Origin of the sequence: Oribacterium sp. oral taxon 078 str. F0263 (assembly GCF_000469565.1) — a bacterium.
GTDB lineage: Bacteria > Bacillota > Clostridia > Lachnospirales > Lachnospiraceae > Oribacterium.
Map to the genome: position 1 here is coordinate 281668 of NZ_KI273122.1, position 56802 is coordinate 338469.

Consider the following 56802-nt stretch of genomic DNA (forward strand, 5'->3'; position numbering starts at 1 on the left):
CGCAGGCGCCCCAGTATCCGCAGGATCCCCCGGGGACTTCCCTTCCGCGGCGGTAAATTTGCAGGAGGGAATGCTCCAGATCTATCTTTTTCCCGGCATTTCTGCATGCGCTGAGAAGGGCTGCTCCGACCATCACATGGTGCTCAGGTCCGTGCATATGGCAAAAAGGAAGAGACATCATCCCCTCCAGGATTTCTACGGGATCCCTGCTCTGACTCTTCATGCAAAAGGAAAAGATGCTGTCCATTCCTTTCATATGACATTCATCACAGACATAGTGCCCATGGACGCATCTTGTCTTGCTGTGCTCTGTCTTATGGCAGATGGAGCATTTCATCGGGATCTCATCGCTGAGATATTCCAAAGCCGCTCCGCAGATCAGGCAGCCGTCTTTCATTCGTTCTCCGCGAGGCTCCATTTTCCTCAATGAGTTTTCCATCTCCTCCTCTTTCTCTTTACTAATGCGATTGACCGCAGGATCAGAGCTCCTTCGGATCCACGATCTTCCTTCCGTCTGACCAGATCCTCTCAAGATCATAGAAGAATCTCTGCTCCTTATCGAAGACATGGATGATGATATCATTATAATCCAGGAGGATCCATCCGGAGTCCGGCTTTCCCTCTGCCCTCCGAATCCCGTAGCCCCTCTTCGCCATGCCATCCTGCAGGGAATCGGAGAGCGCCTCCACCTGTCGGCTGTTGTCCGCCGTCACGATCACAAAATAATCTGCGATCACGGAGATCTCCGAGATATCAATGATTGAGATCTCCTGTCCCTTTTTTTCTTCGCAGATTTCCACTGCCGTTTTCGCCATCGCCCTTGAAGTTTCCGCTACCATCTTCCTCCTCTCCCCTCTTTTCGAGGGAGACGCCCTCCCTGTCTCACAGGACAGAGCAGGTTCTTCCTTAAAGCTATCGAAGTAAAGCGGCGGGATCCGCATTCCGCCCTTTTTCCTCATGGACTTTTCGGTAATACTCGTAGCTCTCGAGGGAGGCCCGGCAGATCTCCCCCCCGCGCTCTCTCAGATATTCTATCGTGGATTTTAAGATCAGATACACCGCCTCATCCAGATCGAGAAAGGCCATCCTTCGGATCTCAGAAAGCCCTGCCGCCTTATAACGCCGGAGCTCTATAAAGTCCGCCGTAAAGATGATCTTCTCCAGGAGGCTCATGCCGGGGCGGCCCAGCGTATGGAAGCGGATCGCGGACAGAATCTCCGGATCCCGGATCCCAAAGAGCTTCTCCGCATAGATCTCCCCATAAAAGGAATGGATTACCTGCGGGAAGCGAAGGAGCTCCGGGGAGAGAACAAGACCGTCTCTCTCGCAGGCCCGAAGAAGCTCCTGCTTTCCAAAATGCTTTGCGCAGTCGTGGCAAAGCCCTGCGATCTCCGCCTTCTGAAGATCCGCCCCATAGCGCATAGCGAGGGCCGCCGCCGAGAAGCTGACGCTCAGGGAATGCTCGTAGCGCTCCGGCTTCAAGAGCTCGGAGAGCTTCTCCCGCATTGCCATGATTTTCGAAAGATCCGTTTTCTCCGTCGGTGTTTTTTTACAAAAGCGCTCTGACGCCATTCTGTCTCCCCCTAATGCTTCTTTGAGGAGAGAAGACCCTCCTTCTTCCCTTCGGGTGCGCTGTCTTTTATGATTCTCGGCTCCGGATTTCCGATCTGACTTAAGCTCGCCCTCCCCTTCATCTGCATCCTCCGGACGTGATTTTGCATCATCTTTACCAGCTTTTTGGCCCCCTCCGACATGGAGAACTCCGTACTGGTCAGGAGATAAATCTTCCGGAAGCAGCCGTTTTCAGAGAGGCGGAAGGGGAGCACCGCGCCGTTTCGAATCTCCATCTTTGCGGCGAGCTTGGATACGATGGCGACCCCGACCTGCTCTCTGACGGAGAGAAGGATGGCTCCGGTACTGGCGAAGCTCGCTTTAATGTGGACATCCTCCGGCATGAAGCCGAGACGCGCGAGGATCTTCATCGCCTCCTTCCTCGTCCCGGAGCCGCTCTCCCGCATGATGAAGTCCTCCTCGCTCAGCCAGTCCATCTGAAAGCCGAGCTCCCTCCTCTTCCGATATTTCGGGGTGTTCGGCGTGACCAGTATGAGCTCATCATCGTAGAAGGGAAGATAATTGCATCCGTTCCTCTGGATCATGGTGCCGCAGAAGCCGAGCTCCGCCCTGTGGCTCACGATATCGTCCACCACTCCCCTGCTGTCGGTCTCATTGGTCCGGAATTCCACATTGGGATAGGACTTGCTGTAGGAAGCCAGGATACTCGGAAGCAGATACTGTCCGGGGATGGAGGAGGTGGAGATCACGATCTCCTTCTCCATCGCTCCTTCCTGCCTTCCGCTCGTCACCTCCCGGATCTGATTGGAGAGCTGAATGATCTCCTTCGCATAGAGATAGATCTTCTCCCCGGCCTCCGTAATATTTACCTCCTTCGTAGTTCGGAGGAAAAGGCGCACTCCGAGCTCCTCCTCAAGGTTACTGATATAGGCGCTCACCGTAGGCTGAGTGAGAAAAAGCTCTTTTGCGGTCTGCGAAAAGCTTTTATTTTTTACGATCCGAACAAAGGCTTCTAGTTGTTTGATATTCATGCTGTCCCTTCCTTTTTCAACGGATGCGCGATCATCCCCGTGGAAACGCCGGAGAAAACGGATGAACTCCGCTCCCCTCAATATGCGACTCTCTCTGTCTCCGCGCCGAGCTTCTTTGTGATCTTCTGGCTGTCCATATATAAAATGATGGGCTTTGCGCACTTTCGGCTCGTCGCAAACATATCCCGGATCTCCGAGATGGTCAGAAGCTCATTGGTCTCAAAATGCTTTTTTACCGCCTCCTTTGCGCTGTCCATGAAGTGCTTCATGGTATACATCTCAAGCTCTTCCCCTCCGATCCGGACCAGCTTTCCCTCATCCATGAGCACGTGAATGACATCCAGCATAAGCTCGTCAGAGTAATTCTTCCGTGAGAGCTCTGTAAAGCGGAGGAACTCGTAGCCCGCCTTCTCAAGCTGCTCCGTAATGAGCGACTCTATATCCCGATATCTCTCATCCTTCGGGATCTCCCTCCCCGGGAGGCAGAGATACTCCTCCCGAAGCTGCAGGGAACCGTCCGCACAGAGCTTTTCCATGCAGGCGTCAAAGACATTCAGCTTGACCGACTTCATATAGACGCTCTGGATCTCGGCCTTTCGGATGCCGTAGCGGTAGGGATGCTTCTCGTAGAAGCTCCGGAGCGCCCTCTGTATCTCCTGCTCTATGATGAAGGCGTTGTCTCTGTGCCAGTAATAGCAGTCCTTCCGAAGCACAAATTCATAGATCAGTCCCCTGTCTCTGAGCTCCGAAAGGCAGGGCTTCAGCTCCTCCTCGGAGTGGGACATGTTCTTCGCAAGCTCCCTCAGATTGATAAGGGTATCGTTCTCCGCCCGGATATTCAGCTCGCACACATCGGCGAGGCTTCCGCTCTCCTTCCGGGAGAGCTCCGCGATCGCCTCCTCGCTGAAGCGCTTCTTCTTCCTGGGATTCGGCTCCAGCACGATCCCTCCCCCGATCGTCTCAAGTGGGCTGTAGAAGCGGACGACAAAGCGATCCCCCCTCTTTACGACGAGCTCCTCCTCCAAGAGAAGCTGAGCGGGTCCGGTCTCCCCCGGCGGGATCTCGTCCCGATCGAGGAGGACGGCCCGGCACAAAAGCTCACTGGTCCCGGTGAAAAGGTGAAGGCGCTCTCTGTTCCGGATGCTCCTCCCGGAGTCCCTCAGCACGCTGAGCTTCACATCGATGAGGGTCGTATTCTCCATGCTGCCGGAGGGAGCGATGACGGAGCCTCTCTTGAGATCCGACTTTTTCACATTGGACAGATTCAGGGCCACCCTCTGCCCAGCCTCGCAGAGATCGGTATCTCGGTCATGGACCTGAATGTTTCTGACCTTGCAGGAAAGCCCCTCCGGGTAGATCGAGAGACTGTCCCCTCTGCTGATCCTTCCGGAGAGCAGAGTCCCCGTGATGATGGTGCCAAAGCCCGGCAGGCTGAAGACCCGATCGATGGGAAGGCGGGGGATGCCGTTTACATCCTTTTCCGGCACATCCTCTGTCACCATTTGGAGGATGAGCTCCTTCAGAGCGTCGATCCCCTCTCCCGTCGCGGCGGAGACTCTGGCGAGGGGCGCATGATCCAGGATGGTGCCCTTCAGCTCCTCTCGGATCTCCTCCTCCATCATGCTGATCCACTCCTCCTCCACGAGATCGCATTTATTCAGGACGAGGATGCATTTTTTTATGCCAAGAAGCTCCAGAATATCGAGATGTTCCCTTGTCTGCGGCATGATCCCCTCATCCGCGGCGACCACCATCAGAACAAGATCCATGCCCACGACGCCGGCCACCATATTATTGATGAATTTCTCATGCCCCGGGACATCGATGACGCCGCATCTCGTGCCGTCCTTCATGTCAAACCAGGTGAAGCCGAGTTCGATCGTGATGCCCCTGCTCTGCTCCTCCTTCAGCCGATCCGTATTCCTCCCCGTGAGGGCGCGGATCAGTGTGGTCTTCCCGTGATCGATATGTCCCGCCGTCCCTATGATGATATGCTTCATCCGATCACCTCTTTCAGCTCTTCGGCAAGCTCCGGAAGCTCTGCGTCCGAAATCGTGCGAAGATCCAAAAGGAGCCTCTCCTCCGCGACACGTCCTATAATGGGGAGCGGAAGGCCCCTGAGCCGCTCCTCGAGCGCCGTTATGCTCATCGAAAGAGGACGGATACAAAGAGCCCGGCTCTTAAGCTCCTCCAGAGGCAGGGAGCCCCCTCCCACCTGGGATTCGCAGGGGAGGGTCGAGAGCTCCGCTCCCCGGCAGCTTCCAAGGAGCATAGAGAGGAGCCGCTCCGCCCTCTCCGAAACCTTCTCCTCCGTCTCCGCGATCATGCGGAGTGTCGGAATCCGCTCCTCGATCCCCTCCTCCTTGAGATATTCCAGGAGGGTGAGCTCCAGAGCGGCGACTGTGAATTTATCGATCCGGACCGCTCTTGTGAGGGGATGCTTCTTCATCCTGTCGATGAAGCACTTCTTCCCGACGATGATCCCGGCCTGCGGACCGCCGAGAAGCTTATCCCCGCTGAAGGAGACGACATCGACGCCGTTTCGGACCGCCTCCTGCACGGTCGGTTCGTGCATCCTCCCATATCTTCCAAGGTCCAGGAGCACTCCGCTTCCGAGATCCTCGATGAGCGGAAGCCCGTGCCTTTCCGCGAGAGGCTTTAAGCTCGCGGCACTCACGGATTCCGTAAAGCCGACGAGCGCGTAATTACTGGAGTGCACCTTGAGGATTGCCTTTGTGTTCTCATTCAGGGCCTCCTCATAGTCGGAGAGATGGGTCTTGTTCGTACATCCGATCTCCACAAGTCTTGCCCCGCTCTGCGCGCAGACATCCGGGATCCGGAATTTTCCGCCGATCTCCACGAGCTCGCCCCGGGAGGTGATGACCTCCCCACCCGAAGCGAGGGTGGAGAGGATCAGGAGCACGGCTGCGGCATTGTTGTTTACGGCCATCGCGGCCTCTGCCCCGCTCAGGCGGCAGAGGAGCTTCTCGAAGTGAGAGTAGCGCTCCCCCCTTCTCCCCTCGGACAGGCGGTATTCCAGATTCGAGTAGGAGGAGACGAGATCTGCGAGTCTCTCCGCGATCCTCCGCTCGATGGGGGCCCTCCCGAGGTTCGTGTGGAGGATGGTTCCCGATCCGTTGATGACCCGCCTAAGCCCCGGGCGAAAGAGCTCCTCCAGGAAAATGCGGATCCTCTCAGGAAGCTTCTCAATTCGCTCGGAAAGGCTTCGCTCCAGCGCTGCCTCCGCCTCCTTTTCGGCTTCCGAAGGCTCTGCTCTCCCGCTCTCCCCCTTCCGAAGACTCTCTCTCTTCTCCGCCTTCTCGATTTCGGCTCGGAGCTCCTCCCTAAGCTTATCCGTCTCCTCCTGCACCGCCTCTGTGACGCGGCATCTCCCGTAGAGTGGGATCAGACTCTGGATCTCCTCTCTTCCCAGGAGGAGATCCACCTTCGGGATCCTGCGAAACAACAGATTTTGATTCATCCTTCTCTCCGCCTTCCTTATGGCTTCACTGTTATGAATTTCTCTTCGAGCATCTCCACGCTCCCGATGACCTCTGCCTTCGTATCAAGTCCGGTCGCAAGAAGAGCGTCCATCGCGCTGTCCTTCTCCTCCGCGGGAATCGCATAGAGGAGACCGCCGGAGGACTGCGGATCAAAGAGAAGATCCGCATCCGTATCGGAGAGCCCGAGGATCGAGAGCTTATTCTCCGTATACTTCCGGTTTCGATAAGCGCCTGCGGGGACAAGCCCGAGCTCCGCATATTCCTTCGCAGCCTCTATCAGCGGAATCTTTCGGAAATGAAGCTCAAAGCTCACCCTGCTGGCCTCCGCCATCTCCATCGCATGCCCCAGGAGCCCGAAGCCCGTGATATCCGTACAGGCATGGACATGGAAGGGATCCATGGCCTCCTTTGCCTTTTTGTTCAGGGACGCCATGACTCTCACGGCCTCCTCCATGGCCTTCTCCGAGGCGAGCTCGGCCTTTACGGCAGTATTTATGATGCCGGATCCGATTTGCTTTGTGAGGATCAGGACATCGCCCGGCTTTGCCCCGTAGTTCTTCTGAATCCGCTCGGGATGGACGAAGCCGGAGACACAGAGCCCGTAGAGGGGATCATCATTTTGGATGGAATGCCCGCCGATCAAAAGCGCGCCCGCCTCCTTTACCTTTTCCGCACCGCCCGCCATGATATCCCCGAGGATTTCGGGATTAAGGCAGTTCGGGAAACCGACGATATTCAGTGCGACCTTTGGGATGCCGCCCATGGCATAGACATCGGAGAGCGCATTGCACGCAGCGATCATGCCAAAGGTATAGGGGTCATCTACGACCGGGGTGAAAAAATCCACAGTCTGTATCATGGCGACTTCTTCCGACACCTTGTAGACCGCGGCATCGTCCGAGGTGGAAAGCCCCACGAGAAGTCTGTCATCCTTTTCAAATTTCGGCAGCTTGCCCAGAACCTGGGCAAGGGTCTCAGGACCTATCTTAGCCGCTCAGCCGGATTGCTTCGTCATCCGTGTGAGCTTTATCTCTTCCTTCTTCTGCATATTTTTTCCTTCTGTATCTTTTTTCCTTCTGCATTTCCTTTTCCGCAGATCGCCGCGTAGAATTCTGCCGAGCCGACAAACGCCGGACGGACTGTCCTTTCCTGTTCTTTATGAGAAAATTCTCTCTCGGATCCGCCTGAAAAGTAATAAAAATCTCCTCTTTGCTGCTATTTCTATTCTACTTGACTTATCAGGAAAGTCAATAAGTCAGCCCCAGAAACTCTTATCCGCTCCCGCTGCAGCTTGGCTCACTGGCACACAGAATAAGAGCGCCGGGAATGCCGGCGCTCTCTTTCTTCAGGGACATGCCATGATAAAAATTTATTATACAGCACTCTCCCCTTTCTGCGGGCTTCTCCCTTCTCCTAAGACCCGGAGAAGGAAAAAGCGGAATCCGAGAAGGATTTGATCCGAATTTTATCCGATATAGCCGAGCTTTTTGAGCTCTGCCTTCGCCTTCTCCTCATTTGCCTCGGAGATCCGGATGATCGGTCCGGTACAGCCCATCCCGCTCTCCGCATAGATCTCGAGCTTCCAGAGGGCGTGGACGGCATCGTCCAGGTCCATGACCTCAATGCCGGGGATGATCGCCGTGACGATCTCCTTCGGCGGCTCCTTCACATTCTCCTCCGCCGCTGCGGGCTTAGCGGAAGCGCGGAGCTCCTGAAGGATATTCTCAAGGCCCGCCTTCTTTGCCTTCGCAAATTCTTCCTTTGCAAGATCGAAGACCCTGCCGCGGACCAGCTGTCCCGCGAAACGGATCGCATTCGCGATGACAGGAGCGCCCGAGGCTCTCGAGACGATCATGACGAGCTTCTCATAGTTCTCTCCGATACCGGGGCCGTAGCCGTAGCCGGCGGCCTCAAAGGAACCGCCCGTCGTATAGGAGGAGAGGAGCTTGCTGAGCACATTTCCCGTCAGAGAATCCATGACCAGGATATCGGAGGAGGCGCGGAGGACATCATTTCCCCGCATGACACAGCCGCCGTCCGCCCTGCTGGAATCTGCGAAGCGGATCGGATAGCCCTGCTCCGAGAGCTTCTTTAAGGCCTTCTCCGTCTGCCTCGCACCATCCACATTGAGGATGCCGACACTGGGATCCGAAAGGCCGCAGGCCTTGGCCGTGATGATGCCATAGAGTGCATTTCTGATCATGCCCTCGATCCGGTCTGTGCTGGAGGTCCCTGTGGTATTTGCGAGGAAGAGCTCCCGCCCGAGCGCCGGTGTGATGGAGCGGCCCACGGTGGACACGCCGATGGGGAAGGGATAGTGCATCGTGACCGCGCCGTCGATCTCCCCCTGATCGAGAAGCTCATCCATCTTTGCATGGCCCTCTTCATCATCCTTTACCAGGATGGTGCTGACGCCGTCTCTTTGGAGGGAGCCGAGGTAGACGACATCGATGCCGTCCTTCGCCGCTGCCGCGGCGGCCTCCATGGCGTTCTCTTCTCCGTGCTCACTGCCCATGCCGGTGAGCGCGATCCGGGGCTTTTTGCCGAAGCTCCCGGTCTCAAGACCGTTCGCCATATCCAGAAAGGTGTCGGCGATCAGTCGATCCAAATTTTTAGCCATATCTCCGCCTTTCCTTATGCCTCCGCCTCTTTGCTGAGGATGGAAGCCGCAAAATCCTTCATGGCCTTTGCGATGAGTTTCCTGACCTCATCCTCCGAGACCGCACCCTGCTCGTTCTCCGCCGTATTCTTCTGGATGATGAAGGAGACACCGTCGAAGAGGTTTGTCATCCTTCCGAGGAAGAGGGAGCCCTTTCCGATGATCATGACGCGGTTCATCTTACCGGCCTCGATATTCTCCTTGGCAAAGCCCACATAGGGCACGCCGGAGGGGATGTGACCCTGGGTCGGCGCATAGCCGACAAGACCGTGCTCCTCGGAGAAGCTCGCGAGCTCGGACTTCTGGAGCCAGCCCTTCTTCACGGCAAGTGCCGCGATCATCTTGTAGTTTGCCATCGGGACATCCCCGGCTCCCGCCGGCTTTGTGATATCCGCGTTCTGCATCTCGGGGGAGAACTTATCCACATCATTGACGGTGAGTCCGGCCCTCTCCAGAGGGTCCGCGACGAGGGAGCCGATGACATTCTGCGGAGCGGCTCCGGTTCCCACGGTGTGGCGGCCGAGAATGTCGAGATTGATCTCCGCGCTCTTCCCGTCGTTCTCGGAGACGATGACAGCGAAGGCTCCGAGGCAGTCCTCCAGCATCGGAAGGCCCTTCTTCACATGATCCTTTCCGTTCATGCCGAGCTTCGGAACGCAGCCTCCTCCGATTACGACGACCGTGCGGAAGGCACCGGCCTTTACCAGGGCTGCCGCCTCAATCATCGCATGGCTCGGTCCCGCGCAGAAGCCTCTCGAATCGGATCCGGTCGCATTGTTCAGACCCGCGATCTCCGCCGCCGCCTTTGCGAAGTTTCCGCCGCCTCTTTGGTTCACATCTCCGCAGGCCTCCTCGGAGCAGTCGATCACATAGTCGACATCGTCGGGGGAGATTCCGGCATTCTTCAGAGAATGAAGGATTGCAAGGACACTGCTGGCCTTGTTCATGAGGTTCTCGAGCATGACCTCCGCGGAGAGGTTCACATCGATATCATGCGCTCTCTTGACGCAGCCGACAAGCTTATCCTCGTAGTAAAGTCCCTCTGCCTCGCCGTTCGAGACCAGGGCCTCGATCTCGGAGAGCTCGGAACCCGCGGTCACTCTGTTAAGGATCGCCTCCGTGATCACAGGATCTGCCGCGAGCTCCTTCTTATGGGCCTCGACGAAGCCCTTCTCCAGATAGAAGACCTCGAAGCAGTCACAGCTTTGCGCGAGGAGCAGGAACTCCGCCTCCGGCATGATCTCTCCGAATTTTCCATAGCGGCTCGCATTCTCGAATTTCTTATCATAATAAGGAAACTCCACCTTCCGAAGCTCTTCGGGGTCTGCGTTTCCGATATAGACCTGATTCGGCCAATACGCCACGCAGTCCTCGTAGGAGCGGACATGTTTCCCCATCTCCTTCAGGAACTCTCCGTCCGGATTCACGACTCTTTCTGTGGTGATGGTCGATCCGTTGTGGAGCATCAGTCCCGGCGTATAGCTGAGACAGTAACCGCTTCCCTTGATTACACTGTTCATGTACATACCTCGTTTGAATGATAGTGAATTGGTGGAATATATATAATGCCTCCCGCACCAAAAGGAGCGTGTCATAAGATCCCGTCTCCGGGCCTTGACAGCAGAAGCACAAAATTACAATATTGGAAGAATGGAAGAAAGAAAAAGAGGAAGCATTGAGGTAATCCACCTCTCCGCCCCCTCAAAGACTGTCTGCTTTATGGATGGTGGGGATTCGTCCTGGGACGAACCCTATCCGTTATGCACTCAGATACTTGCAATATTCTTTCCGGATTTCATTCATCTCGTTTACGATATCATCGACATCCAGCACCATTTCCATCATGCTGACCTGATCCTCGTAAACCGCCGGGTCGAACTCTTCCTTGAGTTCCGGCTCGCAAACATGGTATACCGTGAGTCCAAGCTGGACCCCTGTCAACGGACCTGCGAAAGTCGGGTCGCCCGCTGTGACGGTCTCAGCTGCAAGTCCTGCAGCCTCGCCCTCCGCCGCTCCAAGAACCACTACGAGATTCTCGGGGCCGTACTTCTCAGCGAAGTCTTTTACCCTCTTCTGATTTTCGAGATCCATCGCGCCTGCGCTCGTTCACACGAAGCACTCGGTGGATGCGAAAACAACCTCACCGCCGGCACTCTCGACACACGCCTGGATGGCGGGTCCCGGAATACCGTCACGGTCACCGATGATGACTACTTTCTTGCCCTTTAAAATAGACATCTTCTTTCTCCTTTCCTCAAATGATCGGACGCGGAGAGCCCGAAGAAGGACCCTCTCTGTCCATATATCGTAAAGGCTTTCGCCCTTTACGCTGAATTGGATTACATCGCCGCGTACTTTTCCACCATAGCCTTGATGTTTTCCTCGGTCGCGTCGTCCTTCACAAGCTCCTCGACCTTCACTCCGTCCTTGTAGATCGCCATGACCGGCAGTCCGAGAACCTTCTGTCCGATGGCGAGTCTCCTCGCGCGGGTCGTATTCAGGGAGCAGAACTTAAGCTTTCCCTCATACTGATCGGCGAGACTGTGGACGAAGGGCATGAGCGCCGCACAGGGCACACAGCCGTCTCCGAAGAAATCCACAAACACATAGCCCTCAGCCTTCAGAACCTCCGGCTCGAAGCTGTTCTTATCTACCTCTAACATAAGTCCCTCCTCTAATCTGCCTGCAAATCCATCTTAACAGCTTTTCGCGAAATCCGCAATCCGGAAAGCCTCGTTCGACTACGGATTTTCGTTGATATACTTCTCGGCCTGCGTGGCGGCGATCGCGCCGTCCGCGGCAGCCGTCACGACCTGGCGGAGGCTCTTGACACGGACATCACCCGCGGCGAAAACACCGGGGATATTGGTCTTCATATCATCATCGGTCGGGATATAACCTCTGTCATCCATCGTAAGACCGCAGTCCTTCAGAAGGTCGGTATTCGGAATCCTTCCGATGAAGCCGAAGAGCCCGAACATCCCATCCTCCTCCGAGGCGCGAATCTCCGTGATCTCTCCCGTCTTCACATTTTTGACCTTCATCTCCTGGAGGATATCATCCCCTCCGAGCTCCTCCACCACGGAATCCCACATAAAATGAAGCTTCTCGTTCTTGAAGGCTCTCTCCTGGATGGACTTTGCCGCGCGGAGCTCGTTTCTCCTGTGGATGAGCGTGACGGAGCTCGCAAACTTCGTCAGATACATCGCCTCCTCGACAGCGGCATCTCCCCCTCCTACCACATAGACGGGAAGCTCCTCAAAGAAGTTCGCGTCGCAGGTTGCGCAGTAGGAAACTCCCTTTCCAAGGAACTCCTGCTCTCCCTTGCAGCCGATGGGGCGGGGATAGGCGCCGGTGACGAGGATCACAGTCTTCCCCTCATAGCTTCCGTTTGTTCCGACAAGCTTCTTGATCTTGCCTCCGAGCTCCACGGACTTGATAGTATCCCTGACTCTCTCGCAGCCGAACTTCTCCGCCTGCTCCGTCATCCTCTTAATGAGAGAGGGTCCGGACTCTCCCTCCACGATCTGTCCGGGATAGTTCTCGATCGAATCGGTGATGGCAATCTGCCCTCCGTCCTGCCCCTTCTCGATGATGCAGGTCGAGAGCCGTGCCCTGCCGGAATACAGTCCGGCAGCCAGTCCCCCGGGACCGGCACCGAGAATAATGACATCATAAATCTTGCTCATTTTCCCGTTTCTCCTTTTTGTGCCTGAAATCCTCATGACCATCCGGGAGGAGAAGGATGTCCCTCTCGCCCCCGGATCATCAAAACGTCCTATATCGGGAACTTTCTACATATAGAGTATCTTCCGTTCCCCTGACGCGGATATTTTATCACATATGCTGTAATCTTCAAAGCTTTTCGCCTATTTATAGGATTTCACTATAGGCTTATTCAGCCCTTCCCCAATTTCCTGGTATTGACCACGACGGATCCCAGCTTCAAAAGTGCGAGGACGTTCGGAATTACCATAAGTCCATTGAAGAAATCCGCCATATCCCAGACAAGATCCACCTTCATCGTCGAGCCGAGGATGATGCACAAAACGACGATCAGAGAATAGACCTTCACTGCGGAATCCGATCCGAAGAGATACTTCGCATTGACCGCGCCGAAGAAGTGCCAGCCGAGCACGGTGGAGAAGGCGAAGAAGAAGAGGCAGAATGCGACAAAGATCGTGCCGAAGCTTCCAAAGCCCGCGTCAAAGGCGCCCTGTGTCAGAGCGATTCCGGTGATGCCGTTCTCCTTTGCGCTTCCGAGGATGCCGCTGGTCAGGATGACGAGGACCGTCAGATTCAGGATGACAAAGGTATCGATAAAGACGGAGACCATCGCGCAGAGACCCTGCTCATCCGGGCAGCTGGCCTTCGCTCTCGCATGCGCGTGGGGGGTGGAGCCCATGCCCGCCTCATTCGAGAAAAGTCCTCTCGCGACACCATAGCGGACCGCCTCGCGGACCGTGATTCCCGCGGCTGCGCCGAGAGCCGCCTTCGGATCAAAGGCGCCGACAAAGATCATGCGGATCGCGTTCGGAACTGCTCCGATATGCATGATGATGAAGATCAGGGAGCCGAGGATATAGACTCCGGCCATGATCGGAACGACCTTCTCCAGCACAGCGGCCAGCCTCTTTGTGCCGCCGAAGAAGATGAAGGCCGCGATCGCCGCGACCACCAGTCCGATCACGATGGGGGGCACATTGACATTTGCGACTTCAAAGACCTCGGAAAATGCTGCGCCGACAGAGTTCGACTGCACCATATTGCCCATGAAGCCCAGCGCCAGGATGATGAATACCGCGAAGAGCTTGGACAGGATCTGTCCCAGAGGTCCCTGATAGGCCGCTTTGATATAGTAGGCGGGGCCGCCGGTGACTTCGCCGTTGTGCTCCTCCTTATAGGTCTGCGCGAGCACCGCTTCTCCGTAGATCGTCGCCATACCGAAGAATGCGGAGACCCACATCCAGAAGATCGCTCCGGGGCCGCCGCTGATGAGCGCCGTCGCCGCTCCCGCGAGATTTCCCGTGCCGACCTGCGCCGCGATGGCCGTGGCGATGGCCTGGAAGGGAGACATCTCTCCCTTTTCATGCTTTGTACCGTGGAGATTGATGCTCCCGAACACAAGCTTCCATCCCTCGGAGAAGCGGCGGAGCTGAATGAAGCGGAGGCGAATCGTGTAATAGATTCCGGTGCCGCAGAGGAGCAGGATCAAGAGAAAGCTCCACAAAAATTCATTTCCTTTTGCAATTAAATTTGACAAGACTTCCAAAGTTACATCCCCCTTTCGGATAGGTTTACCGGAATGCAGCTTCTTTCCCTCCAAGCCTGATTCTCAGTAAGAGATATGATCCGCCCTGCCCCAAAATGCGGCAGGATTTATTGCTGAGCTCATACTAGCATAAGCCGCCGTGTTTAGCAATAATCATGATAAATTTAAATCAACCCGCGATAATCCTGTCTAATATATGGCATAAGACCCGCAGTGCGCCGCTGTCTCCTCCGTATTATGCCCAAGCTTCCGGACGGATTTCCCCGCAGGCAGAGAGAGGGAGGGGAGAGAAGCAGAGCTTCTCTCCCCTCCCTCTCTGATCGACAGAATCTCGTGACCGGCCGCCATCCATGCTTTCGCCGTCAAGCTCCCGGCTTCACAAAGCAGAGGTCTTAGCAGCGGAAAGCATGAAGATGTGCGGATGGATCCGATTCTTTAATCCTTGAAGATGGTCTGTCCGCTGACCTCGGTCTCGAGCGCCTTCAGTGCCTTCTCGACGATCTTTCTGCGGAGCGCCTTCTCCTCCTCCGGCTTCATGGCCGGGTTTCCGAGGGGATGCGGGATCGCAATCGCCGGGACGATACGGTTTGCGCCGACCGTCATGGAGATGGGGGTGACTGTACAGATGTGAACAACCGGGATTCCAGCTCTCTCGATTTCCTTAACCATCGTTGCACCGCAACGAGTACAGGTTCCTCACGTACTGGTCAGGATGACCGCATCGACATGGTCCTCCTTCAGCTTCTTTCCGATTTCCTCGGCGAAGGCCTTTGCGGAAGCCACCGCGGTTCCGTTTCCAACCGTGGTGTAGAACTTATTGTAGAGCTTCCCGATGACATGCTCCTTCTCGAGATCGCGGAGGACATCGACCGGAAGGACGCGGTCTGCATCCTGGTTCGCATAGCTCGGATCATATCCGCCGTGCGCGGTCTCATAGGTATCCACCGTGAGATCATTGACACCGGTGATATCATACTCTCCATACTTGCTCGCGTTGGAGCTCTCGATATGGTCCGGATTTCCCTTCGGCACGATACCGCCGGAGGTGACGAGCGCGACGGTGGCGTGAGCCATATCCTTCACCGCCGGATTCGGCTCGACACGGTCGAAGCTCGGCATCGGATACTCGGTCGTAAAGGGCTTTCCGCTGAGCTTCGCAAGAAGCATCTTGACCGCTCTCTCTGCGCCTCTCTCCTTCTCAAAGAAGTTCACACGCTGTCCCTGAGGGATATAGCCCTCCTCGACGGAGGCGCCGATCTTCTCTCCCTTTGCGAGCTTCAATGCGAGAGGAGCCATCTTCTTCACAGCATCTCTCATGCCAGCCGCGCTGTTCTTTGTGGAGACGATATAGACCTTGTCCTTCGCCATCTCCACACCGGGGTTCTCGATATACATTCCGGTGAGAACCGGGATATGGAGCTCCTCCTGCACCGCCATAGCGGCTGTAGCGCAGGCAAAGCCGTAGCGGCCCGCGTTGAAGGCGGGACCCGCGATGAAGATGTCCGGCTTCTCCCCCTTCACCATCTCGAGGAGCTTTGCCTTGGCATCGTCGATGTGCTCACTGAAGTAGCCGTCTCCGCAGATGATGGTCGCGACGATCTCCGCCTCGTCCCCGAAGGCCTGCTGGAACGCAAGACCCGGTCCGAGGTTCTCTCCCTTCCGGATCTCAATCGGATAATCCGCCTGCTCCTCGCCGCCAACCTGTGCGAAGAACTGGTTGATATAATGAACAACTTTAATCTTTGCCATTTTTCTCTCCTTATCTCGCGCTCAACTTGTTGAAGCCAACCTCGCTGGTAGCTCCGGTGATAACCTGAAGCTCAACCTCCAGGGATCCGTCCTCGCGAAGGGTATCCGCGTTGGCTCCCGCGATCTTGGTGATGTAGTCCAAGGTTCCGATCAGCTTGTCGAGCTTCGGGAGAACGACGACCTGGTTTGCGTTGCCCGCCGTAACGAGAGCATCCGCCGCCTTATCGGCATCGGCCAGGGACTGGGACTTTCCGTCTCTTCCCGCGTACTCGTCGGTGATCAGCACGGTCTTGATGCCCTCGGCCTCGATCTTCTTGCAGTTCATGATGAGATCGGTATCCGGATTTCCGAAGCCCTCCTCGGAGACGACGACGCCGTCCAGGTGGAGCATCTTGCAGAGCTTTGCGGTCTGATTGGAGGATCTCTCCTTGTCCGCCAGGTAGACATTCTCGTTTGTGATCACGTGGGCGACGAAATTGATCGTCTTTCCGTGCTGCTTGAAGAGCTCCTCGATCACCGGATTGTTCTCATGGACATAGGTCGGGTTCTTGTCACAGGCGCTCACGCAGTTTCCGGAGAGAATCGCCCCGTCCATATCCTCGGTCGGATAGAGAATCGTCGGAAGAATCTTCTTCGCATCGACACCGTAGACATAGGTATCGTGCAGCAGTCCCTGGCTCTGAAGCATCTGCACATAGGCCACTCTCGGAAGATCCGGATAGGCCTTCATGCCCTCCAGAAGATCCAGCGTCTCATAGGTCTGCGTCTCATCCGGGTTGAGCTCTTTCGAGAGCTCCGCGAGATGCGTCGCGATCTTCAGGCCGACCATGCGGACCGCTCTCTCATAGTCGTGGGCCTCTGTCCCCTCCACCGGCTCACAGAGCACGACGAGGTTCAGGGTCTTCGAGAAGGGGGTGTAGTCCGCTCCCGGGCCGCTCATATCGATGACGCCCTCCTGGAAGCCGACGATCGGGCCGGCGGTCACAACCGCCATTCCCTTCAGGCAGTAGGTCTTCCCGGAACCCACGGTGTCCACGCCGGAGATCACGCCGGGGAATACTCCTCCTCTTCCCTCGACCTTGATCCTCGGCTCAATCACATCCTTCACGGGCGTGATGCGCACAGACTCACCCGGCTTCGCAATATCGAAGCTCACGGTCTTGATCTTCTCCTCGCTGAGAGCGACCTCACGGAGATCGTCCTTCGAGACGGAGAGGACTCCGTCCTGAAGCGCTGTCTTCTCTGCGAAACGGATGTCCTTGATGAAAATTTTTCCTAATTCCAGTTTCACTGATCTGCCTCCTGTCTTATGTTTGTACTAACAATCCTTCGGAGGGATTCTTTCCCGCCTCGGATTGTGATAGCCATTTTGAATGCAGCCCCTTCGATGAAACGCCGTTCTGCTCTGACGTTTTTCTTTCGAAAGGCTTCTCCTCTCCTCCTTTCCCTGTGGAAATCCCTCTCTTTACGCGCAAAAAACGTGGGTTCTTGCGAACCCCGCATAGAAACCTTTAGAAGTCGGAGAGCAAAGAGTCGACGGCAGTCAGGATGAGGCTCCGGTCGACCAGCTGAAAATCCTTTTGCAGCTCCGGGATATGTATCCTATCCTGCTCCTTGAATTTATCGCAGGCCTGAATCGCGTTTTCGATAAGGGATAAGGAGTCCAGATCCAGATCCGCCCCGTCCCGTCTTTCGATCAGGACCGATTTATAGGGCGTCTCCAGCGGCTTGACGCTGCCGCTCAGGGGATGGCTCAAAAGCTTCGCCCCCCCGTGGATCTCATCTCTGACGGCTGTCAGCACCGAGCGGAAAGAGAGCTTCCGATAGGAAACGTCGATAGGGGCTTCAGGATACCGATGGGAAAGTTCTCCTTCCAGAGAAGGATTGTTCGTTATGATCTGAAAGCTGTTCATGTTCTCCCCTCTTGACGCCGCCCTCGGTGGACAGCCGCGCATCTCTGAGACGTTTTCTGTTATTTCACAAATCATCTCATTGACAAGTTTTAATTTATCACTCTTTTTATTAAATTTCAATAATATTCCCTATTTATAGAGAATATCTATCAGTATAAACAGAGAATCCGCACTCTCTTTATCAGGAGAGTTTAGCATTAAATTCCCAGTTTCTCCCTAGTCCGCGAGGATTTTCTCCGCAATTCCCTCCCAGGAAAGCTGTCTTAAATCCGGGACAGAGTCCGAGGGATCCAAAAGCGCCCCCGTGACGGCCTCCGCGAGCCTCTTCTCAAAGGCGGGGAGCTCCTCGGGGTTTGCCTCATCGGCATGTCTCATACCGGGAAGCGGGACATAGCGGATATTGGCGCCCCGCGTATTCTCCGAGAAAAAGCGCCGTATCCCCGGAAGCTCCGAGACGACAGCCTTTGCGCCGCAGGCCAGGGCCTCTACGAGGGTGAGGGGAATCGCGTCAAAGAAGGAGGGAAGGACGAAAACATCCGCCTTTTGATACTGCTTTGCCAGCTCCTCCTGCCCGAGCAGCCCGAGGAATACAGCCGGAAAGGGAAGCTCCTCGGAGAGCTCCCGGATTTTCCGGTACTCCTCCTGATTTCCGGCGGAGCCCGCGAGAAAAAGCGCTAAAGAGACTGCGGGAAAAAGCGCCGGGTCCAGGAGTCTTAAGGCGCGGAGAAGACTCATTACTCCCTTCTTCTCTGCGATTTTCCCGGCGTAGAGAAGCCTTTTTCCTCTTCTCTCTCCCTCTCTCCGGGCCATTCCTCCTCTCTTCTCCATGGAGGACTCTGTCTTTTCCTCCGGAAGGCGGAAGATCTGTCTGTTGTAGCCAACTCCCAGGATCCGAAGCTTCTCTCCGGGAATAGCATAGATTCTCTGGACCTCCCGGAGCTGGAATTCCTGGGGGGCGAAGACACGGTCGAGAGAAGCGATGTTCCTTCGGATCCATTCCCGTCTCAGTCCGTGCTTTTCCATCTGCCGAAGATCCGTATTATGGCAAAATCCGTAGATCCTTTGCCCGGGAAACCATTCCCGGACGAAGGCTGTGAGAAGGTAGAGATGGTGGCAGAGGATGAGATCCGGTTTTTCCCTCTCCACAAGATCAAAGAGGACGGATCGGAAGGCGGCGGAGAACTGCTCCACCATCTGCTCTGTCATATCCCGGTAGCGCGTGCTCTCATAGGGCATCTCATCGGACATGCCGCAGATCGGGAAGGGAAGGAGCTCGGTCTTAAAGAAAACCGGAAAAAAGCGGACATCCTCCGGGAATATCGTCTCCTCCCCGGGATAGACTCCCGCGACGACGAGCTGCTCCATGCCAAGCTCCGAAAAAGCCCGGACGAGCTCTGTCAGATAGATCCCGCTCCCGGTGCTGCTCGGCTTCTGCGCGCTGATACTCAATATCTTCATATCTTCCTCAGTCTTCCCGGAAAAGTGCGGCCTGAGCCCTCCATCCGCCTGCAATGATGGATGCGGCTTCGGAAAACACGGAAAGCGCCGCCCTCTCCCTAAAGAAAAGCAAGCCTCCCCGATCCTTCAAAACAAAAAGATCAGGGAGGCTTATAAAAACAGGACGGCCTGTATATTTTCTGGCGAAGGCGTGTGAGAATCGAACTCACCCAGGACGCTCACGCGCCCAACACTGGTTTTGAAGACCAGGAGGCACACCAGTTACCTAACCACCTCCAAAAACACAGGCATAACTATAGCACAGCCCATAAAAGCTGTCAAACATTTCCCTATCAATTCGGGATTTTATAGCAAATGGATATAAGTGGCTCAGAAAAAAACCTCATAGACTCCCTCCGGCTCCAGCTCATGCTCTCTCATGAGCTCCGTCAGCTCCTCCCTGTTCGAGGGCTCCGCAGCCCAGCAGAGTCCGCAGCCCGCGGAGACGACGGAGGGGATGGGAATCAGACGCCCGGGAGCCCCGGCCTCCTGGCAGAGCTTCTCCATCATCATGGCGTCGACGGTGTTTTTGTAGGTAAAAACCAGACGGGTCTCTTTCTTTCTCATTTACGGCCTCAGGATGCGGTCGGAATGCATCTGAGTGTCCACGATATCGTACATGTTGGAGATGATTCCGACGGCGATCTTTTCCTTTACGTTGAAGTTTCCCGCGCAGATGCCGCAGCTCATGATCTTGACCCCGGCCTTTTCCAGATTTTTCAGGTCCTCAAGAGCGGGAGAGCCCTCCGCCGCGAGAAGTACACCGCTGTTATAGAAAAGGATATAGTCCGGCAGAGGATCGACATTGGTCAGCGCAAAGAGGAAGGATTTTATGAGATTCTTCCCAAGCGTATCGTCTCCGTTCCCCATGCATTCCGAGGCGATCACGACAGAGGTGATGCACTTTTTCTTCTCTCCCTCATCACTCTTCTTTCCCGGCTTCACCTCGATCCGGACCTCATATTCCTGCTCGGACTTCTTCTCGCTCGAAACCGCGTAATCATAGCGCTTTGCGAGGCGGGTGAGGTTCTGCACCGCGGTATCATTATCCACGCAGACTGTGAGGATTCCCTCCTCTTCAAAGGCCTCCATCGCCTTCTTTGCGTTTACGACGGGGAGCGGACAGGCCATGCCCATGCAATCCAGTTTCTTATCCATTTCAAATCTCCTTCCAAATTTCTGCCTTGCCGTCTCAGAGGACGGCTTTTATCCGCCGCCCTTCTTCCCTCCGCTGAAGCGGCAAAGAACATCTTCCCCTTGACTGCCGCTTTACCGGCCGGGGCGGCAGCCGGCCGGTAAAGCGGGGCAGTGCGGCTTTTCTCGTGGAAAGCCGGAATGCTCCTCCCTTTTAACTCTTCTTCGCTCCGAAGATAAAGAGAAGGAAGCGGATGTAGCTATAGAGCAGGAGGCAGACCGCGATTGCGGTCTCCACGAGAACCACCGGCTGCAGGGCAGGAAGCGGGCTCCCAAGCTTTGCGAGACAGTTCATGCTCTGCTTTGACGCGATCGCCGTAATGGCAAAGGGGAAAGTGAAGGCCGCATAGCTCGGATAGAACGGAAGCTTCAGGTAGGAAACCGCCTTTGAGAGGGCGAAGAGGTAGATCAGATTGGAGAAAAGGCAGAGCGCCGTGACAAAGGCCGCGCTCTTTGGCGTGACAGACTGGATATAGCCCGCCGTGCAGAGCGCCGCGGGAGCGGCGTAGATCATAAGGAGAGGCCGCGCCGGCTCCGGGAGATCGGGAAATTTCCGGTAGCGGATGCTCACCAGCACGAGGAGGACCAAAAGCGCCGCAAAGCCAAACCAGAAGGCCGCGCCCCCGATATCCGTTCTCTCATAGGGCGGAGCCGTGAGGGAGGAGACAACGATTCCGACATAGACAATATACCAGACTGTGAAAACATTCTTCCACTCAAAATGAAGGACGAATCTCCATGTGAAATAGAGAATCAGCAAAAGGTGGAGAAAAATGGCGAAATACCAGAGGATCTGAGCGCCCGCTCCGAGCCACGGCTTCCCATAGACGGAAAAAAGCATCAAGGACATGGGAAAGGTCGCGGACACTCCCGCGCCGACGGCCGTCTTCAGCTCCTCCCCTACTGCGGCGGGAAAGAGCAGAAGCTTCAAAAGAAGAAGCAGGAGCAAAAAAAGCGCCATCAGTCCGCAGACATACCGGATCGTCTCCGAATAGCTCTGGAGAAGATTGCCGAGCGCGAGCGTTCCGAGCATCACGCCGGAGAGCGCTACCGGGACCCTTTTGATGTATTCCATAGATCAGACTGCCTCCTTTTTCGGGGGAAGATAGGGCTTCTCCAGTCCCTTTATCGGTTCCGGATCGATATTTTTCACGCCGAGCTCCCGGCAGAGAATCTCTGCGGCCTTTCCGGCGCAAAGACCCGTGAAGGCGATGCACTGCTTCTTGTGCTCTCCTCCCGACATATCGAAGCCTCTTGTCAAAACGCGGCAGCAGGCCGCATGCTTTGCGTTCGCTTCCCTAAACCAATCGTGAAGCTCATGAGAGAGCGCCATGAGCGCGTTGACCTTCGGGTCCTTCGGACCATCCGCGGTCGTTCTCCCGAAAAACATGGAGAGCGCGAGTATGCTGCCGTTCAGGGCACCGCACATACAGCCTGATCTCCCGGCTCCGATGGACATACCGGATGTCATCGCAATGACGGAATCCGGAACATCGGCCTGAAAGGCATCGCGGATCGAGGCCACCGCTGCCTCACAACAAAAATAGCCCCCCGCGTAAAGCTCCTCGGCTCTCTTCTGCACTGCCTTCGGACTGACCTCCGTCGCATGATAAGTAATGATAGACTCCATAATCAACCTCCTGTCAAACGATAAGCTGTTTCCCGATAAGCCCCCATGCTCATCAGGCAGGAAGACATAAGTTTTGAGACAAGGCTTATGATATCCGAGCCGCCCTACTTTGTCTAATTGCTCTGCCTTATAAATAGTTCTTTTTATTGTTTTCTTCTATGAGACGGCATTTTCTGAGATATCCCAGGAAAAGGAAGAGAAGACTCAGGAGAAAAAGAAGGAGGACGGCGGCCTTCTGCCCGGAGAAGGCGCGGAGGAAAAGCCCCGGAGGAAGGAGAAAGCCCAGGATATTCAGGAGGGGAGGAAGGAGCGAAAGTCCGCTGAAGCATCCCCCGAGGAGCGAAAAAAGAAGTGAGAGAAGCGCGGCATTTCCCTCCGCTCCTCTCTCTGTGCGGAGGAAGGAGGAGAGAAGCAGGATGAGGGAGGAAAGGGAGGCGCTGTAGAGGAAAAGAAGCGCCGTCCCCCGAAGTTCGATCCGGCAGAAAAGAAGGAAGGGGAGAAAAGAGATCGTGAGGAGGAAAAGGATCCCGAAAAAGGCGGAAAGAAGGTCCAGCTCCACTCCCCTCTCCATGCTTCTCATCCGCCTCTCCGAAGCTCTCCCTCCTCCTTCCAAAAGGCCTCCCGAAATGCTGAAGGAAAGGAGCAGGAGGTAAAGGGCGAGAAAGCCCTCTCTCCCCGGCATAAGGAGCTCCTCCCCGGATTGTCCCTTCTGCTCTGATTCAAAATAGAGTCTCTTTGCCCCTCTTCTTTTTCTTATGGAAAGGGAAAGCGCCCTCTCCTCCTCCTTTCGGAGCTCTCTCCCCAGAAGTCCCTCCGCCCTGGACTCTGCGCTCTCCCAAATCCCCTCTGAGATCGAGAGCCCCGAGATCGTCTCCCGGACAGAGGCGGAGGAGAGAGAATTTTCAGCGCTTTCATAGTGGAGAAGGGATTTTCCCCCCTCCTTTAAGCCTTCGGCATAGCCTCTTTTTATAAAAAGGATCCCCTCCAGCTCTCCCAGGGAGAGAAGGCGTCTCGCCTCCTTTTCCGTGGTCTCCAAGGAAGAAAGGCTGTCCGATGCAGAAAGCTCCGAGAGAAGGAGGGATGAGGCTTCGCTTTGGTCCAGGTCCACAGCGGCGATCCGGATTCTCTTCGCCCCTCCCCCCGGAAAAGAGCTCAGGAGAGCGCCGAGAAGGAGGGAGGAAAGCAGGAGGAGGAACATGCCGCCTCTCCTTCCGGAGAGTGCCACTACCCGAAGAAAGGAGAGCCTTGTCAGACGCCAAAAAAAGCACATCCTCCCCTCCCCCTCCGGAAAAGCCGAGGACAGCTCTTTGCTCCGCCCTTTCCCCTCCGAAGCCATATGCAAGGAAATAGAAGAAGAGGAAAGGGAGGGGAAAAAGCGAGCTTTAAAAGCGGAAATAAAAAGGAAAAGGATCCCGCAGAGAGAAAGAAGGAGGAGGGGGAGCGCGCTCAAAGGGAGGAGGGAGGGAGAGAATCCTTTTGTGAGGAGCCCCAAAAAGAGAAGATTCCCCCGGAGCGGCGTAAGATCGGAAAGGCTCCGGAGAAGGGGAGGCAGGGAGGAAGGGTCCAGAAAGCCCCCCCCGAGGAGAAGGCTCCCCGCGAGGAAAAGATTCCCAAGGAGGAGGAGCGGACGCGCTTTTGAAAAGAGCATTGTGAGCCCGGAGAGGAAGAGAAAGGACGCGAAAAGCTCGGAAACAGAGAAGAGAAGAAAGAGCGCGGGCTCCCGCACCCCCAGAGAGTGAAGGGGAAGGAGGAGGAGAAGGCAGGGGGGAAGAAAGAGAAAGAGCGAAAGCAAAAGCTTCGAAAGGAAAAAGGCGGAGCGGCTCCCTCCGGAGAGGAGAAATCGCGGGAGCACCCCCATCCTCCTCTCCTCCGCTTCAGATCTTAGGATAGAGAGCGGGAGGAGAAAGGCGAGGAAAAAGAGAACGGCGGAGAGAATCCTGATGAGAAGCGCCCGGGAGAGCTCCTTTTTCTCCGGCCTTTCATCAAAAATCAGCCCCCTCCGAAGTACCGCGCGAAGCAGCAGCTTCGAGGAGCTCTCGTACATTTCTTCTTTCTTTTCCTCGGAAAGCTGTCCGGGAAAGGAGAGCGCATAGACCGATTCGGATACCGCCTGTTCTGTCTCCATGATCCCCATAACCGAGCGGAAGAGCTCTCCGAAAATCGCAGCCTCTTCGGGACGGGAGGAATTGAGGGAGAGCTTCACCGGCTCTCCCTGATAGCGATAGGCGCTGTAGAAAAAATCCTTCGGGATCGTCACGGCCGCAGCGGCCCCCTCCGACAAAGCCCTCTCCTCTGTCTCTCCCTCCGGGATCACACGGATCTCCGAAAAGAGCGGGAGCTCCCGGAGCTGTTCGATCAGAGAGCGGGACATAAAGCTCCGGTCCTCATCCTTTACCGCCACCGGAAAGGGCCGGACTGTGAAATCAGAGGGGTGGAGGAGGAGAAGCATCAGCGGAAGCAGAAAAAGGGGGAGAAGGAGAGAAAGCCACCCCCCGCCCCGGTGAAAAAGCCGAAGATCTTTATACAGCGCACAAAGAAGGCTCCGCATTGCCTCTCCTCTATTTTTTCCGCCGGATACGAAGCTCCGCAGGGCCGCCTCCGACCTCCGGCTGATAGAAGCTGCAGGGATAGCCGAAGCTCTTCTGATACTGGCTCTTCAGGCGCTTCTTGAATTCCGGGAGCGCATCCTTGTGGACGAGGGAAACCGTGCAGCCCCCGAAGCCCCCGCCGGTCATCCGGGACCCGAAGACTCCCTGTGTCTTCCAGGCCTCCGATGTGAGGAGATCCAGCTCCGGGCAGCTCACCTCATAATCATCTCTCAGAGAAATATGGGATTCATTCATCAGGATCCCGAAGTGCCGAAGATCATCCTGCTGCAGGGCGATATACGCGTCGATAACCCGGAGATTCTCATAGACCGCGTGCTTTGCCCTCTTTTCCAAAAGGGGATCTCCGATGAGGAAGCGGTACTCCTCAAAGCTCTCTTCATCGAGCTCCCCGAGGGAATGGATCGGGAGGCGCCATTGCAGGCGGCTGAGTGCCTCCTCGCACTCCCTTCTCCGGTCATTGTAGGCGCTCCCCACAAGCTTATGCTTTTTGTTGGTATTGGTGATGATGAGGCGAAGATCCCGAAAATCCAAAAGAGCGTACTCAAAGGAGAGATCCTCCGTATTCAGATAGATCGCGTGATATTTTTTCCCCATGGCACTCGCAAACTGGTCCATAATGCCGCAGTTCATGCCGTTATAGCGGTTCTCCGCGTCCTGTCCCAGCAAAGCGAGGTCCAAAAGCTCGAGCGGAAAATGAAAAAGCTCTCTCAGTAAATACCCCGTCAGCACCTCGATGGAAGCGCTGGAGGAGAGTCCCGAGCCGCTCGGGATATTTCCGCTGTAGCAGATGTCAAAGCCGTTCTCCAGGAAAAGGCCTCTCTCCCGAAAGGCCCAGATCACGCCCATCGGATAGCTGCTCCAGTTTTCCCCCTCCTCCCCCGGGCGAAACTCATAAATATTTGTCTCCAGCACACCGCAGTCCGGGAAATTCATGGAATAGAAACGAATATTCTGGTCTTTTCTCACTCTCACGGCGGCATAGGTTCCGAGAGAGAGCGCGCAGGGGAAGACATGTCCCCCGTTGTAATCCGTGTGTTCACCGATCAGGTTGACCCGTCCCGGCGCAAAAAAGATGCGGATCCCCTCTTCTTCCCCGTAAAGCTCCTTGAACTTTGACAGAAGTTCTTCTCTTATTTTCTCCATGGTTTTTTGCTCCCAGTCCGATTCCCGAAAAAAGCGGGCACGATCCGTCTTACGGCGAAACATGCCCGCTTTCTGTTCGCGCAGAGGGTGGGGTTCGAACCCACGTGCCCTTTCGGACAAACGGTTTTCAAGACCGCCTCGTTATGACCACTTCGATACCCCTGCGGATATAAAACAGTTTCATTCTACCCGATCTGTTTTTTTGCGTCAAGCTCTAAGTGGAAAAAGAGCTCTGCGATCTCAAGGTCCTCTGCCGTCGTAATCTTTATATTCCGGTAGCTCCCCTCCACAAGCTTTACAGGAAGGGAGGAGAAAAGCTCCATGACCATCCCATCGTCGGTGATGCTTTTTGCCCGCTCGGGGGAGAGCTCCCGCGACATCATCCTCCCATAGGCCCGGCAGAGCTCCCCCGCATGAAAGCTCTGCGGTGTCTGCACCTGCCAAAGGCTCCTTCTGTCCGGGCTCTCTCTGACAAAGCCCTCCGGATCCGCCCTCTTGATCGTGTCCTTCACCGGAACGGAGAGGACGGCCGCGCCAAACTTTTCCGCGGCAAGGAGAGAATCCTCGATGAATTTCTCCTTAAGGAACGGCCGGGCGCTGTCTTGGATCAGTACAAGAGGAGCCTCCGTTTGGCTTCCCTCCGAAAAAAAACGCTCCGGATAAAGCCGAAGGAGAGCGTTTCGGACCGAGAGGCAGCGCTCTGCCCCGCCTAACACAAAAAGAAGCTCCTTCCCCCCCGGAGAAGGAAAAAGGGAGGAGAGAAGCTCCTGCGTCCTCTCCTCATCGCCCCGGGAAACCACAAGGCAGATTCTCTCAATCCGCGGACTCTCTAAAAGAGAGCGAAGGCTATAATAAAAAAGCGGCTTCCCAAGGAGCGGAAGAAACTGCTTTTTCTCTCCCACACCCATCCGGCTTCCGCTCCCGGCCATCAAAAGGACCGCATCCGCCCCTCTCATCTTTCCTGCCCTCCTTCTCTCCCGCTCTTTGGACAGATGGCCCCAAGCGGCAGATTCGGGCAGGCGTTCAGAGACGCGCCGTCTCTCCTTCCCGAAAGGTATTCATAGTAGCCGGCACAGGCGATCATCGCCGCGTTATCGGTGCAGAGCACGGGGCTTGGCCGATAGAAGCGGATTCCATTTTCCAGGCACTCCGCCTCCACCCTCTTTCGGAGAGCGGAATTGGAGGCCACCCCTCCGGCAATGGCAAGACTTTCGCAGCTTCTCTCCCGGCACAGCCGGATCGCCCGCGAGACAAGAGCCTCCGATACGGAGGCCTGGAAGGAGGCGCAGAGATCCGGGACAGAGATCTCCTCCCCCGTCATCTTCGCCCTGTTGATGTAATTGAGGACTGCGGATTTAAGCCCTGAGAAGCTGAAATCATAGGGATTCCCGGAGACCTCCCCCCGGGGGAAACGGATTGCCTCCGGATCTCCGCCCTCCGCGGCGCGGTCCACCTTGGGCCCTCCGGGATAGCCAAGGCCCACGGCGCGGGCGACCTTGTCGAAGGCCTCCCCCGCGGCATCATCGCGGCTTTGCCCCAGGATCTCGAAGCTTCCGTAGTCCCGGACCAGGACAAGCTCTGTGTGACCGCCTGAGACGACGAGGCAGACAAAGGGAGGTCTTAGATCCGGATTCTCGATATAGTTTGCCGCGATATGTCCCGCAATATGATGGACCGCGACGAGAGGCTTTCCGATCGCATAGGCGAGCGCCTTGGCCTCGGAGACCCCGACCAGAAGGGCCCCCACAAGCCCGGGCCCGGAGGTCACGGCAACAGCGTCCAGAGAGGAGAAATCCAACCCGGCCTCCGAGAGCGAAAGCTCTATGACCTCATCGATCTTCTCCAGATGCTTTCTCGATGCGATCTCCGGGACGACGCCGCCGTATTCTGTGTGCACCGCGATCTGGGAGGAGATCACATTGGAGAGGACCTCCCTGCCGTTTTTCGTGACCGCGGCGGCCGTTTCATCACAGCTCGTCTCAATCCCCAGTATCCGGATCTCTCTCTTCTCCCCCATCTTCCCCTTCCTCTTCGAAGTTCAGATCTCTGGACCAGCCGTCCCTCGCGAATTTCGCCGGGAAGATCTTTCGGATCTCATCCCGGTACTGCTCCGGCCGGAGCTCCGATGGCGAATAATGCGTGAACCAGAGCTCCCTCGGCCCTGCCTCCGCGGCAAGCATCGCCGCTTCCCGCATCGTCATGTGCTTATAGCGGCGCGCGTTGTCCGTCTTATCCTCCGTGCCGTACATCCCCTCACAGATGAAGAGATCCGCATCCTTCGCCATCTCCGCGATGATCGGAACCGGCCTGGTATCCGTACAGTATACGACGGAAATCCCCCGCCTCTCCTTTCCCATGACCATATCGGGGCGGTAGATGCGGTCCTTGTCCCGGATCTCCTCCCCGTGCTGAAGCCGGTTCCAGTAGCAAAGCGGAATTCCCTCCGCCCTTGCCCTTTCCGCGTCGAACTTCCCAAGGCGCGGGATGCTGATCCGGTAACCATAGCAGCTGATCCCATGATTTACGCGAAAGGCCTGCACCTGAAAGGGAGCTGTGAGCTCCTCAGGGAGCCGGGGGCGCTCCTCTGTGAGCTCATGAAGAAGGATGGGAAAGGGCAGCTCGGGCGCGATGACGCGAAGGCCGTCCACCACTCTCCTAAGTCCCTTCGGACCGATGATATGGAGCTCCTTCTTCCTCTCCGCATTTCCCATGCTCAGGAGCATTCCGGGAAGGCCTGATATATGATCCGCATGATAGTGGGTGAAGAGGATGAGGTCGATCGGATTCGGGGACCAGCCCTTCTCCCGCATCGCGATCTGCGTGCCCTCTCCGCAGTCCAGAAGGAGGCTGGAGCCGCTGCAGCGGAGCATGAGGCTCGTGAGCCATCGATTGGGGAGGGGCATCATTCCCCCGGTGCCGAGTAAGCAAAGATCCAGCATTTTCCCCCTATCCTTTCTTCAGCTCTTTCCGCATCACGATCCCGTCCTCACTCGGATATCGATAATAATCCCTGCGGACTCGCTCCCGGAGGAAGCCCCTCCCCTCATAGAGCTTTCTCGCCGGAAGATTCCCCTCCCGAACCTCAAGATAGACAAAGGAGACGCCTCTCTCCGAGGAAAGGGACAGCATCTGATCCAAAAGCATGGCCCCGATCCCCCTCCTCCGGGCCGATTCCAGCACGCAGAGATTCTCGATCTCCGCCTCAGGTCCCAGGATCCGGAGGACGGAATAGGCGAGCGTCCTGCCCTCCTCCCGAAACACAAGCGGAAGGTCATAGGCGCTGTCCAGGGCGGATGTGAAGTCCGAAGGATTCCAGGCCATTCTCCCGAAATACTGCCTCTCCATATCGAGAATTTCCGGGAGATCAGAAGCTCTCATCTCAAAAATCAATTTTCATACCCTCCGCTGTCGATCGGATAATTCCTGGGGAGAAGCCGATCCTTTGTCTCTTCCCCTCTCTTTTCTCCCAAAAGATCGTAGTCCCTGAGCCCCTTCGCCTCTCTCTCCCGCTCCGCCTGCGGCTTCCTCACATAGTGAAGCCGGAATTTCTCCGCGCTCTTCGCAAGAGAAAAATTCCTCTCTCCGAGAATGGCGATAGAGGAAGCCCGCTGCAAAAGATTTGCGGGAGAAGCGAGGACGAGCTTCTGCCCCAGGCATTCCGACAGAAGCTCTCGGTAGGGGAAGACGCCGTCTCCCAGGAAAAGCTGCTTCCCCGGAAAGCTGCGGATCCTCTCGAGAAGGCTCTCTATGGAGACTGCCTCCTCCGGCAGTACCTTCTCTCCGTGAAGATAGCTCGCCGTATAGACCTGGGATCTCCGAGCGTCCAGGATCGGGTGGACATAGCCAGGAAATTCAGAGACATTTTGCATCAGCCCTTCCAGAGTGCTGACCGGAAGGAGAGGAATCCCGCCCGGAAGCGCCAGCCCCTTTGCGGTCGCAGCGCCGATCCGAAGCCCGGTAAAGGATCCCGGCCCTGCGCTGACTGCGATCAGGTCGAGATCGGACAGGCTCACCCCGCTCGCCTTTAGGAGCGCTTCAATCAGAGGAAGAAGCGTCTCCGAGTGCGTGAGCCCCACATTCAGACTGTATTCCGAGAGAAGCCTTCCATCCCGCAAAAGCGCCGCCCCCGCGCTCTTTCCGGAGGCCTCTATCCCAAGCGTCAGCATTCCTCTCTCCCTCCCACAGTGATGAGACGGTAATCGAGTCCCTTCTGAAGGTCCTTCTCGATCCGGACAAGGACCGCGTCCTCCGGCAGGAGCTCTCTGATCCGCTCCGGCCATTCCACAAGGCTCACGCCCTCTCCGCCGTAGAAGCAGTCCTCGTAGCCGATCTCCTCCATCTCGGAGGGATCTCCGATCCGATAGACATCAAAATGATAGAGCTTCAGCCGGCCCTCATAGCTTTTCAGGATGGGAAAGCTCGGGGAGCTGACCGTTTCCGTGACGCCGAGGCCCCGGGAAAAGCCCTTCGCAAATACGGTCTTTCCGACTCCCAGCTCGCCGCTTAAGCAGTAGACAGAGCCGGGACGGGCCTCTCTTCCGATCCTCTCTCCGAAGGAGAAGGTCTCCTCCGGACTCTGACTTTCAAATCTCATGATCTCCGCACTTCACCCGGATAAAATGAAAGATTCTCCTCCCGGTCTTCTCCTCGAAATCCTTCAGATTCGCGAGGAAATCCTCCTCAAAAAGGATATCCGTCAGGACACCAAACTCATCGCTTCGACCGTTCAGACGGATCGGCCGAAAGGGCGTCTCCTCCTCCAAAAAGGCCTCCCTCAGTGCTTCCTCGAGTCCCTCCGGCGTGCCCTCGATCCGGGCGAGATAGCGAAAGGCATTGCTGCCCATGGGCTCGATCTCTATCATCTTCTCGGACCATCCTATGCCCTGGAAATGTCCTCTGTGCCGGACCGCCGCGATGATGTCGGAGACGACCGCAGAGGCAGTCGGAAGCTTCCCCGCCCCCATACCGTAGAGCATGGTGGTCCCCAGGCAGTTTCCGACGATGCGGATTCCATTGAAGACCCCGTCCACCGGATAGAGCGGGTCCGAGCTTCCGATCATCACAGGTGCGACATAGGCGAAATACCGGTCCTCCACCGCCTGAACAGAGCCGAGCAGGCGGATATTCATGCCGAGCTTCTCCGCATATTCAAAATCGATCGCGGAGACATTCCGGATCCCCTCCGTGTAGATATCCTCATGGCGGCAGCGGTTCCCGGAGGTCATGGAGAGAAGAATCGCGGTCTTTCTCGAGGTATCGAAGCCGTCCACATCGGCGGAGGGATCCCTCTCCGCATAGCCGAGCTGCTGGGCCTCCCGGAGCGTCTCCGAAAAACCGGCGCCCTTTTTCTTCATCTGGCTCAGGATGAAATTCGTCGTGCCGTTTAAGATGCCCGTGATCTCCGTGACCTCCTCCCCCGCGTAGTTATGGTAGAGAGTCCGGATCACCGGGATCCCTCCCCCGACGGAGGCCTCGAAGTAGAAATTGCAGTCGTGCTCTCTCGCGGTCCGGATCAGCTTGGAGCCGCAGGCATCCACCACGGCCTTATTGGAGGAGATGACATGCTTTCCCTTCTCGAGGCAGCTCTTGATATATTCATAGGCAGGGTGAATGCCCCCCATCGTCTCCACGACGAGCGCAACCTCCGGATCCTTCTCGATCACGGAAAAATCGTGGATCAGACATTCTCCGTTCTCCGGGAGGGTCTTCTTTCGATCCAAGATGTACTTCAGCTCGATGGGCTCCCCCACCTTCTTCATGATCTGATCCCGGTTGATCTTTAGCACCTCCGCGACACCGGAGCCGATCACACCATAGCCCATGATCGCAAGCTTCATGGCATTCCTCCCTTTCCTCTCCGCTCCCTTCTCCCCGGAGAAGGCCGCATCCTGCGGCCTCCCGCTCCCCGAAGGAGAAGGAGGATCAATCGCCGCCCTGTACCTTCCGATCCGGCCTTCCGAGCTGCACCCACTTAAGATACGCCGTGATAAAGCGGTCGATATCCCCGTCCAGCACCGCATCCGTATTCCCCGTCTCCTCCCCGGTGCGGAGATCCTTTACCATGCGGTAGGGCTGGAGGACATAGGAGCGGATCTGAGAGCCCCAGCCGTTGTCCTTCACCTCTCCCCGGATCCCGGCGAGCTTCGCCTCCTGCTCCTCCTTTTCCTTGATATAGAGCTTCGCCTTCAGCATCTGCATGGCCTTCTGGCGGTTCTGAAGCTGAGAGCGCTCCTCCTGACAGGCCACGACAAAGCCGGTGGGAATGTGAATCAGTCGTACGGCGGAGGAGGTCTTGTTGATATGCTGCCCCCCGGCTCCGGAGGAACGGAAGACCTCCATCTTGATGTCCTCCTCCCGGATATCCACATCGATATCCGTCTCGATATCCGGCATGACATCGCAGGACACAAAGGAGGTCTGGCGCTTCCCCTGTGCATTGAAGGGGGAGATCCGGACCAGACGGTGAATCCCGGACTCCGAGCGAAGATAGCCGTAGGCGTAGTCTCCGTCGATCTCCATCGTGACGGACTTGATCCCCGCCTCCTCTCCCTCCAGATAGTCCAGGATCTTTATGCCAAAGCCCCTTCTCTCCGCCCAGCGGGTATACATGCGGTAGAGCATCCCCGCCCAGTCATTCGCCTCCGTACCGCCCGCTCCGGCGTTTAAGCGGAGGATCGCATTCATGGCGTCGTACTCCCTGGAGAGGAGAAGCCGCGTGCTCATGCTGTCGAGCTTCTCCGAAAACTCCGAGAGGAGCTCCCGGATCTCCGGGATAACGGACTCATCTCCCTCCTCGACGCCCATCTCGATGAGAGCTCCGATGTCGTCATAGCTTTGCTTCAGACTCTGATAGCTCTCCAGCTCGTTTTTCAGGTGATGGTTTTCCGTGGAGAGACGGTTCGCCCTCTCGGGGTCCGTCCAAAAATCCGGCTCCTCCATCATCCGGTCCAGCTCGAGAATCCTCTTCTTCTTATTCTCCAGATCCAGCGAGGCGCCCAGATGCTCCAGAGGCTCTGCCTTGGTGCTGAGTTCATATTTGAACTGATCAAACTCTATCATCCGTTCTCTCCTTTAATCTGAAGCGCTGCGCCTGACTGAATTGTACTAATCTGCCCCCATCCTTTATCTTCTCAGCGGGCGGACCGGGTTCCGCCGCCCTCCTAGCGCGGTGCGGAAAAGCAGTCGGGGAAAAGTATAAACCGCTTCCCCCTCAGCTCTCCGCGGGGGATGCGGGAGCTGCCGGCTCCGCCGCGGGAGCCGCCCCCTCCGAAAGGAGCGATTTCTGATACTCGTCCTTTCCGTGGCAGTTCTTATATTTCTTTCCGGAGCCGCAGGGACAGGGGTCATTCGGATAGATCTTTCGCTTCTCCCTGAGCTTCGGCTGCTTTACGCCCGTCTCATCGCGGTTTGTCCCAAGCGGCTTTGCGACCTGCTCTCTCTCCGGCTTTTCCTCTACGGTGAGATGGGTGAGAGCGCGGATCGTCTCCTCCTGAATTCCTCTCATCATCTCCTCAAACATCTCATAGCCCGTGATCTTATATTCGACGAGCGGATCCTTCTGCCCGTATGCCTGCAGGCCGATGCCGTCCCGGAGGATATCCATATCATCGATATGGTTCATCCACTTCTGGTCGATGATCCGGAGGAGGATCACGCGCTCCACCTCTCTCATCTGCTCCGGATTCGGGAACTCCGCCTCCTTCTGCTCATAGATATGGAGTGCCTCCTCCTTCAGAAGCTGCCTGAGCTCACTCTTTGTCATGTGCTCGAACTGCTCCTCGCTGAGCTTCAGCTTCGGGAGGGGTATGATCTCCATCAGCGTGTCATTCAAGGCCTTCAGATTCCATTCCTTCGGCGTCTGATCGTCCAGGATGATGCTGTCGACATAATTGTCCACGATCTCTGTGAGGAAGCGGATCATGAGCGGGCGCAGATTGTCCCCCTCCAGGACCTTCTCTCTCTCCTCATAGATGACATCCCTCTGCTCATTATTGACATCATCGTACTTCAGAAGATTCTCACGGATGCCGTAGTTGTTGAGCTCGATCTTCTCCTGCGCCTTCTCGATGGCACGGGAGAGCATGCTGTGGTGAATCTGCTCCCCGTCCGGGACGCCGAGGGCCTCGAACATGCCCATCAGGCGCTCGGAGCCGAAGAGACGCATGAGATCGTCCTCCAAAGAGATATAGAACTGAGACTGACCGGGATCCCCCTGCCGTCCGGACCGCCCGCGGAGCTGGTTGTCGATCCGGCGGGACTCATGCCGCTCGGTTCCGATGATGTGAAGACCTCCTGCCTCCTTGGACTCCGGATCCAGCTTGATATCCGTACCACGGCCGGCCATGTTGGTCGCGATGGTGACAGCGCCGTGCACTCCCGCCTTCTCAACGATCTCCGCCTCAAGCTCATGGAACTTCGCATTCAGGACATTATGCGAAATACCGCGCTTCTTCAGCATATGGGAGAGCATCTCCGAGGTCTCGATCGCGATGGTGCCGACCAGGATCGGAGCCCCCGTCTCGTGGATCCTCGAGATCTCATCCACGACGGCCTCGAACTTCTCCCTCTTTGTCTTATAGACCGCGTCATCCAGATCCTCGCGGATGACCTCCTTATTCGTCGGGATGCAGATGACATCCATGGAGTAGATATTCCGAAACTCCTTCTCCTCCGTCTGCGCGGTACCGGTCATGCCGGCCTTCTTTTCGAATTTATTGAAGAAATTCTGGAAGGTGATCGTCGCGAGTGTCCTGGACTCCCGCTTCACATGGACATGCTCCTTCGCCTCGATCGCCTGATGGAGCCCGTCGGAATAGCGGCGTCCCGGCATGATTCGGCCGGTGAACTCGTCCACGATCAGGACCTCATCGTCCTTTACCACATAGTCCTTATCCCTCGCCATGAGATTGTTTGCGCGAAGAGCGAGGATAATATTATGCTGAATCTCCAGATTCTCGACATCGGAGAGGTTTCGGATATGGAAGTAATCCTCGACCTTCTTCACACCCTGAAGTGTAAGGTTTACCGTCTTCTCCTTCTCATCGACGATGAAGTCCCCGCTCTCCTCGATCTCCTCCCCGAGGATCGCGTTGATCTTCGAAAATTCCGCGGATTCCTTTCCCCTCTCCAGCTGCCTTGCGAGCAGGTCGCAGACCTCATAGAGCTTCGTGGACTTCCCGGACTGGCCCGAAATGATGAGCGGTGTCCGCGCCTCATCGATCAGGACAGAGTCGACCTCGTCGATGATGCAGTAGTGCAGACCGCGGAGCACCTGCTGATTTTTGTAGATCGCCATATTATCCCTTAAGTAATCGAAGCCGAGCTCATTGTTTGTGACATAGGTGATGTCACAGCCGTAGGCGGCCTGCCGCTCCTCCGTCTTCATATCGTTTAAGACGACGCCGACGGAAAGCCCGAGGAAGCGATGGACCTGCCCCATCCACTCCGCGTCACGCTTTGCCAGATAGTCGTTGACTGTTACGATATGCACGCCGTTTCCGGAGAGCGCGTTTAAGTAGGCCGGGCAGGTGGAGACCAGCGTCTTTCCTTCACCGGTTTTCATCTCCGCGATTCGCCCCTGGTGGAGCACGATGCCGCCGATCAGCTGTACCGGGAAATGCTCCATCCCGATCGAGCGCCTGGCCGCCTCTCTCACTGTCGCAAAGGCCTCGGGCAGGATGTCGTCCAGCGTCTTCCCCTCCGCGAGGAGCGCCTTGAATTTATCGGTCTGGCCCCTGAGCTCCTCATCCGTCTTCTTCGTCATTTCGTCCCGAAGAGAGAGAATTTTGTCCACCTTCGGCTGGATCAGCCGAAGTTCTCTGTCGGAATGCGTCCCGAATATTCTTTCTAAAAGGTTCATGCGTCCTCTACTCCTTTTTCTCCCGATACCATCCCGTCCGCTCCTTCTCCCGAAGCTTCCTGCATCCCAGGGCGAATGCCGCCGTCGCTATGGGGAAGGGCTTTAACTTTCAAAGTCTAGCACATCGGAGAAGCTTATTCAAGCGATAGATTCCCCGCTCCGAGCCGCGGAGGCTCCGGAAAATTCGCCGAAAAAACATAGGTTTTTTGTTTTTTATATGGTATCATTACAGTATAGAAAAGGAAGGCCGTTCCGCAAAGTGCCGGCCGGAATTTCCACTTTCAGAAAGGGAGTGAATGTCTATGAAGCTAACGATCATCGGAAGAAACATCAGTGTGACGGACGGTCTCCGCAATATGGTGGAGAAAAAGCTGGGAAAGCTGGATAAGTTCTTCAGGCAGGATACTGCCTGCACCGTCACGCTCTCGACGCAGAAGGATATGCATAAGATCGAGGTGACCATCCCGGTAAAGGGGACCGTGATCCGGGCCGAGCAGGAGACGGAGGACATGTACCAGTCCATCGATCTGGTCGTGGATGTGATCGAGCGTCAGATTCAGAAATACCGTAAAAAGATCATTGACCGAAGACAGAGCGCGCTGGCCTTCAGTGAGGCCTTCCTGGAGAAGGAGCAGGACAAGGCAGAGGATGCCGAGATCCGCATCCTGAGGACAAAGCAGATTGATCTAAAGCCCATGACTCCGGAGGAGGCCTGCCTGCAGATGGAGCTCGTCGGACACAGCTTCTTCGTCTTCCAAAACGGGGACAGCGGAAAGGTCAATGTCGTCTATAAGAGAAAGGAAAATTCCTACGGACTGATTGAGCCGGAGGAATAAAGCAGAGGCACAGTCTCAGATCCAGCCGCCGTCAAAGGCGATCAGCTGCCCCGTCATATAGGGCGGAGCTACGGAAAGAAGCCGCAGGAATTCCGCGGCTTCTTTTGTGTCCGCCATCCTGCCGTAGGGGATCTCCCGGCAGAGCTCCTCCCTCTCCTCTTTGCCAAGCCAGGCATTCATATCGGTGTCCACCGCCCCGAAGACCGCCGCATTGACCGGGATATGATTCGGCGCAAGCTCCTTTGAGAGGGCCCTCGTAAAAGCGTTGATCCCGCCCTTTGTGAGAGAGTAGACGGTCTCCATGGAGGCTCCGGAGATCCCCCAGACGGAGGAGACGTTCAGGATCCGGCCCTGCCGCGCCCTGAGAAGATAGGGGATCAGGACTTTCGTGAGGCGAAAGGGAGCACTCAGATTCGTATCCAAAATCTCCCGGTACTCCTCCTCCCCGACATCCTGCGTGAGAGAGAGGAGGGAAATCCCCGCATTATTGATGAGGAGAAGCTCCGCCGAGGAAAGTGCCGCCTGTCCAAGCCTTTTCGAAAGAAGCTCTTCCGTGATCTCCCCCTCTATGATCGTGCAGCTTGTCCTTTTCTCAAGCCTCTCCGAGAGCTCCCGGAGAAGCTCGAAATGCTTCCTGCAGTTTAGGATGAGCTCCCAGCCGTCCTCTGAAAAGCGTTCCGCCGCCGCTCTCCCGATCCCCCGGGACGCCCCTGTGATGATGGCAAGCTTCAAATCGATTCCGCTCCTCTCTCTGAGAATACAAAAACAAAGGCAATAATCCTTTCGAATTATTGCCAAAAATCAAGAAACTGCAATCCAAAGCAAAAATATGCCATCCATTTTAACGATCCTTTAAAAACAGTATCTGCGGTCTATCGTGATCCGATGCTTCGAATCGGGGTGACAGGATTTGAACCTGCGGCCCCCTGGTCCCAAACCAGGTGCTCTAGCCAAACTGAGCCACACCCCGAAATCATTCCATTCCCGCCCCAAAAAACGGAACCTGGAACTGAATCATCATACTAAAAAGCGGAAGACTTGTCAAATATGCCGTTCCCTCAGCGCTTCCTTCTGCCCCGGATCCGATGCGAGACATAGAGCTTCGCCTCTCTCCGCCGCGTTCTTCGGATTCCTGTCCCTGTGGAGAGCCCCCCGAGTCTCCCCCGCTCCCTCTTCCAGGCGAGGATTTCCTCCTCGATTTTAAGATAATCCCTCTCAAAGAGCTCCTCCGTGAGCTCATGCGATAGAATTTCAGGGGAAAGGAGCTCTGTGAGCCTTCGGATGAGCGCAGTCTTGGAGAGAGAACTGTATTCCGGGAGGGCATTCCTTTTTAAAATGCGGGAGAGCTCCGGCCGGAAAAGCAGGGAGAGCTGCCTCTTTAAAGAGCGCTTTTTGTTTTCTCCCGCCGCCCGGAGCTCATAGAAATCCAGGCCCTCTCCACTCTCCTCAATGGAGAGAATCCCCCAACTCTCCGGCACATGCTCCGCCGCGTGCAGGGCATGGCTGCTCCCGACCGCGAGAATATTGTAGTCGAAATAGCGCTCATAATCCGGAACCTGCGTCTTCAGACGAAGATAGCGGTCCGCGTCGCTCTTGATCTCAATGCCGTAAAGCGCCCCCTCTGTGACCATGACGATATCCGCCCGGCTTTTCCCCATGATTTTTTCCTGTAAAATGCGGCATTTCCCGTAGCGCTCCTCCAGGAAATCAAAGAGGGGTTCGCGAATCTCTTTGTCCCGGAGCATGCTCAGGACTCCCCCACCGGGCCGTCTCCGATCCCGAGGATGACCTCATCCGTATTATCGCTCTCCGACATAACTCCGCTCTCCGGAGCCTGTGTCTCCGGGACCTCCTGCGGAAGGCTCTCCGAAGCGCTTGTCCCATCGGAGGGAGCGGAGGCATCTCCAGCTGCCGTCTCGCTCTCCATCGGGGCAGGAGCCGGGAGGACGGTGAACTCCCTCTCTTTTGTCTCTCTTGTGAGAGGAATCGAACCGGAGAAGATCACCCCCTTAAATTGATCCGCCTGCTGCTCCGAAGCAAAGGTCATCGTGAGATCCGAGCTGATATTCGCCCCGTCCCCGATGATCTGGATATGCCTCTCCGAGTCCTGATCTCCACTGTAATTTTCGGTCCTTCCCCCGAGAAGCTGCCCATCTATCAGAGCATTGACATCATTTTGCCCCTGGACCCACTGCCAGTCAATCCCGAGCAGAGAGGCATCCGAGACGGAGAGAGCCTGAAGCTCCGCTGCGCTGATACGGAAGCTGTGGTCGTCTATCCTGGAAAAGGCGGAGGAAGGGACATAAAAATAATGGTCATAGGCCGCCGCATCGGGGTCCTTTCTCTCGATCTCCGCGCTGTCATAGCCCTGATAGCTGCTCACAAGAGGGGCAATCCCGTCTAAAATCCATTTCGCCCAGAGCTTCTGCCCCTCCGCATTCGGGATATGGTTTTCTCCGGTAAAGCGGCTGTAATCCTCCCCGCTCATCGCGTAGGCCTCGGCCTCATTGACAGTGAGCCCCTGGTAGTGCTCCGTGAGCTCCCGGATATAGGAGGCGGTCTCATCCGCATTTCTCCCCGGATCTGTGAGCGCGACGCTTTCTATCAGAGAGATCAGACTGCACTTTTCATATTTCAGGCGGAGCGTCCGAAGCAGTCCCTCATAGCGAAGGCGGAAGCTGAAGCTTTCATCATAGGAGCCGAGACAGAGAATCGCGGCATCCATTGACTCATCCTTCGGAGCGTTCTCCAGCTGCACATAGGCGGAGTAGGCATCATTTCCCTCGGGAAGAGCGAGATTTACGATCTCCACCTCGGAGCCGTAGCGCTCCGAAAGCTCTTTTTGGAGGATGGCAGTCCAGCTCTCCACTCCGTCCGGAAGCCCGGAGCTCTCCGCAAAATGATCCCCCAGGATCAATATGCGAACCTTCTCGCTGTCATGGAGCTTCTGGTAAAAGGACGCCTTCCCCTCGGAAACCGTCTTCACTGCCTCGCTCTCTCCGCTCTCCGGCTTTTTCCCCTCTGCCGCCATCGCGCGCTTCCCGTTCTGAACGCTTTTGTTCCAGGCGTCCCGCTCCGCTGTCACCCTCCCGACATAGACAGACAGCCCCGCCGCAAGCAATATCAGCAGCAGGACTGTCAGGAGTACAGCTCTCTTCATCCTGATCTTCCCCATTCACTTTTTCGGAGCCCAGGGAGGCCCCATTCCCCTTCTCTGTGCAAGTCCCGTAAAGTTATTGTCATTTTTTCAATTATACGAAAAAGGGAAACGCTTTGCAAGGACGGGGAAGCTTTCTTCGGCCTTTCGATGAGGGACTAGCTCCACCCTCCACAGTATGGCGCGTTGAGCTCCAGATACTTTTCGCACAGCTCCTTCGCGAGGGAATAAGAATTGACCAGGGGATGAAGCATCAGGCAGTCTACGGCATCTTTGATCGAACGCCTGCGAAGCGCCCTCGATGCAAATCTCTCATAGCTTTTAACGCGCCGAATCAGTTCGAGTGCTCTCTCATCGACCTCCGGAAAGCGGTGGGGTCTCACGGAGCTTTCTGTGATTTCACAGCTGATTTCTACGACATCATCGTCCTTAAGTCCGGGAATCGCGCCCCGATTCGGCACAGATAAAATCATCGTTCCCGCCTTGCCCGACTTTAAGATCTCCAGGAAGCGAAGAGCAACCCCCGCATAGCCGTCGCCTCCGGAGGAAAGGGCCGGGGAAGAGTCCCGGTGTATCCCCGTCTCTCCCTCCATATAGGCATTTTCTCTCTCCTCATAGAAACGCTCAAAGCAGCGGAGACAGGCCTCAAAATCTCTCTTTACATCCATCCCGGACAGCTCCTCCGTCATGCGGCGGTTGATCTCCTCAATCCGCTCTCCTCTGGTAGAGGGAGCATTCAGAATGTTGGAAAGCGCCTTTTCCCGATAATAAAAATAATATAGATATTCATTTAAGCCAAGCCCCATGTGAAGGAGGAGATCCTTTTCAAAATAGCGAAGATCCGTCTTCTCGAGGGCATCCTCTCTCGTGAGCAGCTCCTGCAGAAGCTCCTTTTTGTGCAGCCGGATCGAGGGGAAAAAGGAGAGATGGTTTAGTCCATAGCATTCCCCCTCCAGCTCCTCCGGACGCACGCCATAGAGAGCGGCAAACTGGGACAGCATTCCGATCGGAGCATCACAGATCCCATAGGTGAAATCATAGCCCATATCCCGAAGTGTCTGGGATACCAGTCCTGCGGGATTTGTGAAATTAAATACCTTAATCGAGGGCTTCGCATACCGACGGGCCAGCTCACAGTATTCTGCGAGCGCCGGCACCGAGCGCATGGAGAAGGAAAAACCGGCGGCACCGGTAGTTTCCTGGCCCAGCACTCCAAGAGAAAGAGCAATTCTTTCGTCCTGTACCCGCAGGGAATCCCCGCCGACCCGGATCGCTGTGATAAGATAATCCGCATCCCGGACGGCTTCGACCGGGTCTTTTGTCACGGAAAACGCGAGCTTTGGATTCAGTCGACGGGAGAGCTCAGCGGAAAGTCCGCCGTATATCCGAAGTTTTTCTTCGTCGATGTCCATGAAGACAAGCTCCGTGATTCCAAGCTTCTTCGCCCGCTGCGCAATGCTTTTTGCAAGAAGCGGAGAGCGGACCCCGCCCCCTCCGATTACCGAAAGCTTCATGCTCCCTCCCTCCTTATCTGCCGGAAAACTTCCCTCTCAGAGCCTTCGTAAAAGCACTTATAGGCTTCCTGTATTCCGCCTTCATTGAGATCCGTACTCAAACAGCCGACCGCGGAGACGGCATTTCCTCCCGCGATATTCCCATAGCAAAGGCAGCTTTCTATGCTTCTTCCGTGGCAAAGACCGTAGAGAAAGCCCGCCGCAAAGGCGTCCCCTGCTCCTGTGGCATCCCGATATTTGACTGGGATCGGAGGAATCCGCTCTATATTTCCATTCTCTAAAAAGATGCAGCCCGCCGCTCCGCATTTTATGATCGGTATTTTCTGGTACGGGGCCAGGGCAAGGAGTGCCCTCTCCGCTGTTTTCTCTCCTGTAATCATCATCGCCTCTTTTTCATTCGGAATGAAAAAATCCGTGTAGGGAAGAATCTCGCGGTACCGTTCCATCGTATTGTCCTCACTCCAGGAGGAATCCAGTACCACCACACTCCCCTGCTCCTTCAGCTCCCGGCAGAGCTCCTTTTGATCCGCGGACAGATATACAATATCCGCGCCGTCGTAAAATCTCTTTATCTTCTCCCGGCTCATGGCAAAGGCCGATGAATCCGGGCGACAGGACATGATCCCGCGGTCTGCCGGGCAGGACATAACACAGCTCAGAGTGACAGGATCCTCTTCCTCCGTTTCCAGCATATTTTCCACTACCGCTCCGTTTTTATTCAGCTCTCCTTTCAAAAAGGTACTGAGCTTTCCCGTCCCGATATAGGTCCCGATTTTCACGGGAACACCCAGTCTTTTAAGCTGGATCAGAGTGGCAAGCGGACCTCCCCCAAGCTGACAGGAATAGGCTTTGCTGTAAAGCTCCTCTCCGAGGGAAGGAATCCTGTCTATGCCGCTGAAGATGATATCTATATTTGCAATCCCCATGCCGACAGCTCTTTTAGTCATCCCTCTCAGTACTCCTTCGAAAAATTTCCATCCTGTACTTCCTTCTCTTCTCTCAGCGCTCCTTCGAAAAGAGTGCGCCCGGATGCCGGACCGTAAAAGCGGCCTTCAGATACAGTCCCTCCGCATATCCAACTCCCGCGATCTGCCCATAGGCCTCCGCCATCCTCATGCAGGGCTCCAGAATCTGCTGAGACGCGTGGGCCTCCAGGATCCGCCTTTTCCTGTCTATAACGTCCGAAATATCCACGTAGAGCTCCGGCCTTTGCCGGTTTCTTCGATCATCCACCCCGAAGTACAAAAGGTCCTCGCAGTGCCACTCTTTGCCGTCCGGAGAGTACTTTTTCAGTCCCGCACAAAAGCGCGCAGCTTCCGTGATTTTTGAGACGGCGGCGTGGTCCGGATGATAGTCCTCCGACAGCAAGGTAAAGAGATATCTCGGCTCGCATTTCCGAAGATGCGGGATCAAAGCCTGCACTGCCTCCGGTGAATAGAATAATCCGGCATCCGGGAAATCCAGGACGGCGAAATAATCCAGCTCCATTTCTGAGGCCGCCTTCTCCGCCTCCCTCATTCTGAGATCCGCCTCCGCATGTCCCCCCGCCTCTCCTTTGGTAAAGAGAACAAGTCCCGTGCAAAGCCCCTCCTGCTTCGCCTTGATAAAGGTCCCTCCCAGGCCGGCCTCCAGGTCGTCCGGGTGCGCGCAGACCGCCAAAAGATCAATCATTTTTACCTCCTTATAAAGGGACAAGTCCCTATCCGACGGACGCCGGATTTACACGGGAATCGAGTCCTCACTGCTTGATTCCCGCCGTCGCGATCCCCTCGATGAACTGCCTTTGGAAGATAAAAAAGAGAAGAAGCATCGGAAGAACAGCGATCAGGCCGCCGGCCATGACCTGAGGATAGATCGTCGTATGCTCCCCGATCAGCATGGAAAGCCCAGAGGACAATGTCATCTTGTCCATGGAATTGTTGACGATCAAAGGCCACATCAGATCCTTAAAGGCGGAAATCGCCGTAAGGATCGCAAGGGAAGACAGGGCCGGCCGGATCAGGGGCAGATGAACCCAAAGGTAGATCTGAAAATAATTGCAGCCGTCCAGGATGGCCGCTTCATCCAGACTTCTCGGGATTCCCCGGAAAAATTCGCGGAGCAGGTAGGTCCCAAAAGCGCTGAAGACCTTGGGAAGCCATAGTGCCGTGACCGTGTCCGCAAGGTGAAGCTTCACCATAGTTTCATAATTGGGGATCAGAAAGATCTGCCCCGGTGCCATCAAAAGGGCAAGAAGACTCCAGAAGATGAGCTCTCGTCCCGGAAAATGCAGCCTTGCAAAGGCATAGGCCGCCATGGAACAAAAGCAAAGCTGAAATATGATGACGAAGAGAATCATTAAAAAGGTATTTGCATAAAATGCCGAAAATGGAAATTTTTTCAGGACAATGCGGAAGTTCTCCAAGCGGAAATTCTCCGGAATGAAGGTCGGAGGAATCCGTATACTCTCCTCATAGCTCTTAAATGCGGTCAAGGCCGCCCATAGAAACGGAAAGACCGTGAGAAATGCAAAGAGGCTCAGTGCCGCATAGAGAACGATCCTCTCTCTCCCCCTCTTCATTTTCACTCCTCCTCGCTTTCTGAAGCCCCCGGCGATAGGTCTTCAGGGAAATCCATCCCTTCTCTAATCCCGCGCTTTACGGCACTTCAGTCATCATAGAACACGATTCTTTTCTGTAAAAACATCAAAAGCATCGTGATCAAAAGAATCAAAAGGAACAAAATGACGCTGACCGCGGCTCCATAGCCCCTGTGCCCCATTACGAAGGACTGTCGAAAAAAATAGGATACCAGAGAGCGAGCGGAGGCCATGCCGATGCTTCCCTCGGGAATCATGAGATAAATGAAATCAAAGATCTGAAGTACATTGATGACCGTAGTGATCAGCACAAAGAAAATGACCGGGGACAAAAGGGGAAGCGTGATCGACGTAAACTGTCTCCATCTTCCCGCGCCGTCAATCCGGGCCGCCTCCCTGTAGCAGGACGGGATGCTTTGTAAGCCGGCAAGGAGTATGATGACCGGATAGGCGACATTCGCCCAGATAAAGACCAGGGAGACGGAGAAGAGCGCATAATTTGGATCTGAGAGCCAGGCGATCCTCTTCAGACTGAAAAGGGCGCGGATCTCATTGAAGAGACCGAACTCATAGTTCATCATCCATCTCCATATCAGTCCGATCGCGGAGGGAAGCGTGACCGCGGGCAGGAATATGCATACTCGAAGGAGGCCGATCCCTTTCAGCCTTACATTTAAGAGAAGGGCGAGAAGCACGGAGAGGAGGAGCACCGCAGGAACACAGAATAGAGCATAGAGCGCGGTGTTTGCGGCCGCCCGGAGAAAGGCGCCGTCCTTTGCGATCTCCATATAATTTTTTATACCGATCAATTCGGCATCGCCAAAACTTCCCTTGTCGGTGAAGCCATAATAGAGATTCTTAAAAAACGCTCCGATATAGAAGAGGAGAACGCCCGCCATCAGCGGGGCGATCATCAGATAAGCAAAAATTGCCTCTCTTTTCCTCCTCCCTCCCGCAGATTCTGTCCTTCTTTTCATTGCAGTCTCACCACTCTCCGAAAAAACTCTTTCTGCCTTTCTCCGCCATCCGTTCTTCCGTCAGGTCTGCTCCTTATCCAGGATATCCTGCACCTCCTTCTGCATCGCCCGGCAGCCCTCCTCCGGGCTGAGCTCCTTCGCAAATATTTTCCCCGAGTAATCCGAGATCACCTGGTTCCAGTCCGCCGCAAGGAGCGATGTCGGATAGGGGAAGCCGGAATCCGCCGCCTCAAAGAGTACGGCGGTATCGATATGCTCTGCATGATAATACTGCTGCGCGCTTTTCAGCGCCGGGATATCGATCTTCTCCTCGGCCTGCATGCGGTTTGCCTCCTCTCCGGAGAGGTAGCGAATCAGCTTCCATGCGGCCTCCTTATTTTTGCAGTTCGCATTCATTGCATAGCTCAGACCTCCGATCACACTCTGATTTCCCTTCTCCCTGAGCGGCATCGGGACCGCGGCAATCTGATCTCCGAAGCCGGCCTGATCTAAAAGAGAGCATTTCCATGAGCCCATAAAGAGCATGGCCCCCTTTTTCGAGAGGAAAAGGTCCGTCCCCTTCGTATCCGAGAGAACCCGTGCGTCCGGCATCAATCCCTGATCCATGAGCTCAACGATATCCCGGTAGGCCTCTATGCTTCCGGGCTCTCCGAGCCCTGTCTTCTTCCCGCTCTCATCCAGGATATATCCTCCCGACTGCACAATGAAATTAAAGTAGGACGGCTGCGGATCGAGCTCCATAAGGATCGGATAGATCTCAGAGCTCTTCGCCTTGAGCTCCTCCGCCTTTTTAACCATGTCCTCCCAGGTCCAGCCGGGCTTTGGCTCTTCTACTCCATATTCTCTGAAAATCTCTTTGTTATAGAAGAGCTGCACCGTATCCAGGCCCTTCGGCATGCCATACTGCCTGCCATCATAGCGGCACATGCCGACGGAGGACGCGACATAAGCATCCATGGAAATCCCATCCTTTTCGAGATATCCGTCCAGTGCCTCCAAAAGCCCCGCCGACGCATATTTCGGGAGAAAGGTATTCATCCAGAAGACATCCGCCGCGCTGTCTGCCCCCATCGCGGCATCCAGCTTCGTCCAGTACTGCGACCATGGCGTCAGCTGTAGCTCCACGTCGATATCCGGATTTTCCTCCTCGAATTTTTCTATGATCCTCTCAAATACCGGCTGCTGTACCTCATCCCAGATACAGAATGTGAGCTTCACGGAGGAAGCAGATCCGACCTTTTCGGGCGCAGTGCAAGCAAACAGAGACAGCGCCGCCGCCCCCGAAAGAATTGCCGTAAGCATTTTTTTCATCTCTCTTCTCCTCTCCTGCAATATTTTTGATCAGTCTGCCCTTTTGCAGCTTTCCCCCTCTTCGATGCAGTAGGGAACAATGCACTCCAGATTGTCCTCCGGATCCTCATTCAAAAAGGAGTCCAATGCAAGCTCCGCCATTTTTCTGAGGGGCTGCCGCACCGTGCTCAGACGGGGCACCATCCTCTGCGCGGTATCCGTACCGTCAAATCCCATGACCGAGACATCCCCCGGAACCGAGAGCCCCGACTGATATAAGGCGCTGATCGCGCCGAGAGCCATCTCATCGCTGAATGCATAGACAGCAGTGAAATGAAGTCCCTCCCGGAGCGCCTGAAGTACAAGCTTTCTTCCGTTTTCCCAGCTGAGCTCTCCGTATTTTATGAGCTCCTCCCTGAGCTCTGCGCCCTCCTCCTCGAAAGCCCGCTTGCATCCCGTAATCCTCTGAAAGCCCGAGCTGATTTTTTGAGGAGCGTCGGAGAGAATGAGGATGTCTCTATGGTGAAGGGATAAGAGATAGTGACAGCCGGCGCGGGCCGCCGCGAGATCATTGATATGGATCATCTTGTTTCTTCTGTCCCGCGCGGCGCCGCCGAAAATGACGGTTTTGATATTTTTCGCCTTGATATAATTCGTAATCTCGCGGTTCAGATCCTCTTCAAAATAGATCACACCCGTAATCTGTGAATCGCTGAAAATTTTCTTATACTTTTCACAGTCTCCGCTGAGCGGGAGCACAATGAGATGATAGGCATAGCGACGGCTCTCCTCGATCAATATCTTCAATGCGTCGCTATAATACAAAAGCCTGAGATCGGAAAAAAGCACAGCCACGGCACCCGGATTTCTTCTCTTCGATCTTCCCCGGATCGGCACATAACCGAGCTGCTCCGCCGCTCTCCCTATTTTCCTCGCCGTATCTCCCAGGACGACAGAGCTTCCTGTGAAATACCGGGACACTGTCGCCGTGGAGACTCCCGCCGCCTTTGCTACCTGCCGTATCGTAACTGCCATCCCTTTTTCATCCTCCCTGGTACAAAAGCTGAAGTGGGTTGATACGCTTCCGCTGCCTTCCGGGGAATTCTTTCCGGGAAATCCTGTAATGCCGACCGATCTTTTCTGCTTGAAACCGATTATACTGTCACGCCGCTTTCCGGGCAATATTGTTACATGGATTACATGGATGTTACATGAATTACATCCGATCAGGGAAGCAATGCGGCAAAGCCTTCGTGTCTTCTGCATTTCCATATCCTTTCTCCCGCATAAAAAACGGCCCTGCCAAAAAGGCAGATCCGAAAAGCTTTTCTTAGAGGGAACACTCCCATGCCGCATTATCCTTCCTCTAAAGCTGCGGGTCTTCTTCCCTTTCCTCCCATAAAGAGAAGAGCCCCTAAGACGAGAAGCAGGGCTCCTAGGAGGAAGTAGGGTTTTTCGAGGGGACTCTGTGTTCCGTAGATCTCCAGGATGCCCCGGAAGAGACTCCCGAGCGTGAGAGTCGCAGCTCCGGCGTTCCAGAGTGTCCAGACGGCTCCTCCCTCTTCCAAGGGACGCTCTCTCCCCCTCCTCCGATCCTCCAAAAGGAGTAAAGCAAATCTCGGAAGGGCGAGGAGGAGAAGCGGAAAGAAAAAGGCAAAGACCATGTAATTTGAGTAGACGCCATGTCCGAAATGCTCGTAGACCGCGGAGAAAATCCCCACAAGGGCGGTGATTCCCAGGGCGGAAAGACAGGGGCGAAGGTAAGGATTTCTATCAGCTTTCATTCTTTTCTCCTCCTGATTCCTCGGATTTTAATCCTCAGCTTTTCATTCTCAGCTTTTCTTGATGTATACGATGTCACTGACGGCGCGCTCCGATATCCTGTCTCCTCCTGTAGTCGGCTTATTGACGACTTCTCCCTGAAATATCATGGTAGAGGAGCCGCCGCCATCCAGGTTATAGGCCGTTTTACATCCAAGCTCCTGCAAAAATTCCGAAAGCTCGTAGAGACTGAGCCCCGCGCTCTCCTCCGTCCTCCCGTCGGAGACGACGAAAACGTAATGATTTTCTCCTAAAATCCCGATCGCGGTTCTCGGATTGCTGGCCATTGCCATTCCGACCTCCTCGTTCTCCGAGACCTGAATCTCCGAATTTTTGAGAAGGGCCGGCCCGAAGGAAAAGACCTGTTCGGCCCCGGCACTGAGAAGCTCAGATGCGCTGTAGTCGGATTCCGATATGATCCGAAAGGAGCCATCCTTCATTATAGCGAGATCCTCATTCTCTGATCCGCTGTCCCGGTAGAGCTCTCCGTTTCGTATGACATAGCCGCTCTGCCGGGAACCGTAGAAGTCTCCGTTGATCGCAAGAACCGCATCATTCTCCTCCGCCGTCACAGAAGTGAGCGCCTTGATATTCCGCCCGTAGCTGCCGTTGGCAAACGCTGTTCTAAGGCTTGACGCCTCCGTGAGCGTGATGTCTGCGACATAGACCGTACTGCCCTTATAGCGGTAGGAGCGGACGCTGATCCTGCTCTTTTGATCTTCATAGCTCCCGATGAGAGTTCCCGCGCTTTCTCCGGAGTCCTCACTTGTCTCCGTTTTCTCACTCTCTGTACCGCTCTTCACCTTTTCCCCTCCTTTGGAGGAGGCGGAGGAGGACGTAGTGTCAGAGCTTTTCTCTCCGCTGTTTTCGGAGCTCTCCGCCCCGCTGCTTCCGGAGGTTTTCTCCCGGATCCTCGCCTCGACGCTCTCCTGAATCGTCCGGCTGTCCCCGCTCTCTCCGCTGGATTTCGCGGAGCTTGTTTTAGTGGAGACGCTGTCCCCCTCCTGCAAGGCCAAAAGCTTCTCCTCACTCAGAGAGGCATCCGCCGCGAGGACGCTTTTCTCCATGCGGCGCGGTATGACAAAGGTATCCAGCAGGGCATATGCGGTAAATGCCGTGAGAAAAATCCCATAGCAAAGTCCGAAGTATTTCTTTCTTCTTTTCATAAGCTGCTCCCCCTATACCCTCTATAGAAAGCGGTCAAAGCATATCCTTTGCCCTCTTCCTCTGTCTTCTTTCGCTCCGCACTCTCTTTTATCCTGTATTCTATCCTGTCTTCTATCCCGGATTCCTCCGGCTTTCCCGCCTCCGCGGGGGATTTCCTGTCCGAGAAAATCAGCCTCTGCTGCACGAGATAGCTGAAGGAAAAGAGGAGGAGCTCTGTGAGAAGCTTCGCCGGGAAGGGATGCATATGAAGCCCCATGAGAAGCGCGCTGAGAATAATGCTGTTTAGAAGCAGGATTCCCGCTGCAAGAAGAGCATAGCGCGCGGCGCTTCGCAAAAGTCCCTTCTCCGAATGGAAGACAAGCCTTCTGTTGATGCTAAAATTCACGCCGGCCGAGACGAGTCTCGCCAGTCCGTTCGCGAGAATAGCCGGAAGTCCGAATAGTCCAAGGAGAAGGCTGTAGAGGGAAAAGTCCAGAAGGAAGGAGAAAAGGGAGCTCATCCCAAAGCGGAAAATCTGTCCGTAGATTCGGATGGAATCCTTTAAGCTGTCAAAATGACTCCCCCTGTTATTCTCAAAGTATATCGTCTCGATCGGGATCTCCCGGATCGTGAGCTTCTCCCTTGCGAGAAGAAGGAGCATGTTCATCTCGTACTCATATCGATCCCCCCGGATCTCCAGAAGCCTCGGGAGAAGCCTCTCCGTAAAGGCGCGAAGTCCGGTCTGGGTATCATAAATCCTCGTCCCGCTTATGAGCGAAAAGACCGCTCTCGTTATCGCGTTTCCGATACGGCTTCGAAGCGGAGAGCTCCGGGACTGCCTCCGGGAGCCGAGGAAGAGGCTTCCGCGCTCCTTCTCCGCCGCTCTTAAGAGACGGAGCGCATCCCGGACCTGATGCTGCCCGTCACAGTCCAATGTCACGATGCTGTACTCGCCTTTGAAATGCTCCTCAATGTAGCGAAGTCCGGCCTTCAGCGCCGCCCCCTTTCCCCGGTTTTCCGGAAAACGGAGGAGCATCACCTCCGGGGGGAGATTCTCAAAAATACTGTCAAAGCGGCTTCCGGAGCCGTCATCCACGACGATGCATCGGATCCCTGTCTCCAGGCACTCCTTTAAAACCGTGAAGATTTTCCAGTCCGGCTCATAGGCCGGGATAAGGGCGATTCTGATCCTCTCCATATTTCTCCTTTCCGGATGCCTCCTTACTGAGCGGGGCATTTGCCGCATTTCGACCGGCTGCGCTTCCTATCCGGTGCTGCCTCTCTTACAGAGCAGCCCTATATTCCCGCTTTCCTTACATCCTTCGTGCGCTTCGATTTCTTGTCCTTCTTTCTCCTTTTTTCTCCGCCCTGCTTTCCGTTCCCTTTCTCATTCCTTCCGCCGCTTTTTGCGCTGTCCTCCGGAGCTCCGGGGCGCTGCCGCTCCTCTCCCTCTCCTCTTTGTTCCCGGCCCGGAGCTCTTCGATCCGGAGCCGGGCCTCCGTTTCCTCCCGACGGCGCCCGATCGAAATCCTGTCCCCGCGAGCCGTCCGCCCTTTGGCGTGAAGAATCGGAGTCATCGTCATCATCATCCTCATCGAAATCGGCCCCTTTCCCGTCTCCCGATCCCTTTCCGCCCTTCTCCTTTCCGTTTCCCTCTCCCTGCTTTTTTCGGGATGTTCCGGAGTTTTTCTCTCCGCTCCTGCGGCCTTCCCGATCAGCGCCTGATCCCCGGCTCTTCGGCCTTTGAGAATTCTGCTTTTGATCGGCTCCTTCCCTCTTCGTTCCGCTGCCCTCTCCTTCTGCTCCGCCAAAGCGCTGTTCTCCTCCCCCTCTCTTCTCTTTATCAAAATTCTGTCCCTGATTCTCTCCCTGGGGCCCTCCAAAGCCTCGGTCCTGCTGTCCTCCCTCTCTCTGGAGGCCTTCTCCGCCCTGAGGACCTCCTTCTCCCTGAGGGCCGCCTCCGCCCTGGGGTCTGCCGGCTCCCGGGCCGCGATTTGCCATCGAGCTGTCTCCCGCCGTATTGATCGTAGAAGAAATCGTGACGGTCTCCTCCTGTGAGCCGACCTTGATGGTATAGCTCTTTCCGCTCTGCAGCTCCGGAGAGCTGAAAAGCACTGCGTTGAAGCGTTTTGTCTCCGTATTTTCGGAATAAAGCTCCTTCCCGCTCTCATCTGTGACAGAGATCTTGGTTCCGGCATCCTGCGTATCGCTCAGATAGTAAACGATGACAGGCTGCGTGGAGCTCGACTCATCAAAGCTTTGGAACATCCCGCTCATCCCGCTCGCAAGGACCGTTCCTCCCGTGATCACCGCGCTTCCGTCGTAGTCGATCGGCGCATTTCCGTCATCCCCGGGGCCGTCTATGATTATGGTCCCTCCGGAGATATTCAGGTCCCCGTTGGAGTCGATGCCATCCCCGCCGGTGACGATTTTAAGGCTTCCGCCGGAGATATTGACCGAGATTTTCGCTTCCGTTCCATCCTCCATCTCCCCGGAGCCGTTGACCGCATCATCGGAGGAGTTCACCGTGATCTCCCCTCCGGAGACGTTGACCGTCATCCCCTCCAGGCCTTCATTGCACTGGGAAATGCTGATCGTGCCGCCCTTTACCGTAAGCGCCTTGTCCGAGTGCAGCGCGTCATCTCCCGCGCTGATCGTGAGGCTTCCGTCCGAGACCTCGAGGTCCCCCTTGGAGTGCAGTGCATCTTCTGCCGCTGTGATCGTGAAGCTCCCGCCCGTTACCGTAAGCGCCGTCTTTCCGTTCAGAGCATTATGGCTCGCTGTCAGAGTATAGCTTCCGCTCTCCACCGTGAGCGCTCCCTTGGAGTGGACCGCATCCTCGTATCCTCCCTCGACACTGAGACTGCCCGTCCCTGTCAGGAGAAGATCCGACTCGCTGTAAACTGCGGCGTCCTTTTCCTCCCCGCTCTCATTCTCATCGGAATCCGAGGAGGCGCTTCTGAGATCGGAGATCTTGTTCTCTGTCCCGTCCGAAAGCTCGATCGTGAGCTTTCCCGCCGATTCGCAGACGATAGGAGCATCGCTCGAGTTCGTGATCGTGAACCCGTCCAGAATAAGCTTTACGGAAGCGAAATCCCCCGCCTTGATCAAAATCTCCCCTTCTGTGAGGCTCCCCTTCAGGCGATAGGTACCGGCCTTCTCGATGGTGATGGTCTTTTCATCGACACTGGCACCGTCTCCGTCGACAACGGCACTCTCTCCGTCCGCGCTGATAACGGTCTCCGTTTCATTGCTTTTCTCCGATGTCAATGCGGTATTTTCTGCTGTTTCTGCTGTCCTCTTAGTCTGATCCGCTGCCGCTGTTCCCTTTATATTTCCGCAGCCCGCCATTGCGAGCGCCAGGCCAAGCGTTGCCGCAGCGAGAGATACATTTTTTCGTCTCATACTTCCCTCCATCCTGTTTCTGCTTCGGACGATAGCTTCTATAAAAAAAGAGGCATCGGAATTTTCTTCCGATGCCCCTACTTTAACAGCCGAAGCTGAAAAAGGGCTGAAAACTTTGTGAAGGATCTGTGATTATTCGTATCGTCCGTAGCCGTAGACCTTTGCGAAAGATATCTCATTTTCCCGGACATAGTCCCCGGTATGCGTACAATGGATAACGGTCCCGTTCCCGCTGTAAATCCCGACATGGTAGATGGTCGTCGGGGAATCGCCGTAGAAGATCAGATCGCCGGGCTTAAGCTCCTCGACGGAGACCTTCTTCGACGCAGCATACTGCGAGCGGGAGTCTCTCGGAATCTTGATTCCGAAATGGCGGAAGACCTGCTGCGTAAAGCCGGAGCAGTCGGCTCCCTCCGTGAGGGAGGTCCCGCCCATCTTGTAGGAGAGTACGCCGATGTATTCTCTGGCAAAGCGGATCATCTCCGTGGCGCCGGACTTCGGGAGATCTCCCTCGCTGCTCCCCACCTTTCCCTTAAAGTTCAGGCTTTCAGAAGACTTCTTCTCTTTCTCGGTCTTCTTTTCATTTTCGCTCTTCTTCTGAGAGGGATTGAGATCCTCCGCCTCGAAGACCTCTCCCTTCTCCTCCACGAGCTCCGCGATCTCCGTCCCGAGGTCCATATCGGAGCTAAGGTCAATCGTACCGGTGCTCATTTCATTCTTATTGGTGCTGATCCCGTTTTCCGCAGAGGACTTGAGCTGCACCACGCCGCCCTTTACCCAGGCGCCGCTCTCATTGACCCGGCTTCCGTCTATCGTCTTTGAGACCTGGAGCCAGCCCTTTTTATCGAAGTAATAGCACTCCGCCATGCCGTCGTCATTTCCATCGATCCAAAACCAGCCCCCCTTCTTATAGGAGCCATTCAGATCATTATACCACCACTTCCCCTTGTCCTTTCCGCTGCCCTTCTGCCATCTGCCCGCATAGACCGGCGCGCTCAGTGCCGCGCAAAGAAAAAACGCTGTCCCAATCGTCCGCCGGATCCTTCTGCCGCTCTCCTTCATGCTTTCTCTCCCCATCCCCATAAGTGCCGAAAAACGAAATACGTAGCTCCATCATACGGGAAGAAAAAGATTCTGACAATAGTCTGCGCCGCATTGTAAAGCAATCGAAATAATTATAACGGGGGCTCCGGTCCCGGATACCCTCTTTCGTAAGAAAGAACGGAGGAAAGCTCAGTCCTCTTCTCAGCTCTCTTTTACGGTGATCACAAGTCCGTGCGGAAGACAAACAATCGGGAGATCATAGGAGGCAGCGCTGAGTGCCGCTGTGCGGACACAGATCTGATTGCTGCAGTTCGATTCCGAGCATCTCGCCGTTCGGTTCTGAACCTCGATGAGATTTACCGCGTGTCGGGCCGGATCCGCCTCCTCCCCGAGAGAGGCGAGCGTCGTCTCCATCGGAACCTCCTTCGCCGTATCGTCCAGGACCTCGTATTTTGCATCCCGGGACAAGGGGACGAGAAGGAGCTCCTCCCCGTTTCTCTGGACGGAGAGCATGAGCTGTTTTTTATGACGAAAATGCCGAAGGCAAAGGGGGACAGCGCATAGGAAAAGAAGAAAAAGAACTGCGGCGATCAAAATCCTGTCTCGCTTCCCGGGCATAATTTTCATTGCTTTTTTCCTCATTTCTCTTGCCTTGTCCTATACCGAAGCTCCCCCGCATGCATGCGGGCCGCTTCCCGATGGCTGCCCTCTTCTTTTTTTGCATAAGCCTTCGGATTGCTTCGTGCTTCGCCCTCCCGCAATCCGACGCAGCAATTCGGAAATCGCGGATCTCCTTCCTCGATCCGCTTCTTTCCTCATTTCTGTTGCCTTGTCCTATACCGAAGCTCCCCCGCATACATGCGGGCCGCTTCCCGATGGCTCCCCTCTTCTTTTTTGCATAAGCCTTCGGATTGCTTCGTGCTTCGCCCTCCCGCAATCCGACGCAGCAATTCGGAAATCGCGGATCTCCTTCCTCGATCCGCTTCTTTCCTCATTTCTGTTGCCTTGTCCTATACCGAAGCTCCCCCGCATACATGCGGGCCGCTTCGGTGCAGGACAAGAGCTTATGCACTAAAAAAGCTCCGCGCGTTTGTTCGGAGCTCTCGGGCCACAAACCAGACTCGAACTGGTGACCTTCTGATTACGAATCAGATGCACTACCAACTGTGCTATTGTGGCAACTTCTACATGATAGCATGATTGAGAATTCTCCGCAAGGAGAATTTTATGATTTCAGTCCGCGTTTTGCGAAAGGACGGGCGCTTTCAGAGCCGCGGGCTTTCCAAGCTCAGGAAGGCATTCGTCTGCCGCAGTTTCTTATTGCGCTTTACGAATTTGCCTCTATAATTATTTTCTAAGTCCGACACCGGAAAGGGCCTGATGATGCATGAAAATATTCCAGGCAGCGCCAATCATCCATTAAGGAGCAGCTTTATGAGTAAAAGACAGTTTTATCTATTTCTGGGATCCCTCTGGATCTGTTTTTCATCTCTTACTTTTGTCCTGGCACTTATCGCAAGATTTATCTATTGGAGTGTTCAAACCAGGATTGGGCCCTACTCCTATCTCCCCGATTCTTTCTCTCTTCTCCTCATTATTCCGGTTCTGTTATTTATAAGCGGTCTTATTTTTATTATTCTTTCCTGCCTGAAAATCTCAAAGGAAGAAGCTTGAGAGCGGGAATGGATATTCGAATTCTTGAGAGCAAGGAGAAAATTGCCGAGGCCTTTTTTAAACTGCTGGAAAAATTTTCCTTTGAGGAAATCACAATTTCAGAGATCACAGGACTCGCGCAGGTATCCAGGAATACTTATTACCGCCATTTCAGGAATAAATTGTCCATTCTCGAATTCCTGTCCGATGAGCTGATTGAAGACTATTTTTTTGAGGTGCAGCAGCTTCGGGAGAAGGATCTGGAGCATGTACTCGCGCTTTATTTCTCCTTTTGGCTCAGACATAAATCCTTCGTCCGGGTTCTTGAAAAGCAGAGACTTCAGGGACTTCTCCTAGACCGGCTTCGGCAGAAGCTGCCCGATTTTATGAAGAGCTCTTCCCTTCCGTGGCATGAGAAAAACGGCGGAAAAAGAGAACTGATCCATCAGCTGATGATTGGCGGTGCCTGGAATATTTTCACCTATCATCTTGAGAATAAAAAGGCCATTCATCCGGAGCTTTTATCCCAAGAGCTTATTCGGGAAATGAAGGATACTCTGGAAAAAGATGCACAGCGATTGTTCGGGGCGGACCTTTAGGCACAAAAAGCAGTAATCTGTGTCTGATTTTAAGGCAGACGATTTCATGTCCTATACTTCTTTTGCAAGCTCAATCACACAAAAAGGAGGGAACATGATTCTTTCACTGCTTTTTAACTGGTTTACACTTCCGATTCTTTTTATCCTGCACGATTTTGAGGAGATGATCCTCGTGCCCTTTTGGAAGAAAACAGAGCGCTTCCAGAGAAATCCAAAGTTTTGGCACTACTTTGGAGATACAAAAAACGGGGCGGTCTTCTCCATCGGCGTTTTGGAGGAATTTCTGATCCTTCTCTTAGTCTCCGCTCTTTGCGCCGCGGGAGATAACGGGCGCCTCTATCTTTGTTTTCTGACAGCCTACAGCTTTCATTTCCTGATTCATCTGAAGATGTGTCTTTCCTATCATGCTTATGTTCCGGGAATCGTGAGCTGTCTTTTGCAGCTTCCCCTTATGGGGATTTTGATCAGGCATTACTTTGTACCGGACCTTATGACCTTCGTTCTCTTCGTCCCGACCATGCTTATTGTCTTTGGAAATCTATTCCTCATGCATAGGCTCATGCCCAAATGGGAAGCGCAGTTAAATCGAATTTTCCGCTGAGGATCCGGCCGGGCGGCGGTGATGCAAAGAATATCCCGCCGCTTTTATTCCAGCTCGAAGGCCCCGGTGTAGAGCTGGTAGTAATTTCCCCTCGCCCGGATCAGCTCCTCGTGGCTTCCCCTCTCGATGATTTTTCCGTGGTCCATGACCATGATGACATCGGAGTTTCGGACCGTGGAGAGGCGGTGCGCGATGACGAAGACGGTGCGCCCCGCCATGAGGGCATCCATCCCCTTCTGGACGATCGCCTCGGTTCTGGTGTCGATGGAGCTGGTCGCCTCATCCATGATCATGACCGGCGGGTCCGCGACAGCGGCTCTTGCGATCGAGAGAAGCTGCCTCTGCCCCTGGGAGAGATTGCCCCCGTTTCCGTGGATCTCGGTCTCATAGCCCTTCGGGAGTCTCGTGATAAAGTCATCCGCACCGGCGAGTCTCGCCGCCGCAATGCACTCCTCGTCCGTCGCGTCCAGCTTCCCGTAGCGGATATTTTCCATGACGGTCCCCGTAAAGAGAACCGTGTCCTGGAGGATGATGCCGAGGGATCTCCTAA

The 56802-nt window shown here is 55.3% G+C and carries 54 protein-coding genes and 4 tRNA genes (2 of these 58 cut by a window edge); 4 read left to right on the forward strand and 54 right to left on the reverse strand.

Annotated elements, in window-relative coordinates:
• From HMPREF1986_RS08545 to secA, 35 genes are all read right to left on the reverse strand, one after another.
• A protein-coding gene (locus tag HMPREF1986_RS08545; RefSeq protein ID WP_021774430.1) for a DUF5714 domain-containing protein crosses the window boundary here: on the reverse strand, positions 1-397 show its 5' portion. 305 nt of this gene lie to the left of the window's left edge; 397 of the gene's 702 nt are visible here — the first part of the coding sequence; the start codon lies at positions 395-397; its stop codon lies off the left edge, out of view.
• Between the two features lie 82 nt (positions 398-479).
• On the reverse strand, positions 480-839 hold the full coding sequence (gene rsfS / locus HMPREF1986_RS08550; protein WP_036600012.1) for a ribosome silencing factor: 360 nt from the start codon (positions 837-839) through the stop codon (positions 480-482).
• Between the two features lie 73 nt (positions 840-912).
• Positions 913-1572, reverse strand: coding sequence for a bis(5'-nucleosyl)-tetraphosphatase (symmetrical) YqeK (gene yqeK / locus HMPREF1986_RS08555; RefSeq protein WP_021774432.1), 660 nt, complete (start codon positions 1570-1572; stop codon positions 913-915).
• A gap of 11 nt (positions 1573-1583) precedes the next feature.
• Complete coding sequence (locus HMPREF1986_RS08560) at positions 1584-2603, reverse strand: selenium metabolism-associated LysR family transcriptional regulator (protein WP_081688471.1); 1020 nt, start codon at positions 2601-2603, stop codon at positions 1584-1586.
• A 77-nt stretch (positions 2604-2680) separates the two neighbouring features.
• The gene (gene selB, locus HMPREF1986_RS08565) at positions 2681-4603 is read right to left on the reverse strand and encodes a selenocysteine-specific translation elongation factor (protein WP_021774434.1); all 1923 of its coding nucleotides are present in this window, start codon (positions 4601-4603) and stop codon (positions 2681-2683) included.
• Positions 4600-6084 (reverse strand): L-seryl-tRNA(Sec) selenium transferase, encoded by a 1485-nt coding sequence (gene selA, locus HMPREF1986_RS08570; RefSeq protein WP_021774435.1) that lies wholly within the window; start codon positions 6082-6084, stop codon positions 4600-4602. The genes selB and selA overlap by 4 nt, the downstream gene beginning before the upstream one ends.
• A gap of 17 nt (positions 6085-6101) precedes the next feature.
• Complete coding sequence (gene selD, locus HMPREF1986_RS08575; protein ID WP_242837368.1) at positions 6102-7121, reverse strand: selenide, water dikinase SelD; 1020 nt, start codon at positions 7119-7121, stop codon at positions 6102-6104.
• Positions 7122-7571: 450 nt separating this feature from the next.
• Positions 7572-8726 (reverse strand): glycine/sarcosine/betaine reductase complex component C subunit alpha, encoded by a 1155-nt coding sequence (gene grdD, locus HMPREF1986_RS08580; protein ID WP_021774438.1) that lies wholly within the window; start codon positions 8724-8726, stop codon positions 7572-7574.
• 14 nt (positions 8727-8740) lie between these two features.
• Positions 8741-10285, reverse strand: a complete 1545-nt coding sequence (gene grdC, locus HMPREF1986_RS08585) for a glycine/sarcosine/betaine reductase complex component C subunit beta (protein ID WP_036599861.1) — start codon at positions 10283-10285, stop codon at positions 8741-8743.
• Between the two features lie 238 nt (positions 10286-10523).
• On the reverse strand, positions 10524-11003 hold the full coding sequence (grdA, locus tag HMPREF1986_RS08590; protein WP_081443150.1) for a glycine/sarcosine/betaine reductase complex selenoprotein A: 480 nt from the start codon (positions 11001-11003) through the stop codon (positions 10524-10526).
• Between the two features lie 101 nt (positions 11004-11104).
• Complete coding sequence (gene trxA, locus HMPREF1986_RS08600) at positions 11105-11428, reverse strand: thioredoxin TrxA (protein WP_009214696.1); 324 nt, start codon at positions 11426-11428, stop codon at positions 11105-11107.
• Between the two features lie 78 nt (positions 11429-11506).
• Positions 11507-12454 carry a thioredoxin-disulfide reductase gene (gene trxB, locus HMPREF1986_RS08605; protein ID WP_036600020.1) on the reverse strand — a complete coding sequence of 316 codons (948 nt, stop codon included), beginning with the start codon at positions 12452-12454 and terminating at the stop codon, positions 11507-11509.
• Between the two features lie 209 nt (positions 12455-12663).
• Positions 12664-14037 carry an alanine/glycine:cation symporter family protein gene (locus HMPREF1986_RS08610; protein ID WP_036600022.1) on the reverse strand — a complete coding sequence of 458 codons (1374 nt, stop codon included), beginning with the start codon at positions 14035-14037 and terminating at the stop codon, positions 12664-12666.
• Between the two features lie 189 nt (positions 14038-14226).
• Positions 14227-14403 carry a hypothetical protein gene (locus tag HMPREF1986_RS13165; protein WP_196806122.1) on the reverse strand — a complete coding sequence of 59 codons (177 nt, stop codon included), beginning with the start codon at positions 14401-14403 and terminating at the stop codon, positions 14227-14229.
• Between the two features lie 69 nt (positions 14404-14472).
• Entirely contained in the window at positions 14473-15786 is a 1314-nt protein-coding gene (gene grdB, locus HMPREF1986_RS08620; protein ID WP_081688466.1) for a glycine reductase complex selenoprotein B, read from the reverse strand.
• Between the two features lie 10 nt (positions 15787-15796).
• Positions 15797-17077 (reverse strand): glycine/sarcosine/betaine reductase component B subunit, encoded by a 1281-nt coding sequence (locus HMPREF1986_RS08625; RefSeq protein ID WP_021774444.1) that lies wholly within the window; start codon positions 17075-17077, stop codon positions 15797-15799.
• Between the two features lie 220 nt (positions 17078-17297).
• The gene (locus HMPREF1986_RS08630; RefSeq protein ID WP_036599866.1) at positions 17298-17699 is read right to left on the reverse strand and encodes a GrdX family protein; all 402 of its coding nucleotides are present in this window, start codon (positions 17697-17699) and stop codon (positions 17298-17300) included.
• Between the two features lie 216 nt (positions 17700-17915).
• Positions 17916-19157, reverse strand: coding sequence for a glycosyltransferase family 4 protein (locus HMPREF1986_RS08635; RefSeq protein WP_036600023.1), 1242 nt, complete (start codon positions 19155-19157; stop codon positions 17916-17918).
• A gap of 180 nt (positions 19158-19337) precedes the next feature.
• A tRNA-Sec gene (locus HMPREF1986_RS13170) sits at positions 19338-19434 on the reverse strand.
• A gap of 92 nt (positions 19435-19526) precedes the next feature.
• The gene (locus HMPREF1986_RS08640) at positions 19527-19763 is read right to left on the reverse strand and encodes a DUF3343 domain-containing protein (protein WP_021774448.1); all 237 of its coding nucleotides are present in this window, start codon (positions 19761-19763) and stop codon (positions 19527-19529) included.
• Entirely contained in the window at positions 19764-20354 is a 591-nt protein-coding gene (gene yedF, locus HMPREF1986_RS08645) for a sulfurtransferase-like selenium metabolism protein YedF (protein WP_021774449.1), read from the reverse strand.
• Positions 20355-20544: 190 nt separating this feature from the next.
• A complete protein-coding gene (locus HMPREF1986_RS08650) occupies positions 20545-21465 on the reverse strand; it encodes a TDT family transporter (RefSeq protein ID WP_021774451.1) in 921 nt (306 codons plus the stop codon).
• A 3-nt stretch (positions 21466-21468) separates the two neighbouring features.
• The gene (locus HMPREF1986_RS08655) at positions 21469-22020 is read right to left on the reverse strand and encodes a C-GCAxxG-C-C family protein (RefSeq protein WP_009214681.1); all 552 of its coding nucleotides are present in this window, start codon (positions 22018-22020) and stop codon (positions 21469-21471) included.
• 127 nt (positions 22021-22147) lie between these two features.
• Complete coding sequence (locus HMPREF1986_RS08660) at positions 22148-24568, reverse strand: ABC transporter permease (protein ID WP_021774452.1); 2421 nt, start codon at positions 24566-24568, stop codon at positions 22148-22150.
• Positions 24569-24578: 10 nt separating this feature from the next.
• A complete protein-coding gene (locus HMPREF1986_RS08665) occupies positions 24579-25772 on the reverse strand; it encodes a galactokinase (protein ID WP_036600027.1) in 1194 nt (397 codons plus the stop codon).
• A 79-nt stretch (positions 25773-25851) separates the two neighbouring features.
• Positions 25852-25937, reverse strand: a tRNA-Ser gene (locus tag HMPREF1986_RS08670).
• Positions 25938-25957: 20 nt separating this feature from the next.
• A complete protein-coding gene (ispD, locus tag HMPREF1986_RS08675) occupies positions 25958-26728 on the reverse strand; it encodes a 2-C-methyl-D-erythritol 4-phosphate cytidylyltransferase (RefSeq protein WP_021774454.1) in 771 nt (256 codons plus the stop codon).
• Positions 26725-27789, reverse strand: coding sequence for a tRNA (adenosine(37)-N6)-threonylcarbamoyltransferase complex transferase subunit TsaD (tsaD, locus tag HMPREF1986_RS08680; protein WP_021774455.1), 1065 nt, complete (start codon positions 27787-27789; stop codon positions 26725-26727). Before tsaD ends, ispD begins: the two co-directional genes overlap by 4 nt.
• Positions 27752-28711: a ribonuclease Z gene (locus HMPREF1986_RS08685; protein WP_021774456.1), complete on the reverse strand. Its 960-nt coding sequence runs from the start codon at positions 28709-28711 to the stop codon at positions 27752-27754. Before HMPREF1986_RS08685 ends, tsaD begins: the two co-directional genes overlap by 38 nt.
• Before the next feature lie 7 nt (positions 28712-28718).
• The gene (rimI, locus tag HMPREF1986_RS08690; RefSeq protein WP_021774457.1) at positions 28719-29162 is read right to left on the reverse strand and encodes a ribosomal protein S18-alanine N-acetyltransferase; all 444 of its coding nucleotides are present in this window, start codon (positions 29160-29162) and stop codon (positions 28719-28721) included.
• Positions 29159-29938, reverse strand: a complete 780-nt coding sequence (gene tsaB, locus HMPREF1986_RS08695) for a tRNA (adenosine(37)-N6)-threonylcarbamoyltransferase complex dimerization subunit type 1 TsaB (RefSeq protein WP_021774458.1) — start codon at positions 29936-29938, stop codon at positions 29159-29161. Before tsaB ends, rimI begins: the two co-directional genes overlap by 4 nt.
• The gene (gene tsaE, locus HMPREF1986_RS08700; RefSeq protein ID WP_021774459.1) at positions 29932-30366 is read right to left on the reverse strand and encodes a tRNA (adenosine(37)-N6)-threonylcarbamoyltransferase complex ATPase subunit type 1 TsaE; all 435 of its coding nucleotides are present in this window, start codon (positions 30364-30366) and stop codon (positions 29932-29934) included. Before tsaE ends, tsaB begins: the two co-directional genes overlap by 7 nt.
• Positions 30356-31609 carry a homoserine dehydrogenase gene (locus tag HMPREF1986_RS08705; RefSeq protein ID WP_021774460.1) on the reverse strand — a complete coding sequence of 418 codons (1254 nt, stop codon included), beginning with the start codon at positions 31607-31609 and terminating at the stop codon, positions 30356-30358. Before HMPREF1986_RS08705 ends, tsaE begins: the two co-directional genes overlap by 11 nt.
• 85 nt (positions 31610-31694) lie before the next feature.
• Entirely contained in the window at positions 31695-32831 is a 1137-nt protein-coding gene (prfB, locus tag HMPREF1986_RS08710; protein ID WP_021774461.1) for a peptide chain release factor 2, read from the reverse strand.
• Between the two features lie 151 nt (positions 32832-32982).
• Positions 32983-35631 carry a preprotein translocase subunit SecA gene (gene secA / locus HMPREF1986_RS08715; RefSeq protein ID WP_021774462.1) on the reverse strand — a complete coding sequence of 883 codons (2649 nt, stop codon included), beginning with the start codon at positions 35629-35631 and terminating at the stop codon, positions 32983-32985.
• A 302-nt stretch (positions 35632-35933) separates the two neighbouring features.
• Between secA and hpf the strand changes: the two genes are divergently transcribed.
• The gene (gene hpf / locus HMPREF1986_RS08720; RefSeq protein ID WP_036599870.1) at positions 35934-36467 is read left to right on the forward strand and encodes a ribosome hibernation-promoting factor, HPF/YfiA family; all 534 of its coding nucleotides are present in this window, start codon (positions 35934-35936) and stop codon (positions 36465-36467) included.
• A gap of 15 nt (positions 36468-36482) precedes the next feature.
• Here hpf and HMPREF1986_RS08725 read toward each other — a convergent pair whose 3' ends face one another.
• The 18 genes from HMPREF1986_RS08725 to HMPREF1986_RS08810 form a co-directional block, all read right to left on the reverse strand.
• A complete protein-coding gene (locus HMPREF1986_RS08725; RefSeq protein ID WP_021774464.1) occupies positions 36483-37199 on the reverse strand; it encodes an SDR family NAD(P)-dependent oxidoreductase in 717 nt (238 codons plus the stop codon).
• Between the two features lie 163 nt (positions 37200-37362).
• Positions 37363-37437: transfer RNA gene (locus HMPREF1986_RS08730), tRNA-Pro, on the reverse strand.
• An 88-nt stretch (positions 37438-37525) separates the two neighbouring features.
• On the reverse strand, positions 37526-38212 hold the full coding sequence (locus HMPREF1986_RS08735; protein WP_021774465.1) for a sce7726 family protein: 687 nt from the start codon (positions 38210-38212) through the stop codon (positions 37526-37528).
• Between the two features lie 2 nt (positions 38213-38214).
• Positions 38215-39627: an SGNH/GDSL hydrolase family protein gene (locus HMPREF1986_RS08740; RefSeq protein ID WP_155978797.1), complete on the reverse strand. Its 1413-nt coding sequence runs from the start codon at positions 39625-39627 to the stop codon at positions 38215-38217.
• Positions 39628-39782: 155 nt separating this feature from the next.
• On the reverse strand, positions 39783-41138 hold the full coding sequence (locus HMPREF1986_RS08745; protein WP_021774467.1) for a family 4 glycosyl hydrolase: 1356 nt from the start codon (positions 41136-41138) through the stop codon (positions 39783-39785).
• Positions 41135-42085: a carbohydrate kinase family protein gene (locus tag HMPREF1986_RS08750; protein ID WP_021774468.1), complete on the reverse strand. Its 951-nt coding sequence runs from the start codon at positions 42083-42085 to the stop codon at positions 41135-41137. Before HMPREF1986_RS08750 ends, HMPREF1986_RS08745 begins: the two co-directional genes overlap by 4 nt.
• A gap of 52 nt (positions 42086-42137) precedes the next feature.
• Positions 42138-42809, reverse strand: coding sequence for a PIG-L family deacetylase (locus HMPREF1986_RS08755; protein WP_021774469.1), 672 nt, complete (start codon positions 42807-42809; stop codon positions 42138-42140).
• 67 nt (positions 42810-42876) lie between these two features.
• On the reverse strand, positions 42877-43698 hold the full coding sequence (locus tag HMPREF1986_RS08760; protein WP_021774470.1) for a carbohydrate ABC transporter permease: 822 nt from the start codon (positions 43696-43698) through the stop codon (positions 42877-42879).
• A gap of 86 nt (positions 43699-43784) precedes the next feature.
• On the reverse strand, positions 43785-44693 hold the full coding sequence (locus HMPREF1986_RS08765) for a carbohydrate ABC transporter permease (protein ID WP_021774471.1): 909 nt from the start codon (positions 44691-44693) through the stop codon (positions 43785-43787).
• A gap of 60 nt (positions 44694-44753) precedes the next feature.
• Entirely contained in the window at positions 44754-46004 is a 1251-nt protein-coding gene (locus HMPREF1986_RS08770; protein ID WP_021774472.1) for an ABC transporter substrate-binding protein, read from the reverse strand.
• 30 nt (positions 46005-46034) lie between these two features.
• Entirely contained in the window at positions 46035-47018 is a 984-nt protein-coding gene (locus tag HMPREF1986_RS08775) for a LacI family DNA-binding transcriptional regulator (protein WP_036600031.1), read from the reverse strand.
• A 320-nt stretch (positions 47019-47338) separates the two neighbouring features.
• Positions 47339-47767 carry a hypothetical protein gene (locus HMPREF1986_RS08780; protein ID WP_021774474.1) on the reverse strand — a complete coding sequence of 143 codons (429 nt, stop codon included), beginning with the start codon at positions 47765-47767 and terminating at the stop codon, positions 47339-47341.
• Between the two features lie 48 nt (positions 47768-47815).
• Positions 47816-48970 (reverse strand): phosphodiester glycosidase family protein, encoded by a 1155-nt coding sequence (locus HMPREF1986_RS08785; RefSeq protein WP_021774475.1) that lies wholly within the window; start codon positions 48968-48970, stop codon positions 47816-47818.
• Complete coding sequence (locus tag HMPREF1986_RS08790; RefSeq protein WP_021774476.1) at positions 48967-50148, reverse strand: bifunctional glycosyltransferase family 2/GtrA family protein; 1182 nt, start codon at positions 50146-50148, stop codon at positions 48967-48969. The genes HMPREF1986_RS08785 and HMPREF1986_RS08790 overlap by 4 nt, the downstream gene beginning before the upstream one ends.
• A 98-nt stretch (positions 50149-50246) precedes the next feature.
• The gene (locus tag HMPREF1986_RS08795; RefSeq protein WP_051273905.1) at positions 50247-52355 is read right to left on the reverse strand and encodes a carbohydrate-binding domain-containing protein; all 2109 of its coding nucleotides are present in this window, start codon (positions 52353-52355) and stop codon (positions 50247-50249) included.
• Positions 52356-52487: 132 nt separating this feature from the next.
• On the reverse strand, positions 52488-53417 hold the full coding sequence (locus tag HMPREF1986_RS08800; RefSeq protein ID WP_036599871.1) for a C40 family peptidase: 930 nt from the start codon (positions 53415-53417) through the stop codon (positions 52488-52490).
• Positions 53418-53600: 183 nt separating this feature from the next.
• Positions 53601-54026: a NusG domain II-containing protein gene (locus HMPREF1986_RS08805; RefSeq protein ID WP_051273906.1), complete on the reverse strand. Its 426-nt coding sequence runs from the start codon at positions 54024-54026 to the stop codon at positions 53601-53603.
• A 479-nt stretch (positions 54027-54505) separates the two neighbouring features.
• Positions 54506-54578 (reverse strand) — tRNA-Thr (locus HMPREF1986_RS08810).
• A 255-nt stretch (positions 54579-54833) separates the two neighbouring features.
• Between HMPREF1986_RS08810 and HMPREF1986_RS08815 the strand changes: the two genes are divergently transcribed.
• The 3 genes from HMPREF1986_RS08815 (at position 54834) to HMPREF1986_RS08825 (ending at position 56252) form a co-directional block, all read left to right on the forward strand.
• Complete coding sequence (locus HMPREF1986_RS08815) at positions 54834-55073, forward strand: hypothetical protein (protein WP_155978798.1); 240 nt, start codon at positions 54834-54836, stop codon at positions 55071-55073.
• Entirely contained in the window at positions 55070-55651 is a 582-nt protein-coding gene (locus tag HMPREF1986_RS08820; RefSeq protein ID WP_051273907.1) for a TetR/AcrR family transcriptional regulator, read from the forward strand. The genes HMPREF1986_RS08815 and HMPREF1986_RS08820 overlap by 4 nt, the downstream gene beginning before the upstream one ends.
• A 94-nt stretch (positions 55652-55745) precedes the next feature.
• Positions 55746-56252: an HXXEE domain-containing protein gene (locus HMPREF1986_RS08825; RefSeq protein WP_021774484.1), complete on the forward strand. Its 507-nt coding sequence runs from the start codon at positions 55746-55748 to the stop codon at positions 56250-56252.
• A 44-nt stretch (positions 56253-56296) separates the two neighbouring features.
• Here the strand turns inward: HMPREF1986_RS08825 and HMPREF1986_RS08830 are convergent, their stop codons facing one another.
• Positions 56297-56802, reverse strand: the end of a protein-coding gene (locus tag HMPREF1986_RS08830) for an ABC transporter ATP-binding protein (protein ID WP_021774485.1). Its footprint extends 1393 nt past the window's final position; 506 of the gene's 1899 nt are visible here — the last part of the coding sequence; its start codon lies off the right edge, out of view; it ends in the stop codon at positions 56297-56299.

Coding starts and splice junctions, on each gene's coding strand:
- rsfS (WP_036600012.1), bottom strand. CDS start 839: ATGGTAGCGGAAACTTCAAGGGCGATGGCGAAAACGGCAGTGGAAATC.
- yqeK (WP_021774432.1), bottom strand. CDS start 1,572: ATGGCGTCAGAGCGCTTTTGTAAAAAAACACCGACGGAGAAAACGGAT.
- HMPREF1986_RS08560 (WP_081688471.1), bottom strand. CDS start 2,603: ATGAATATCAAACAACTAGAAGCCTTTGTTCGGATCGTAAAAAATAAA.
- selB (WP_021774434.1), bottom strand. CDS start 4,603: ATGAAGCATATCATCATAGGGACGGCGGGACATATCGATCACGGGAAG.
- selA (WP_021774435.1), bottom strand. CDS start 6,084: ATGAATCAAAATCTGTTGTTTCGCAGGATCCCGAAGGTGGATCTCCTC.
- grdD (WP_021774438.1), bottom strand. CDS start 8,726: ATGGCTAAAAATTTGGATCGACTGATCGCCGACACCTTTCTGGATATG.
- grdC (WP_036599861.1), bottom strand. CDS start 10,285: ATGAACAGTGTAATCAAGGGAAGCGGTTACTGTCTCAGCTATACGCCG.
- trxA (WP_009214696.1), bottom strand. CDS start 11,428: ATGTTAGAGGTAGATAAGAACAGCTTCGAGCCGGAGGTTCTGAAGGCT.
- trxB (WP_036600020.1), bottom strand. CDS start 12,454: ATGAGCAAGATTTATGATGTCATTATTCTCGGTGCCGGTCCCGGGGGA.
- HMPREF1986_RS08630 (WP_036599866.1), bottom strand. CDS start 17,699: ATGAACAGCTTTCAGATCATAACGAACAATCCTTCTCTGGAAGGAGAA.
- HMPREF1986_RS08635 (WP_036600023.1), bottom strand. CDS start 19,157: ATGAAGATATTGAGTATCAGCGCGCAGAAGCCGAGCAGCACCGGGAGC.
- HMPREF1986_RS08640 (WP_021774448.1), bottom strand. CDS start 19,763: ATGAGAAAGAAAGAGACCCGTCTGGTTTTTACCTACAAAAACACCGTC.
- yedF (WP_021774449.1), bottom strand. CDS start 20,354: ATGGATAAGAAACTGGATTGCATGGGCATGGCCTGTCCGCTCCCCGTC.
- HMPREF1986_RS08650 (WP_021774451.1), bottom strand. CDS start 21,465: ATGGAATACATCAAAAGGGTCCCGGTAGCGCTCTCCGGCGTGATGCTC.
- HMPREF1986_RS08655 (WP_009214681.1), bottom strand. CDS start 22,020: ATGGAGTCTATCATTACTTATCATGCGACGGAGGTCAGTCCGAAGGCA.
- HMPREF1986_RS08660 (WP_021774452.1), bottom strand. CDS start 24,568: ATGCGGAGCCTTCTTTGTGCGCTGTATAAAGATCTTCGGCTTTTTCAC.
- HMPREF1986_RS08665 (WP_036600027.1), bottom strand. CDS start 25,772: ATGGAGAAAATAAGAGAAGAACTTCTGTCAAAGTTCAAGGAGCTTTAC.
- ispD (WP_021774454.1), bottom strand. CDS start 26,728: ATGAGAGGGGCGGATGCGGTCCTTTTGATGGCCGGGAGCGGAAGCCGG.
- tsaD (WP_021774455.1), bottom strand. CDS start 27,789: ATGGGGGAGAAGAGAGAGATCCGGATACTGGGGATTGAGACGAGCTGT.
- HMPREF1986_RS08685 (WP_021774456.1), bottom strand. CDS start 28,711: ATGCTGGATCTTTGCTTACTCGGCACCGGGGGAATGATGCCCCTCCCC.
- tsaB (WP_021774458.1), bottom strand. CDS start 29,938: ATGCTGACGCTTGGGATAGAGGCCTCCGGAAAGAGCGCGGGGGCGGCG.
- tsaE (WP_021774459.1), bottom strand. CDS start 30,366: ATGAGATTTGAAAGTCAGAGTCCGGAGGAGACCTTCTCCTTCGGAGAG.
- HMPREF1986_RS08705 (WP_021774460.1), bottom strand. CDS start 31,609: ATGAAGCTTGCGATCATGGGCTATGGTGTGATCGGCTCCGGTGTCGCG.
- prfB (WP_021774461.1), bottom strand. CDS start 32,831: ATGATAGAGTTTGATCAGTTCAAATATGAACTCAGCACCAAGGCAGAG.
- secA (WP_021774462.1), bottom strand. CDS start 35,631: ATGAACCTTTTAGAAAGAATATTCGGGACGCATTCCGACAGAGAACTT.
- hpf (WP_036599870.1), top strand. CDS start 35,934: ATGAAGCTAACGATCATCGGAAGAAACATCAGTGTGACGGACGGTCTC.
- HMPREF1986_RS08735 (WP_021774465.1), bottom strand. CDS start 38,212: ATGCTCCGGGACAAAGAGATTCGCGAACCCCTCTTTGATTTCCTGGAG.
- HMPREF1986_RS08740 (WP_155978797.1), bottom strand. CDS start 39,627: ATGAAGAGAGCTGTACTCCTGACAGTCCTGCTGCTGATATTGCTTGCG.
- HMPREF1986_RS08745 (WP_021774467.1), bottom strand. CDS start 41,138: ATGAAGCTTTCGGTAATCGGAGGGGGCGGGGTCCGCTCTCCGCTTCTT.
- HMPREF1986_RS08750 (WP_021774468.1), bottom strand. CDS start 42,085: ATGACTAAAAGAGCTGTCGGCATGGGGATTGCAAATATAGATATCATC.
- HMPREF1986_RS08755 (WP_021774469.1), bottom strand. CDS start 42,809: ATGATTGATCTTTTGGCGGTCTGCGCGCACCCGGACGACCTGGAGGCC.
- HMPREF1986_RS08760 (WP_021774470.1), bottom strand. CDS start 43,698: ATGAAGAGGGGGAGAGAGAGGATCGTTCTCTATGCGGCACTGAGCCTC.
- HMPREF1986_RS08765 (WP_021774471.1), bottom strand. CDS start 44,693: ATGAAAAGAAGGACAGAATCTGCGGGAGGGAGGAGGAAAAGAGAGGCA.
- HMPREF1986_RS08770 (WP_021774472.1), bottom strand. CDS start 46,004: ATGAAAAAAATGCTTACGGCAATTCTTTCGGGGGCGGCGGCGCTGTCT.
- HMPREF1986_RS08775 (WP_036600031.1), bottom strand. CDS start 47,018: ATGGCAGTTACGATACGGCAGGTAGCAAAGGCGGCGGGAGTCTCCACG.
- HMPREF1986_RS08780 (WP_021774474.1), bottom strand. CDS start 47,767: ATGAAAGCTGATAGAAATCCTTACCTTCGCCCCTGTCTTTCCGCCCTG.
- HMPREF1986_RS08785 (WP_021774475.1), bottom strand. CDS start 48,970: ATGAAAAGAAGAAAGAAATACTTCGGACTTTGCTATGGGATTTTTCTC.
- HMPREF1986_RS08790 (WP_021774476.1), bottom strand. CDS start 50,148: ATGGAGAGGATCAGAATCGCCCTTATCCCGGCCTATGAGCCGGACTGG.
- HMPREF1986_RS08795 (WP_051273905.1), bottom strand. CDS start 52,355: ATGAGACGAAAAAATGTATCTCTCGCTGCGGCAACGCTTGGCCTGGCG.
- HMPREF1986_RS08800 (WP_036599871.1), bottom strand. CDS start 53,417: ATGAAGGAGAGCGGCAGAAGGATCCGGCGGACGATTGGGACAGCGTTT.
- HMPREF1986_RS08805 (WP_051273906.1), bottom strand. CDS start 54,026: ATGAAAATTATGCCCGGGAAGCGAGACAGGATTTTGATCGCCGCAGTT.
- HMPREF1986_RS08815 (WP_155978798.1), top strand. CDS start 54,834: ATGAGTAAAAGACAGTTTTATCTATTTCTGGGATCCCTCTGGATCTGT.
- HMPREF1986_RS08825 (WP_021774484.1), top strand. CDS start 55,746: ATGATTCTTTCACTGCTTTTTAACTGGTTTACACTTCCGATTCTTTTT.